Source organism: Bacillus fonticola (assembly GCF_012955605.1).
In the GTDB taxonomy this organism is placed as follows: domain Bacteria; phylum Bacillota; class Bacilli; order Bacillales; family JC228; genus Bacillus_CG; species Bacillus_CG fonticola.
Map to the genome: position 1 here is coordinate 1586426 of NZ_CP052135.1, position 57671 is coordinate 1644096.

The window sequence follows — 57671 nt, forward strand, 5'->3', positions numbered from 1 at the left end:
TTTTACATACTCCTGATATCTTCTATGTACAGTAGCCTTCGAAAAATCATACACTAGTCTCCTTAAAAGTAGTGACATAAGTGTGATATTTTCACTTATAGACTCCCTGCAAACGTACGTATGTTCTTTTTAGAGCAAAAATAAATAGATATTGCACAATCCGTATGTAATCCCACAAAAGCTGCACGTCCAACAATTTTCTTTTACCCATTTCATCAATGACCCCTCCACAGAATGTATGTTCGCTCCATGTAATATCTTTATTTTATACGAACATACATTCCGTGTCAACTTTTTTTCGAACTTATGTTTGCGTGCTCTTGGTAAAACATGCTATACTACACCTAGATTATAGAACGTATGTACTCTACATAAACAGGAGATTAGGAGAGGTGAATGACATGTCTACATTATCTAAAAGACAACAAGCTATTTTAGACTATATAAAGGATGAAGTACAAAAAAAGGGCTATCCACCTTCAGTTCGGGAAATCGGGGAAGCTGTTGGACTTGCCTCTAGTTCTACAGTGCATGGCCACCTTGCGCGTTTGGAAAGTAAAGGCTATATTCGTCGCGATCCTACAAAACCACGCGCTATTGAAGTAATGGATCTAGACGGAAACGACCATATAGAAAGAACGGACGCAAGACAAGTCCCATTAGTCGGGAAGGTCACAGCCGGAACGCCTATCACTGCGATCGAGAACATCGAGCAATACTTCCCACTTCCAGAACATCTAGCGCCACAAGATGAGCACGTTTTCATGTTGGAAGTGATGGGAGACAGTATGATTGACGCCGGAATACTTGATGGAGACTACGTGATCGTCAGACAGCAGCAATCCGCGACTAATGGGGAAATTGTCGTTGCCATGACAGAAGAGGACGAAGCTACTGTTAAACGCTTTTTTAAAGAAGCTGACCACATTCGGCTCCAGCCGGAAAACGAGACACTCGAACCGATTCTCGTCCGTTCCGTGACGATTCTAGGCAAAGTAATTGGCGTATTCCGTGAAATACAATAAATTATGTTAAGGAGCCATTCGTTGGTTCTCTTTCCAAAGAAAAACCCCTTAAAGCCTAGAGCCTCAAGGGGGGTTTTTTATTAGAATTGTTGCATATACTGCTCTCTTTCCCATGGATGTACTTGCGTACGGAACATATCCCATTCAATCTCCTTCGCTTCGATGAAGTGTTCAAGGATGTGTTCGCCGAGGGCTTTTGTCATGACTTCGTCGGATTGTAGGTTTTCCAGCGCTTGGTATAATGTTGCCGGAAGATCTACGATGCCTTCTGCTAGGCGTTCTTCTTTTGACATGACGTAAATGTTGCGATCCACTGGTTTCGGTGCTTCTAATTGGTTTCTGATTCCGTCAAGACCTGCGCTGAGCAATACGGCCATCGCAAGGTATGGGTTGGCTGCTGGGTCTACGCTCCGTACTTCGACGCGTGTACTCACTCCACGAGATGCTGGGATGCGAATGAGTGGAGAACGGTTGCGTGCAGACCACGCTACGTAACATGGTGCTTCGTATCCTGGTACTAAACGTTTGTATGAGTTCACTGTTGGGTTTGTGACGGCAGTGAAGTTGACAGCGTGCTTCAAAACACCAGCCAAAAATTGATTCGCGGTTTCGCTCAATTGGAGTGTGCCGCTTTCGTCGAAAAATGCGTTAACTCCACCCTTTTTAAAGAGTGATAGGTTACAGTGCATACCGCTTCCGTTCACGCCAAATAATGGTTTAGGCATAAAGGTTGCGTGCAGTCCGTGTTTGCGCGCAATCGTTTTAACGACAAGTTTGAACGTTTGGATGTCGTCGCACGCTTCTAGCGCATTTGCATATTTAAAATCGATTTCGTGTTGACCCGGTGCGACTTCGTGGTGAGAAGCTTCTACTTCAAAGCCCATTTCCTCTAGTTCCAGCACGATGTCACGGCGACAGTTTTCCCCCAGGTCTGTTGGGGCTAGGTCAAAATAGCCACCGTTATCGTTTAACTCCAGGCTTGGACCTCCTTTTTCGTCCAATTTGAACAAGAAGAATTCCGGCTCTGGTCCGAGGTTGAAGTCTGTAAATCCGAGCGCTTCCATTTCCTTTAGGACACGACGCAGATTATTTCTTGGATCTCCCTCAAAAGGAGTGCCATCTGGGTTATAAATATCACAAATGAGACGCGCTACTTTTCCTTTTTCAGCAGTCCACGGGAATACAACCCATGTGTTTAGATCAGGAAATAAATACATATCAGACTCTTCGATGCGAACAAAACCTTCGATAGAAGATCCGTCAAACATCATTTTGTTATCGAGCGCTTTCGGAAGTTGGCTGAGTGGGATTTCCACGTTTTTGATCGTCCCTAAAATGTCTGTAAATTGAAGACGAATAAATTTCACATTTTGTTCTTCAGCCAAACGCATAATATCTTCTTTGGAAAACTTATCCATTCGTTTCTTCCTCCTTAAATTGGCAAAAGGGTGTACCCTTTCGATGTCTCTTAATGGAAAAACCTTGATAAATCCCCTTGACGCAATGTGCCCCGTGGTCGGGACGGGTCCATCATTTCTTGACGTAAGTACTTACGTAAATCTCGATCTGATAAATCTTTTTTCGTTTCAGCATGAGGCATCACATGTGCCTTCATTTGGTCTGTACGTTGCTTAAAAACAGCTTTGACTCCCGCGAGGTTAACGCCTTGATCCAAAAGATCTTTCACTTCTAGCAAAATATCTAAATCCTGGTAGGAGAATAACCGTTTCCCCCCTTGGGACCGTGCTGGCGCGACAAGTCCGTGCTCTTCATAATACCGAATCTGTCTAGCGGATAAATCCGTTAGTTTCATCACAATGCTAATAGGAAACAGTGGCATCGATTTACGAATTTCCTTCGATGACATTGTACATTCCCCTTTCCTCTTCAAACACATTATATGTCGTGTTAGAAATAATGTCAAACGAATGTTAGGTTTTCTAACAAAATATTTCCCCAACAGAAAACATTATGAGCGCAGCACGCAACCATGCATGGAAACGGATCACAAAGCAGTTGCGTTGTGATCAAGGCGGTGCGAGTGGAGCCCCATGTAGTAGTTTATAAAGCAACATTCGAAGTTGTTTTCTAACGGGATAGATAATGATGTTAGGAATCTGCGTAACTCCGCCCCTTTTCCACAGAAAAAAGAGACTACGAGAGTCCCTTTGCTGGTTCTTTTTGTTGTAAAGTTCCCTTCTCCAAACACGTCTCCAAAGCAGAACAAATCGCGTATTTCACATGTTCGTACGTTAAGCCACCTTGAATGAACGCAGTATACGGCGCGCGGATCGGTCCGTCGGCAGTCAGCTCTAAACTAGCCCCTTGTATGAATGTACCTGCTGCCATAATGACATCATCTTCATAGCCAGGCATGTATCCTGGGTAGGGTGTGACGTGTGCATTGATAGGTGAAGCGTGTTGAATCGCTTGGCAAAAGGCAATCATGCGTTTGGCATCATGAAAGGTCACGGATTGTACGAGATCGGTCCGCACCTCGCCACTGTGTGGAGATGCATCTAGGCCAAAGTGTTCGACTGCTTTTGCCGTGAAGTGGGCGCCCTTTACTGCTTGTGCTACCGTATGTGGTGCCATAAATAGTCCTTGGAAAAAGTCTGTGTAGCCGCTTGGGTTGGGTCCTACTTGTGCACCGATACCAGGTGCCGTGAGTCTGGCGGCACAGGCTTCTATCAGCCCCACTTCCCCGACTAAATAGCCTCCCGTTTTTGCAAGTCCTCCCCCAGGATTTTTAATGAGAGAGCCTGCCATTATGTCTGCACCGACATGAGTCGGCTCTTCGCTTTCCACAAACTCGCCGTAGCAGTTGTCTACAAAGCAAATGGTTTCTGGGCTGATCGTTTTCACGAGCGTAATCAGTTCTTCAATTTGTTTTACAGTAAAGGAAGGTCTGTTCGCATATCCTCTTGATCGTTGGATCGCGATGAGTCTTGGTTGTGTTTGCAACACTGCTATAATCGCTTCCTTATCGGGTGTCCAGCCGTCTAAAAGCGGAACAGCCTCGTACGTTACACCGAATTCTTTGAGCGAACCAGTCGCCTGTATTTTCTGACCGATAATCGGGGTCAGCGTATCGTATGGCTCGCCGGTAATGGATACAAAATGGTCACCTGGTCGGAGCAAACCGAACAGTGCGGTCGCAATCGCGTGTGTCCCAGAAATCAGCTGCGGTCGCACGAGGGCAGCTTCCGCACCAAAAACGTCGGCATAGACGCCCTCCAACCCATCTCTTCCTAAACAATCATAGCCGTAACCTGTAGATGGAGCTAGATGTGCCTCAGACACTTTAGCCCGCTGGAATGCTCGCAACACTCGCGCTTGATTGTCGTACGCAATCTCGTCTATCCGTTTAAAGATTTGTACAAAAGTGGATTCGATTGACTCAATAAATTTAATACGATTCCATGTCATGCGATGCTTCCTTCTTTCGTTCAAATCCTGCTACTCGGTACATGTTTGTCTGCTCTTCAAAGTCCATGGACGAGACGACGGTTTCTCTGCGAAGTTTGGCTAAAATACCACCTTCATCTGATGGGACTTCTCTTTCATACGGAACGAGCATGGCAGACAACGCCTGTTCCAGTAATTGTTTAACATGAGCAATATCATCGGGATCTAGTGCACTCATTCGGAACGCACTACTCCCACCAGCCCAGTCTTCTGTCATCTTGTCTTTTTTGTTTAACACGAGTACCTCTGGAATCTGGCTAGCACCGAGCTGTTGCAAAATCTTGTGCACGGTTTGAATTTGTTGGTTGAACTGTTCATGACTTCCATCCACCACATGCAATAACACGTCTGCCTCCAACACTTCCTCAAGGGTAGAGCGGAAAGAAGCGATGAGCGTTGTGGGGAGCTTTTGGATGAACCCAACCGTGTCTGACAAAATGACCGTAGTCCCTGATGGCAATTTACATTTGCGGGTTGTGGCGTCGAGAGTGGCAAAAAGGGCATCTTCTTCAAAAACATCTGCTTGTGTTAACTGATTAAACGTCGTAGACTTTCCGGCGTTCGTGTAGCCGACAATCGCTACATGGAACACATCACTTTTTCGCCGTTTCTCGCGGTGTAGTTCCCGATTTGTTTGGACACTGTGTAGAGAACGTTTCATTTCGGTAATCCGTTCACGAATGTGGCGGCGATCGGTTTCTAGCTTGGTTTCCCCAGGGCCTCTTGCACCGATTCCACCCCCTTGTCTGCTGAGGGCAATCCCTTGGCCACCTAGGCGTGGTAGTAAATACTCTAGTTGGGCGAGCTCTACTTGTAGCTTTCCTTCTTTTGTCTGCGCACGCTGAGCGAAGATGTCCAAAATGAGCTGTGTGCGGTCAATAACACGCGCCTCGACCTCGCGCGACAAATTCCGAATTTGACTCGGTGTGAGCTCGTCGTTAAAAATAACAAGTTCCGCTTCCGTTTCTTCAACTAAAAAAGCGAGCTCTTCAATCTTTCCTGACCCTATGTATGTGGCCGATTCAATCCGTTCTCGTTTTTGCGTAAGAGTACCTGTCACGACGCCCCCTGCTGTTTTAACAAGCGCCTCTAACTCTGCCATTGTTGACTGAAAAAATTCATCTTCCGTTTGCTGCGTTTGACAGCCTACTAATAGGACACGTTCTTCCATGAACTCACCTCTTGTTTAATCTACCAAAGTGTTCCTTAGCGTGTTACAATAAATTCTGGTTTGCTGAATTTCATAGTACCCTTTATCTTACCATAAGAAAGGGTGGGCGCCTATGGCTTGGGAAATGTTGAATCTTATCGGAACTGTTGCGTTTGCTATTAGTGGAGCGTTCATTGCCATTGAAGAAGAATATGATCTTTTTGGCATTTATATTTTAGGCATTGTGACCGCGTTTGGCGGAGGGGCCATTCGGAATTTACTGTTAGGCATCCCAGTATCGCAAATATGGGAACAAGGCGTATTATTTACTACTGCTTTCCTAGTTATTACCGTCGTCATTCTTTTTCCTTATGCAGTGGATCGAGGCTGGAGACGCTGGGGGCAAACATTTGATGCTGTCGGACTAAGCGCTTTTGCCATTCAGGGAGCTTTGTACGCTAGTCAAATGGAACTCGGGGTTGTGGCACTATTGTTCGCCGCAGTCCTTACAGGGTGCGGAGGGGGTCTATTGCGAGATGTGTTGGCAGGTAGAAAGCCACTCGTATTTCGCGACGAAATTTATGCGTTATGGGCTGCTCTTGCTGGAATCGTGATTGGATTTGGATTCGATGTATTTACGTCAGACATCATTTTACTTGCCCTTTTCGTACTCATTACTGTTTTACGTATTTACTCGTTTTTATACAAATGGCGGCTTCCAAGTCGAAATGTGATACGAAATATGACGAATTCTCCGTAATGAAAACCCCCGAACACAAACTGGAGTCGGGGGTTTTCATCTACATTTTTAAATCAAGGCTCCTCAGCGTCATCAGCTCTGCGCGGTCAAATTCTTGCTCAGTTAACAATCTCATAGAATGCGCACGGATGGATTTTTCCAACACGTTGCGTACATATCGACCATTACTAAAGTGATTGTTCGACTCGCGCGATTGGACATTTTCTAGGTGCGCTTGGAATTGCCGCGTGGCTTCTTGGCTAAACACATACTCTTTGTCGTCGAGCATCGTTTGCGCAATCTCCATTAATTCTTTCGTCGTATAATCAGGAAAGTCGATGACGATCGGAAATCTGGAGTAAAGACCTGGATTGAGTGTAAGAAAATGGTCCATCTCTTCTTTGTATCCAGCCAAAATAAGTACAAACTCTTGGTGCTTATCCTCCATATGCTTCACAAGCGTGTCGATCGCTTCTTTTCCGAAATCCTTTTCGCCACCGCGACCTAATGAATAGGCTTCGTCAATAAACAAAATACCGCCTAATGACTTTTTGACTAGGTCACGTGTCTTTTGTGCAGTATGACCAATGTACTCTCCAACTAGATCTGCACGCTCAGCTTCAATTAAATGTCCTTTACTCAATACCTCCATTCGCTGTAACAGCGTCCCAATTAATCGAGCCACTGTCGTTTTTCCAGTTCCCGGATTCCCTTTAAACAACATGTGTAATGCCTGTTTTCCAGGTTTTAAACCGGCTTCTTGACGCTTCTTATTAATGACAATCCAAGCGTATATTTCTTTCATGATCTTTTTCATTTCGCTTAGGCCAACGAGTTGATCGAGTTCCCTCTCCAACGCTTGCAACGCATCTAGCTCTTCGGTGGTCGCTTGTTTTCGTTGTTTTTGAGTGAGCGTCCCTCGCTCGCCTTCTTTCGGGTACGCGTGTCGCTTTTGCGAGTTGAGTACAATGTTGATTTGTCCATTATTTTTTAACCGAATGGGTTGATCCATGAAGTCACCTCACCGTTTCCCCTAGCTTCACTCTTTTTGGCAGGAAATATAGGCCAAAAAAGTCACTCTCTACGCCTACTTTACTTATCTATATTCACACAATGTGCTTGGCATTAACGAGAGAACGAAAAAGAAGCAGACAAATTGAGTCTGCTCCTCGAAAAAAGCTCAAATCATGGACAGAAAACCGTGCGGAAATTAACTATCTTGCTCAATTTTCACGTTTCGTTGTGGGCTAAAAGTGGAGATAGCATGCTTAAAAACTAGTTGCTGCTTTCCATCTGTTTCAAAGAGTACGGTAAAGTTGTCAAACCCTTTTACAAGCCCTCTTAATTGGAAACCATTTGTCAAAAAGACTGTGACAGAAATGTTGTCTTTCCGCAATTGATTTAAGTATTGATCTTGAATATTCACAGGTTGCTTCATCTACTTTTCGTCCTCCTCTTTTCTATAACGGACTTTGTCATGGCAAAAGTCCAGATCTATTGGACTCACTTTAAACTATTCGCCCTTTTTTCTAATTCCCCTTCCACAAAATTCATCATTTCCTGAAGTTTTTCTGGGCGGTGTTCCGTCATATCAAACCACTGCACCGGCATTTTGTTGCGAAACCACGTGAGCTGACGCTTGGCAAACCTTCGTGAGCGGACTTTAATTTGTTCGATCGCTTCTTCCCATGACCAAATACCGTCTAAATAAAGAAAGACCTCTTTATAACCGATCGCTTGGGCTGCCTGTGTATGTTGGACACCTTGTTCGTATAGTCGACGAGCTTCCTCTAACAACCCGTTCTTCACCATGAGATCTACCCGTCTGTTAATTCGATCGTATAAACGCTCCCGCTCCATCGACAAACCAATCCAAATGCAATCATAAAGAGGGTCTGCGAAATCGGTTCGCTCGCGGTCGGTCATCGTTTGTCCTTTGATCGCACTTTCTAATGCACGGATGACGCGGCGTTCATTGTTCGGGTGTGTTTTTTGCGCTCGTTCATCATCGAGACGTTGTAATTCCAGCCATAGCGTCTGGATCCCTTCGATTGTGGCGCGCTCTTCTAATTCCGTTCGCAAAGTGAGATCCACTTCGTCTCCAAAGCGATAATCATACACGACTGACTGCACGTAAAGTCCCGTGCCACCAACGAGAAAAGGCATATGACCCCGTTGAAAAATGTTGTCAATGTGCTGGCGAACCTCCGTTTGAAATTCCGCTACTGAGTACGACTCTGTCGGATCCTTTGTATCGATTTGATAATGCGGAATTCCTTCTTGCTCGCCTTTGCTCACTTTTGCGGTGCCAATGTCCATTCCACGATACACTTGCATCGAGTCACCACTTATAATTTCACCATGGAACTGTTTCGCGAGCTGAATACTACTCTCTGTTTTCCCAACAGCCGTCGGTCCAACGATAATGACAAGTGGTTGTTGACTCACTTTTGTTTCCGCCTTTCTTGCTACAGGTTCCAATCTTCTAATCTTGTATACGCTTGAACCATTTTTCCAGTTCATACGTCGTTAAATGAACCGTAACTGGTCTTCCGTGCGGACACGTGAACGGATCTTCCGCCCGTTGTAAGTCGTATAAAAGGCGTTCCATCTCATCACGCCTGAGCTTATGGTTTGCTTTAATCGATTGCTTACAGCTCATAAGTATAGCCGCCTCTTCCCGGTAATGGGCAATATCAATGGATCTTCTAGCGAACGCCATCTGAATAAGCTCCTCGGTTGTCTCCCGCTCAAACCCTGGTGGAAACCATGTTGGGTGTTCCTTTACAATGTACGTTGACGCACCAAAAGGCTCGAGGAAAACCCCCACCTTTTCCAACACAGGTGTAATGTCAGGTAAGCGCTGCGCTTCATCATTTGTCAAGTCGAGCTGTAAAGGAAAGAGCAACGTTTGTAGCGTGTTATCCACCTCAGCTATTTTGTCACGATAAAATTCGTATTTCAAACGCTCTTGAGCAGCGTGTTGATCGATGAGAAATAGGCCAGATGCATTCTCAGCTAAAATATAAGTACCGTGAAGCTGACCGATGATGTCGGCGTCGTGGAGTGCATGAGTAGGTACGGTCTCCTCTTGTGTGACAGCTACTTGATCCGTGACACTCATTCCTTTGTCTTCAGATACCGCATATACTATTGGATCAGTTTGCCCTTCTACTAAGTGACCCTCTCCTCCTTCGCGAATGATTTCAGCAGAAGGAAATTCCTCTGTCTTCGTCTCTTCAGGCGTATAAGTCGGAGGCGCATAATCAGTTGAAAACCGGAAAGCGCTTTGCTCAGAAGACTTACGCTTGATCGGCTCAGATACTTGTGGGATGTACGCTTGTTGTGACAATACGGACAGAATGCCTTTAGAGACGAATGACTTCACCTCTTCTTCCTCGCTAAATCGCACTTCGAGTTTAGAGGGATGAACGTTCACATCTAAAAGAACGGGGTCCATTTGAATTTGCAAAACGACTAGGGGGAAGCGGCCAATCATCATTTTTGTCTTGTAACCATCGAGAATGGCTTGTTGAATGCCGTAATGACGTACGTACCGACTATTCACAAATACCGACAAACCTTGTTTAGACGCCCGTGACACATCGGGGTGACTTATCCACCCTTCAAGTGAAAAGTCGAGGCTATTCGCTTCAACCTTATGAAACTTTTTCGCCGTCTCTACTCCGTAAATAGCTGCCAATACGTGCTGAACATGGCCGTTTCCATTCGTATGAAGCAACGTTTTCCCGTTATGTACTAATCGAAAGGAAACGTGAGGAAAGCTAAGTGCGAGGCGATTGATGATATCCGTAATATGTCCTAATTCAGTATGGACAGTTTTCACGTACTTCAGACGTGCAGGTGTGTTGTAAAATAGTTGGCGCACGATCATTTCCGTTCCATTTCGTGCTTTTGCTTTTTTGTGTGTGAGTAAACGCCCACCTTCGAAAGTGAGCTCTGTTCCCGCTTCTTCCTCTATGTAGGCAGTGCGACACGTGAATTTACTCACCGAAGCAATACTCGGTAACGCCTCTCCGCGGAAACCAAGCGTCCGAATCCGAAACAAGTCAGACTCGTGTTCTAATTTACTCGTCGCATGACGTTGAAACGCTGTGAGCACTTCGTCTTGTGGAATCCCAACCCCATCATCAATTATCCGAATTTCTTGTAAACCAGCTTCCTGACAAGAAACCGTAATCGTTTTCGCTTTGGCATCAAGAGCGTTTTCTACAAGCTCCTTCACGACAGCGGCTGGGCGCTCTACAACTTCTCCAGCAGCAATTTTATTAGCGAGTGCTTCCCCTAATTCTCGTATAGGTCTTCGCGTTGTCACGTAAGATAACCTCCCTACCTGCAAGTTTTACGACTTCATCTGCTTTTGCAATTCGTACAGTGCTTGCATCGCATCCATTGGTGTCATTTCTAAAATAGCGTACGAGGAGAGCTTCTGTAATACGCGCTCTTGACTTGACGTTGTTTTACGTTTTCGCGATGGCTGTTCATTTTTTTCCCCGAATAAAGACAGCTGTTCATCGGAAGAGGTGGATGCCACTTCATGAACTGCTTGGTTCACTTCGGCTTGTTTTAGAATATTGTACGTATCCATCTGTTTCGTAGTTTGATCTTTTTCCAGGTGCGACAACACAATTTTGGCACGTGAAATAACTCCTACTGGCAAAGCAGCAAGCTCGGCGACGTGGATTCCGTAACTGCGATCAGCAGCCCCCTCTTCCAGCTTGTGCAGAAATACTACGCTTCCATCTTCTTCGACCACTTTCACGTGAATGTTTGCACAGCGGGACAACTCCGCGCTCAACTTAGTGAGCTCATGATAGTGTGTAGAGAAAAGCGTTTTTGCGCCAATTTGTTCGTGAATGTACTCAAGCATTGCCTGAGCAAGTGCCATTCCATCGTACGTCGACGTGCCTCGTCCAATCTCGTCAAACAAAATTAAACTGTTGTTAGTAGCTCTCTGTAAAGCCGTGTTTGCTTCCATCATCTCGACCATGAACGTACTCTGACCCGAAGCGAGATCATCGGCAGCTCCGATACGAGTGAAGATTTGATCAAAAACAGGTAGCTCACAGCGAGATGCAGGGACGAAGGAACCCATTTGTGCCAAAATGACAGTGAGCGCTATTTGTCGCATGAACGTACTTTTTCCTGCCATGTTCGGACCCGTGATGAGCAACATTTCCCTTTCTTCATCCATGCGACAATCGTTCGGAACAAAGGTTTCTACTCCGAGCACTTTTTCCACAACCGGGTGGCGTCCATCGGTAATTTGCATGGAGCGGGAGGCGGAGAACTCCGGCTGCGTGAACTGATACTTGTCGGCAATCGTTGCGAAGCTTTGCAACACATCAATCTCACTTAGTGCGTTTGCCAATTGCTGCAAACGGACCGTGTGTACTTTTACTTGTTCACGAAGATTAAGGAAAAGGGAGTATTCGAGCTCCTCACTTTTTTCCTGTGCCTCCAAAATGAGTGCTTCTTTTTCCTTTAATTCTGGTGTGACGAATCGCTCGGCATTCGTTAACGTTTGCCTGCGCTCATAACGTCCATCTGGGAGTAAATGGAGGTTCGCCTTTGTCACTTCAAGGTAGTAACCGAACACCTTGTTGTAGCCAACTTTGAGTGAACGAATGCCTGTTAGCTTTCTTTCGCTCTGTTCTAGTTCAGCAATCCATGTCTTTCCGTTGCGACTTGCAAAACGATACTTGTCTAAACCTTCATGAAAGCCATCGCGTATGACATCTCCTTCTTTTACACTAACCGGTGGATCGTCAACGAGTGTTTTGGAGATGAGTTCGACAATGTCTTCACACGCATCCAATTGTGTTACATACGCCTTAGCCACCCCCCCGATATCCTCAAGCAGACTAGCGATGAGGGGCACTTTCTCAAGTGATGACCGAAGCTGGACAAACTCTCTCGCATTGACGTTCCCATAGGCGACACGTCCTACGAGCCTTTCGATATCGTAAACGGAAGTAAACGCCTCCCGAAGGTCTTCTCTCGTAAATAACGCTTCTTTTAAACTCGCAACCATTTCTTGCCGAGCTCTGATCGCTTCTTTGGAGATGAGCGGTCGTAGTAACCATGATTTCAGCTTCCGACTTCCCATCGCTGTTTTCGTTTCATCAAGTAGCCAAAACAAAGAACCTTGCTTCTTTTTGTTACGAAGAGTTTCTACGAGTTCGAGATTTCGCACCGCTTCCCGATCAAGTCTGAGCGTGTGTTGCACCTCGTAATATTGTAGCTGTTGCATGTGGGCGAACGATTGTCTTTGCGTTCGTTTAATATAGTGTAAAAGACGGCCAACTGCGGATTGGACAGGCAGTTTAGAATGAGACACCGTTTCGGTTTCTACATTGTCTTCTACCGATAACGTTAATCCAAATTGCTTCTTCGCCTGTTGGATCGTTGGGTGCGACAAATCAGCGGAAGCGACCAAAAGCTCTTTTGCCTTCGCCTGCGACAGCTCGTTCAATACATCCTCTGCTGTCTGAAGCTCGGTCGCCTTCAACTCTCCAGTCGTTACATCGCTATAACTAAAGCCGATCCCTTCATTCAAAAAGGCAACAGAAGCTATGTAATGATTTTCCTCATTTTGTATCGAAGACCTGTCCATATTCGTTCCAGGAGTAATGTAGCGGACCACTTCACGCTTTACGACCCCTTTCGCTTGCTTCGGATCCTCGACTTGCTCGCAAATCGCTACCTTTTCTCCTTTTTCTATAAGTCGATCAATATACGTCAGAGCGGAATGATGAGGAACTCCGCACATTGGAATACGCTCCCCATCTCCACCATCTCGTCCAGTTAACGTAATTTCCAACAGCTGTGCCGCACGCTTCGCATCATCAAAAAACAACTCATAAAAGTCGCCGAGGCGGAAAAATAAAAACGCATCCCGGACTTCCGACTTGATGCGCAAATACTGTTGAATCATGGGGGTGTATGTCTTTGTCACAACTAAAAACGTCCTTTCTACCGATCCTACTATTCTGCTATTATAGCATAGGAATAGGCTTCTTTCTTGATCCTTTTCCTAGCATTTCCCGCCCCGGTCTGGAAAGGTAATTCAGCTGATTTTGTTTTACTTCTTCTTCCGAACAATCCAAGAATACACTAACAAAGCACAACTTTAGGCAAACACGGCATCCCACTCACGAATCTCATACCGTCTCGCTTCTTCTTTAATAAATGGGTCCTGTTGTACGAGGGTCTCGCACTCCTCGTAAGAGTTAGCTTTGTAGATAACGAGTCCTCCAGTACCATCAGTGAATCTACCGTTTGCTACTACATGTCCTTCATTTCTCATAGATTCAAGAAATGATAAGTGTTGTGGTCTGAACTGATCACTTTTCGCTTTATCGAGCAATGGTAAAAGAACTGCGAAGTATTTCATGAAAATCATCCTTCTTTTCGAATTATTTTTGCGCTATTGTGGAATAAAGTAGTGATACTTAATACTACCCCGAACCGTTACGATAACTCAAACATTTCCTTACACATTAAAAAAAGACTATGACGTCCCTAACAAATCACGAAAATCGCATTGGAAACATACTTTATACGGTGTTGCAGTGAAATTGGTGGGAGGGGATCGGGTGTTAACTTGGCCAGTAAGTGAGGCAGACAGACTATCATACGTGGCATTGGGAGATTCGTTAACTGTTGGGATAGGAACTCCATTTATGGATCCTGGCTTCGTTGAGCGTTACTTACGTTATTCAGAAATTGCACTACAAAAGTCCATTTATCTGAATGTATTTGCAAGGCGTGGGGCTACTACTGGTGAAGTGTTAAGTTTGGTGAAAAATCCTGGGGTGACACACACCATTAAAGAGGCGGAGTTCATCACAATAACTGCCGGCGGGAACGATTTAATACAAGCAGCGCTTACGTTTTTGAAGGAGAAAGATCAGTCGGTATTTTATGCAGCATTAGACCAGTGTACCGAAAACTTATCTGCCATTCTAAAGCATATTCATTCAGCCAAAGCGGGCGGTACACCGTTCATGATTCGATTAGTCAACTTGTACAACCCATTAGATGAGGTGGAAGGATCTGACATATGGGTAGAAAAGTTTAATCGCCACATCGAGTCTTTTGCTAAAGATCGCCATGTAAAAGTGGCAGACATATTTCCACTGTTTAATGGAAATGAAGACGAGCTTCTGTCTGCTGACAGTATTCATCCGAACGCAAAGGGATATGAGGTCATCGCGAGGGCGGTTGCCAATCTTGGGTGGTAGGGGACCACGTGGCAAGAACTGAGCTCCTACCACGCCAACCCTTTTTATTATTTGATTACATTCATGACACGGTATTCAAGTTCTCACCGATGAAATAAATGCATAACCGCTTTAAACAAAATGACAACAGAGAAGACCAGCACACCTAATACGCCGATCAGCGCAAATATAGAATCTAAACTTGCAAGTGGCGTCCCTGCTAATGAAACCCGAATCAACGCAAAACCTGATAGAATAGCTGCTAAATACAACACAATATCTCTATGCACACAATTCACCCCTTCCTGTGCTACATGTATATGTACAGGAGTCGGATAGGTTGCAAAGAGGGTAGTAGGTAAATACTCATAAAATAGTTATGATTTACCCTTTTAAGACAGATAGCAACAATTTTTCCGCTTATATCACTACAACGAACAAATCAACTTACACAACAAAGCAGCTCTTAACGGAACTTGGTCTGCCAGTATGTGTTCATTTTTAGCGTGAATCCCACTGCCTGCTGATCCAAGTCCATCTAAGGTGGGGACGCCCAAGTCAGCAGTGAAGTTACCGTCACTCCCCCCGCCAACCGAGGCTTCTTCCAATTTCAATCCTAATTGATCCGCAAGTTTTTTCGCGCATTTGAACAGTTGTTCTGTGTCTTCATTTTTATGCATAGGCGGTCTCATAATCCCACCTTCTACTTCTAATGTAGCCCCTTCTGTTTGCGCAGATAATTCTTCCATAATCATTTCAATTCTCTCTTGTTCCGCTTCCGTCTCCATACGAACATCAATCCCAATGGACGCTGAATCCGCGACCACATTCAACGGACCTCCGCCTTCTACAGCACCTACGTTAACAGTTGTTCCTTTTTCGTAGTCCGTTAATGATTCCAAATAAATAATCTGTTGAGCTGCTTCTTTGATGGCACTGACCCCATCCTCGTGATGGTTTCCAGAGTGCGCCGCTTTGCCATTAATATGAACATAATAGCGGGCTGATCCTTTTCTTTCTGTCTTCAATGCACCAGTACCTGCCACTGGAGGCTCCGTGACTAATGCATACGAACTTGTTTTCGCTTCCCTTTTAATTAGTTTTTCTGCTGAGGGACTCCCTAGCTCTTCATCACTCGTACAAAGGAATGTCACTTTCTTATTGAGCGGGATGTCTAATTCCTTACAAGCCTTTAACGCCCAGATCGCTTGCACGAGTCCGCCCTTCATATCGAGAATTCCCGGGCCGTATATCCGGTTTCCGTCCTCTTTATATGGTAAAGTTCCCACATCCCAAACCGTATCAAAGTGGGATAGAATCAATAGTTTCTCATCACCATCCCCATACTCAAAACGGAGGTGATTCCCGTACTCTTTTTCTATACATTCTTCTGCCTTATAACCAAAATACTTTTTGAACAGCGTCTGGATTCGCTGGCCACAGGCGTCTACTAATTGTTTATTACCTGATGGTGAATCCCCCTCCACGATATACTTCATATCACTGAGTACGAGCTTCTGATTTTCTTTCATATACGCTAAAATTGGATCCACAAAAATCACCTTTCTGTTTAAATCGGTCCGTAATTTATGAAAACTGCTATTGCGACAAAAATGGCTCCTATAACTGACCATATAAGAACTAATGGCCACACAAATTTGAACCACTTAATCCAAGAGATTCCACCAACGGCCAACACCGCCATGAGGACACCCGAAGTTGGCGTAATGATATTTGTAATACCGTCCCCCAGCTTAAATGCCAGCACACCCGTTTGTCTTGTGATGTCTAGCATATCGACTAACGGAACAATGAATGGCATGACGATGACCGCTTGCCCGCTTCCCGAAGTAACCAATAAATTAAATAGCAAATTGAATACGTACAATGCCTGAGCACCAAGCATCGTAGGTAATGCTTCTAAAGGGCCGAACGCGTAATTGACAATCGTATCCAAAATATAGCCATTCTCGAGCAAAATTACGATGGCTCGTGCCATACCAATCACCAATGCCCCGTAAACGAGACCGCGGGCTCCTTCCATAAATACAGAGACTAACTTGTTCGGTGATATTTTAGCGAGAAGGGCAACAGCCACTGCCATCATGAGAAAAATGGCTGAAAGTTCATTGATCGACCAACCCCAGCTGTAAACGCCGAACAGAAAAACACCAAGAAAACCGAAGAAAGCAAGAATAATAATCTTATGGCGCGTCGTAAAAGGGCCAAATCCATCAGTATTACTTTTTCGTGGCAGTTCGGCAAAAGGGGTAACCCCCATGTAACTTTTTGAAGGATCATTACTAATCCTTTTCACATACAGACAGATGTATATGACAGTCACGATGAGAAATACGACGAGGGCTGATCCTCTGAGTGCCGCACCAGAAAACAACGGAAGTTCTGCGATTTCTTGAGCTATGCCTGTAATAACTGGATCAAATGTACCAGTGGTGACCCCCACATATTGTCCTAAATAAACCATGGCCACCCCGGTGATCGCGTCGAGCTTAAGCGCTTTGGCAAGAATGATCCCAATTGGAATGAAGGCAATCACCGCATTACCGCTTATCCCTGCTGTATCAAGTATAGCAAACAGGGTAATGACGGATATGATGAGTACGTATTTTTTTCCTTTCATTCGCTGAATTAACGCATTTACCCCAGAGTTCACTGCACCGGTATATTCAAACACAGCAACAGTCCCCCCAATAATGAGTACCATAAACACTAGGTTCGCTGTATCGATCAATCCGGTTTGAACAGCTAAAAATAGGTCCATTAATGAAGCTGGATTCGCCTCTATGGTTGAATAACTACCCGGAACCACCTGTGTAATATCATTATTCGTTGTCTCTCTCTCAAAAGAACCGGCCGGCACAAAATACGTAGAAATAGCAGCTAGTAATAATAAGCCGAATAAAATAACAAATGCGTCCGGCATGAGACTTTTTCGCTTCTTCTGATTCTCCTTCTGACCACTTTTGTCTTTTACCACCTGTTTCATCTCCTTTCTATCTCTAAATATATATATGGACGGATTTTTTCAGTATTCGAAATGTTTTATTTTCTTACCTTGTAAGCTGCTTGCACAACTAATATGTGAGACATTTACGTCTAAAACGTTTAAAGGAAGATGCGGAAATTTTTATATTTTTGAGAGGTGTTCCGGTGAAGGAAAAAGAGGAATGGAAGATTCTCTAGGATGAAAAAACCCCCGCCAATTCCATAGAACTGACAGAGGTTTCTATTAACTACTATTCTTCGCCAAACAAATCTTCGTTCACGAGCTCTGTGACCACTAGGAATTCTCCTAGGATTTTAGCCATTTGGTCTCGTTTTGTTGCTGCACTTGGAGCGAAGGAACCGTTTGAATTCCCATTAAAGATGCCTGCTTGGTAAACCATTTCAACGGCATCGGACGCACTTTTCCCAATGCTGTTTTCATCTGAAAAGTCTGTGATGACCTTCGTCTTGTCTAACTTTCCTTCTTTGAAGTCAATGAACGGAAGGTCGAGCGCACGTTGAAGCATGATTGCGGCTTGAGCACGAGTTAACGAGTCGGAAGCAGAAAATGTGCCATCCGTTTTCCCTTGCGTCAATCCATACGCAACTGCCGCTTGTAGTTCTCCTGACTCAACGAACCACTCATCCCCATCTACATCTGTAAACGTATCATCGTAAGCAAGGTCGCGTGGCAAACCGAGCGCACGAACGAGAAGTGCTGTGAACTGCATTCGCGTCATATTTGCGCTTGGATCAAAGTTGCCATTTGATCTTCCGTTAATAATCAGTTTCGAAGCAAGTGCTTCAACATAATTTTCCGCCCAGTTCTCCCCTTTATCTACGTCTGGGAAGGTCACATCGTTTTGCACAACCGTGTAACGAGAATTTGTAAGAGAGTTTCCTTCAACAACTACTTCTCCCTCTTCGTCAAGAGACGCTCGAGTCGGGATAGGTGTAGCAGATGTTCCTTCAACACGAACCATTGTCAACAATCCAAGATCCGTCGTGTCTAGTTCTGGTAGAGTCACATTACGCGGCACAAACTGATCAAAGCGGTCTACAGAACGAGTAATGCTTTCGCCATTGCCTCTCGTCCCAATTACTTCTACCGAGAAATCGTAAAAGCCGCCAACTCGACCTGAAACGGCGCGCTCCCCGTCCTCTACCTCGTCTTCGTTCACGTCATCAACCGTGACAACAACTTCAAAAGACTCAAGGTCAGCGTATTCAGCAGAAAGGTTATTCATTACCTCATTCAATTTTTTCGCTGGAACGACTAGTGATACGTCGCCAGTTCCAATTGTAAAGGATGATCCCTCGCTTGCTTCAGTCGCCTTCTCTACTAAATCGCCAGGCAACTTCGCTTTCGAGCGCTCACCAGATTCCGCTTTCTCGATTTCAACTACTATTTGATCCTTCTCTTCCGTAATATTAGCCACGATGTCATCAATACTTCCGGCATCGATTGTTGTTACTAATTCAGAAACACCATCTTCACCTGTTTCTTCTTCAGTGGTCGTCGCCCCTTCAGGAAGTGTCACGACGTCTCTCTCTGTATCATTGTCAGTGTCGCCACCACCACTTGATGGAGGAACTGAACCACCGCCGGACGGAGGAGGAGTTGATCCACCACCACCAGTTTCAGGGTTTTGTCCCTGAACTGTTTGGATCGCAGCAATTAAAGCATCCCGTGCAGCAGAGTATTTAACATCATCTAACTTTCCTATAATACTCTGAAACTCCCTTCTTGCACCCTCATAAGAAAAATCAGTAGTGAAGGCGAGCGCTACATTTTCGTGTTCAGTTGTAATGACTGTAGTTGTTAAAGCATTCTCAAGCAATTCAGACTGAGAAGTTCCATTAATATCTTCTTCGTTTGCTAGTAGATCAAGGTACTCTCTGTAGACATCCATGAAGAAGGCAAGTAAGTTATTTACTGTAAACTCGCCATCATACGTATCATCAATTTTGGTAGCAAAATTTTCACGGTAATCATCAATTTTGCTTTCTAAATTTGCTTGATCTGTACTAAATAGAATTGGAAAGAGTCCAGCAAGAATTTCTGTTTTCTTTGTAGTCTTTACGATGCCGTCATTAAGCATTCCAGATACGTGTTTTTTCCAATCATCAGATGAGATTTCATTATCCAAATCTGCCTGTGCGTCACGCAAATCCCTTTGTTGATCAGCCGTTAACACACCATAAATCTCATCCAAATAATTAATTAGCTCCTCAATTGAAGCAAAATCTCCTGCATTGTACTCAGTCGCCGCCTCAACCGTCGTAGCATTTACCAAGCCGTATGTAGCAACGGGTGTGAGGGTGAGCGTGGTGGCAAGAATTGCTTTCACCGCTTTCTGACTGAAAGGGTATCTCTTCATGTGTGATCACCTCTGTTTGTTTTTTTGGTAGATTTACCACTTACTACTTGAATATGGTAATACTATCATACTATTATAGTAAGAGAGACGACAGATAGCAATCACTTTATGGGAAATTTATCATAATTTGATGAAATAGAGGGTCTTTTGTTCCTTTTTGCAAGAATATTACGGCAACCTAGAGTCTAGTGCTTCATTAAAACAAAGGAGTGTATATCACGTTGAAAAAGTGGAAAATCATTCTTACCACGATAGGGAGTTTGCTACTCATCGTGGCAGGAGGCCTCTACTATTACATAGAAATTCGAGAGTATGACGTTGCCGATCGTGAGGTTGATGAGATTGTCTCCAGTGAGTACGTCATCCCTCTGCCAGAAGATGACACGGTTACCAAACCCGAATCTAGCGTTGAATCAACGGGCGAAGCAAACGACGAAAAGGAAGAAACTTCGACAGCTGGAATTGTAAGAGAAGAAAACGAGTCAAGTGAGGAAGCAACCACATCTACTTCGAAACCAATCAACAAAGAATCAACAGAGTCAACAACAAGAGACAATAAGAGAGAGAAGAGAGAAGAAGAAAAACAAGACGATGATCAAGAGGTGACGGTCATTTCAATTAAGGAAAAGTATCGTCCTTCATTCGAAAACCTCCAAAACCAGGCTAATAGGCGTGTCGACGCTCTTATTGCGAAGGCATTTTCGGAATTTGAAGAAAAACGAAAAAATGACGAATCAGTCTCTTACGGATACTTCTATAAAAAATATAAAGATGCGGCGGATACGTTAGAATTCAATACGGATGCAGTTTTTTATACAATTTTGGAAGCGCTCGAAACCGAATTAAAAGAGAACGGTTATTCTAAAAAGAACGCGAAGTCTTTTGAGGATGTGTACAATAGCGAAAAAAAAGCGCGTGAATCGGCGTTACTAGCCAAAGCACGGGATGCCCTCTAAGTTTTACGTTAGTTTCTATGATTTGTCTTTAAAATCCCTGTGGAGAAACTTCTGCAGGGATTTTTTTGGTGAAATTAGGAATAATAAATGGCAATCAAAGCAAACAGATAATGAGGATGCTTGCCTTGTTCAATAAGAAAGGAGGTTAGTCAATGGAGGGTTCCGGTGCGTTGATGACCGTGCTTCTATTGCTAGGTGTAGTCTACTTTATCCCTTTCCTTATCGCAATGCTAAAAAGAAAAACCAATACGTTAGCAATATTTTTCTTGAACTTGTTAGCAGGTTGGACTTTTATCGGATGGGTAGTCGCATTTATCTGGTCGATAACAAAAGACAATAAGGTTGTGTAAAAGGTTACATGTTCAGACTTTTTGAAAACCACCCTCTTCCTCTAAAGAGCGGGTGGTTTCTTTGTTCTCTTATGAAACGCATACTCATAAAAACGGGCCTCATAAAAAGGCCCGCGCACACTTCTACTTAACAATAATTTTATCTTCTTCAACCGCCACTACTAACTGATTCGAAGCTGTTTCTTCTAGTAATACATCCGCAATTTGGTCCTCCAGCTGTTCTTGAATGATCCGACGTAGTGGTCGCGCTCCGAATGCTGGGTGGTAGCCCCATTCAATCAATTTCTCTTTTGCCTCATCCTGAATGGTAATGTCGATGCCTTGCTCCTGTAGTTTGCCAACCAATTCCTCCAGCATTAAGTCTAAAATTTTCAGGAGATGGTCTTTCTCTAAAGAGTTAAATTCAATAATAGAGTCAAAGCGATTGAGGAACTCTGGTTTGAAATAGGAACCTAAGGACTCTAAGATGTTTGTTTCTTTCTTTAAGTCCTCTTCTACAGAGTTGAAACCAACTGTCGCTTTCTTCTTCTCTGTCACACCCGCATTGCTCGTCATGATTAGAACGGTATCCTTAAAGCTTACGGTTCTGCCTTGGCTATCTGTCAAACGTCCATCTTCTAAAATTTGTAGGAACATATGTTGCACATCTGGGTGTGCCTTTTCGATTTCGTCCAACAAAATAAGACTGTACGGATTGCGTCTTACCTGTTCTGTTAGTTGCCCCGCTTCGTCGTGTCCTACGTATCCAGGAGGGGAACCGATTAATTTTGAAGTCGAGTGTTTCTCCATGTATTCACTCATATCGAGACGAATCATGGCCTCTTTTGACCCGAACAGTTCTTCGGCTAGTGACTTCGATAGTTCTGTTTTCCCGATACCAGTTGGTCCAACGAATAAGAAGGATCCGATCGGACGGTGCTTGGACTTCAGACCAGCACGACTTCTACGAATTGCTTTTGTCACTTTTCGCACGGCCTCTTCTTGTCCAATGACTTTTCCTGCAAGGTTTTGTTCAAGATGTTTCATTTTCGCTTTTTCGTTTTCCTGCAGTTTTCCTACAGGGATGCCTGTTTTACTTTCGATCAAACTCATAATGAACTCTTGATCGACGACACCTTTTCTTTTATTTTCTTCATCAGCTTGGAGCTCTTTCATAAGCGATAGTTCTTGATCGCGTAATTTGGCTGCTTCTTCGTATCTTTCATTACGTGTAGCTTCTTCCTTTTTGTTACGAAGATCAGTTAGTTTCTTTTGTAGAGTTGCTGTTTCCTTACCTTCTGACAACAAGTTCACTTTAGAGCCTGCTTCATCCAGTAAGTCAATCGCTTTGTCTGGTAGGAAGCGGTCTTGAATGTAGCGATCAGACAAAGCAACACAAGCTTTCAATGCTTCCTCTGTATAGTGAACTTGATGATAAGCTTCATATTTAGACTGCAAACCTTTTAGAATTTCGAATGCTTCCGCTGAAGTCGGCTCCTTCACAGTGATCGGTTGGAAACGTCTTTCAAGGGCGGCATCTTTTTCAATTTGACGGTATTCCTTTAACGTCGTGGCACCAATCACTTGTAGCTCACCACGGGCTAAAGCAGGTTTTAAGATATTCCCTGCATCCATCGAACCTTCTGCGGCACCCGCACCAACTAGTTGATGAATCTCATCTATAAATAAAATAACATTTCCTCTCGTTTGTAGCTCATGAATAATCGCTTTCAGGCGCTCCTCAAAGGAACCTCTTATACCCGTACCCGCTGTTAAAGAAGCAACGTCCATCACGTATAGCTCTTTATTCAACAGTTTAGACGGCACATCTGTGGCAACCATTTTAAGTGCTAGTCCTTCTGCAATAGCGGTCTTCCCTACCCCTGGTTCCCCAATGAGAACAGGGTTATTTTTATTGCGTCTATTTAAAATTTCAATAACTCTTTCCACTTCTTTATCGCGACCAATAACAGGATCAATTTGTCCATTTCTAGCTTGATCCGTTACGTTTCGACCAAATTGATCCAATAGTCCACTTCCACCTTTTCCACCTTGAGTAGACGGGGAAGTTGGGGGTTGTTTCATAGCAAATGAGGAACCATTTGCTGCGTCAATGCTTTTAAATAGTTCATCAAACGGGAAGCCACCACTAAAACCAGAAGGCGTAGTATGTTTAGCCTGTTGCTTTTCAAAACAAGAACGGCACATTTTCACTTCCGACTTTTCTTGATTGACTTGGGTAACCACATTAATACTTGCTTGATTTTGCTGGCATACTTGACACAACATACAGAAAACCTCCCTGAATTTTAATTTGACCTTTATTGACCTTTCGTGACCTCATTATACTTTGACCTTTTTTGACTTTCAAGTTTTCGGATTGTGGGAATCTTTGGGAGGTTTAAGTGAGCAGATTGCTGAAGAATTGTAAATATAGTCTGATAGCGTAATGTCGGAAGAAAGACGCTCGTGGATCCCCTTCAATAACTCGGGAGTAACGCTCATAAACCGGATCTAACGCTCTTATCTCGGGATTAGCGCTCATAAACCGGATGTAACGCTCTTATCTCTGGAGTAACGCTCTTAAACCCAGATTAACGCTCTTATCTCGGGAGTAGCGCTCATAAACCGGATGTAACGCTCTAAGATTGGCTTCTTTTTCAGCTTGTTCGGCGAGCTGAATAGTCGGATTGCCAAGACAATAGAGTTGTTTTTCCACATGCTCCACCACTGTCCAACTTCTCTAGAGGCAACTGAGAAAACACGTTAATTTCTCAGTTGCCTCCATTTACCAAGTGTGCTGGACAATTCTTTTTATGTTGCTCTCAATAATTTCGAACGATGACGTGCCTTTAATCTAGAAGCTCTTCTCAAGCTCATCAACTAAACTACCTACATATGCCACTGCTTTTCGAATCGGTTCAGGAGTAGACATGTCGACACCGGCCGTCTGCATTAGCTCGAGTGGCTTTAGTGTGCCCCCTGCCTTCAAAGCAGATAACCAGCGATCGACAGCAGGCTGCCCTTCTTCTTGAATCATTTGGGCTGCAGCGGTAGAAGCCGTCAGACCTGCTGAGTACGTATACGGGTAGAGACCCATGTAATAATGAGGTTGGCGCATCCACGTTAAGCTAGCACCTTCATCGATTTCCACGCCGTCTCCCCAGAAATTCGATAGGAGCTCTTGCTTTTGTTTGCAAAGAACATTGGCCGTAATTGGAGTTCCCTTTTCAGCTAAATCATAAATTCGACGCTGGAGCTCTCCTTCAAGGATGTGGGTGACGAAGTTGTGGTAGTACGTTCCTATAGATTGAAGAATGACCCAACGACGCATACGATCATCAGTAGACTTCGCTAAAATATGCTCACTCAACAACATTTCATTCATTGTAGAAGGCGCTTCAACAAAGTACCTAGACGGACGAGTATTGGAAATGCTTTGATAACGACCCGCCAAACTAAAGTGACCCGCATGACCTAATTCATGAGCAAGTGTAAAGGCATTTCTCATCGAGTCGTTCCAAGTCATTAAAATATATGGATGAACCCCGTAAGGACTTGAACAAAACGCACCCGATCTTTTTCCTACATTGTCAGCTAGATCCACCCAACGATCGCGCACACCCCGCTCCATAATCTCCATATATTCCGGTCCCATCACTTGTAACGACTCCAGAACGAGTTCGGACGCTTCCTCATATGTAATCTGAGGGTTAAACTCAGGGTCAAGAGGCGCTTTTAAATCACTAAAATACATCTTTTCTAAACCTAAAACACGCTGCTTTAGCTTAGCAAGGCGACGCATGTGTGGGGCTAGCTCCGTTTGAATCGTGTCTAATTGATTGTGATACATCTGTTCTGTAACTTGTTGGTCGTGCAAAAGCATATGTGTCACAGATTCATAATTACGCAAACGAGCTTCCGTCACTTGTTTTTTCACTTCTGTAGCAAAGGTTGCTGCATACGTATTTTTGTATTGCTTAAGTGTGTCAACAAAAGAAGCATAGGCCTTCCGACGCAGCTCTGTATTGGCTGAATCCTCATACTTCGGAAACGAATTAAACGTTAAAGGATGCTCATCCCCGTCATCAGTAATAAAGGAAGAGAACTGCATGTCGGATGTCTTACTTCGTTCATAAATCATATAAGGTGCACCCAACACTTCACCAAAAGCAGCTAACATTTCCTCCGCATCTGGGGAAAGCCTATATGGTTTTGTTTCTAGCAAGTCTGTTAGCGTTTTGCGAAACTCCTCCAAACCTTTTTCTTCCTGTATGTAGGCTTGGACCGTCTTATCAGCTAGCTCAAGAATTTCTGAGTGTATAAAGGACGTACTTGCGCTGACAGTCGACATAAGAGAACCAACAAGTCCAGAATTCGCCTGATTCACTGGATTAGTCCCATCTTCTGACTGACGTAAACTAGCAAACGTCATCACCCGCGTCACCCGCTCACGCAACGCATCATTCGCAAGCAAACAATCTAGCAAAGTTTTCGCACTTTCACCAAGACGCCCTTTGTACTGAGTTACCGTTTGGATATCGTTTTGAATGGCTTCAAGCTCAGACTTCCAGGCGCCCTCAGATGCAAACAAATCGGTTAGATCCCACGTTTGCTCAACAGGAATCTCTGGACGTGTTAAGGTTTTTTTCATTACTTTGGTCATGGGAATGCTCCTTTCAATATTGGAGTTGGTAGAAGAAAAATGAATCTCCCTATTCTTCTTCCCTTCGATGCTATGTAAATCCTTCCTCAAATAGGGAAATCGCCTGAGCCGATGCACAAATATAGTAAAAAGAGAGAGAAGTGCTCGAACATCGAACACTTCTCTCGTCTCTACGACATGGTGAAACAAGATGATGCGCGGGGCGGGCGGTGAGCCCGCTGGAGTCGCCGCCTTCTGCTCCAATCAACGAACAGATGGCGAGTCAAAACTAGCGGAGGAAATACACGTAGACTCCTGCGGAATAGCGGAGACGCTGAGACCCCGCAGAGAGCGTACTTTGTGAACGAGGAGGCTCAGCGCGGAGCCCGCGGAAAGCGTAGTGTATTTCCGGAGCGGTATTCAGGCACTATGAATTTTCATTACTTCGCATCATGGGATTACTGTATAGTAAAAACAACAAAGGATACGAAAAGAGCCTTAAACAACTAAATAGATAATAAATAAGCTAACAACGGCAACAATGACCGATGCAATCAATCCTAGATAGACTGGCTTTAACCCAATTTCTCGAATCTTTTTGAAGTCAGCTCCTAAACCTACACTCACCATCGCCATGAGGATGATAAACTTAGAAACCGCTGTGATCTGTTCGACAAGATTTTCATTAAAGACTCCCATCGTATTTAAAACGGACATACATAAAAAGCCTAACAAAAACCACGGAAAAATCTTGGACACTTTGACCCGACCCTCTTGACCATGCCCACTACTTTTCATGCTCATATAAATTCCAATGAGGATAGCTACTGGTACGAGAAATAACGTACGGGTTAATTTTACAACAGTCGCAATTCCACCGGCTTCGTTCGAATACGCATATCCTGCTGCTACAACGGAAGAAGTGTCATGAATTGCCGTTCCTGCCCACATCCCAAAGACTTGGCTACTTAGTTCTAAAAGAGAACCAAGAATCGGATAGAAAATGACCGCAATGACATTGAAAATAAAGATGGTCGTTACAGCAAAAGCTGTTTCTTCTTCCTTCGCTTTCATGATGGGAGACACAGTCGCTATAGCCGTTGCCCCACAAATAGCTGTTCCAACACCGATTAGCGCGGGGATATTTCCTGTTACGCCCATCCACCGTCCGATATACATAGTGAGAAGTATCCCTAAAATAACCGCTGCGAAGATGGCTACGATCGACTGACTCCCTATCGTAAACACTTGCCAAAGGTTCAGGCTTGTTCCGAGTAGGATGATCGCTAATTTCAAAAGGGATTTTAATGAGTATTGTACGCCAAGGTCAAAAACAGCCGGCAACCCAATAAAATTACGAATCAACATGCCTAGCAGAATCGCTGTGACGGTAGAACCTAGTAAGGGGATATCTTTTCCAACACTTTGCGAAACAAAGGCGATGACGAAAACGAGTACTACCCCAGGCAATTGTTTTCCTAGCTTCGTTTCTCTAAATCTCTGTATTTTATTTAACGAGTGATTGGCTTCTCGTTGCTCTTTTGTATTTGCCAGTTCGGCCATTCGTTCCACCTCTTTGGCCAAATATTATCTAGCCCCAAATTCTTTCTCAATCCGACCTGTCTTTTCGAGTACAGGAACTTCCACCTTTACCGTATCTGGATATTTAATTCCTGCACCCGTATTTAACACGACAACGGTTTCCCCGTCTTGAATCCACCCGTCCGCTCTTAGACGACGTGCTGCTACAAATGCGGCTGCTCCCTCTGGACAAATAAATGCGCCTTCCATGGAAGCTATCGTTTGCTGTTCCTCTAGAATTGCGTTATCGTCAACGGCTACCGCACATCCCTCTGTTTGATAAATAGCATCCAAAACGAGAAAATCTCCGAGCGCCTTCGGAACATTGATACCAAAAGCAATAGTGGACGAGTCCTCCCAAAAATCGGAATCCTTTCTGTTATCCTGCCAGGCTTTCACGATCGGGGCACATCCGTCCGATTGCACGGCTACTAATCGAGGAAGCGGACCCTCAACCCAACCGAGAGACTGTAATTCTACTAACGCTTTATAAATGCCTATCAATCCGACACCGCCACCAGTCGGGTACAAGAGGACGTCTGGCATTTTCCAGCCCATTTGTTCGGCAATTTCAAGTCCCATTGTCTTTTTGCCTTCGATTCGGTAAGGTTCTTTTAAAGTAGAGGCATCAAACAACTCATATTCCTTTACCGCTTGCCCGACAATCTTTCCTGCATCACTAATTAATCCGTTTACTAAGTATAAGTTTGACCCTGACACAGCACATTCGTTTCTCGTGATTTTCGGGGCATCCACTGGCATGACGATACTCGATTTTATTCCGGCACGGGCCGCGTAAAGCGACCAAGCTGCTCCAGCGTTGCCATTGGTCGGCATCGCCAGCTCCTCAACCCCGAGTTCTTTTGCTTTAGAGACACCAACGGCAGCTCCACGTGCTTTGAACGTGCCTGTTGGAATAATCCCTTCATCCTTCATATATAAGTTCTTAACTGACATATCTTCTCCAATGCTAGGCATCGGCAGTAAAGGCGTCATTCCTTCCCCTAATGTGACGATGTTCTCTTCCTTTTCAACGGGGAGAAGTTCATGATATCTCCATAGGTTTGCATCCCGTCCAACCAATTGCTCCTGCTTAAAATTTTGCTTTAACGCATCTAGGTCGTATTTTACTAATAAAGGCGATCCACACTCACAGAGCTGTTGCTTTTGGCTCACGCTATACTTTTTGTCACACTTTGGACATTCCAGATTAGATACATAACTGAATTTCAACATATAACCCCCTCAACATTGTTTTTCAGAGCTTTCACCGAGTTGTATGAATACTAACATTAGGTTATAGTGAAACCTGCTATAAGTAAAATGAATGATCATTGTTATAATCATTAGCAAAACTTATGACAGGAGCTTTTGAAATGGATCAGCACCTTTTAACATTTGTCACAGTATGTGAAAAGAAAAACTTTACACGGGCAGCTGAGTCTCTTCACCTCACACAATCTGCTGTCAGCTTAGAAATCAAAAACTTAGAGGCAAAATACGGAGTGAAGCTGTTGGACCGTACGAACAAGTATGTTCGCCTGACGAAAGCTGGGGAAATTTTGTACTTTCATGCAAAAGAAATCGTCAACCTTCACGAAAAAGCACAAAGGTTGATTGAAGACCTTTCTTTTACGTCAAGTGGACCTTTAGTAATTGGATCTAGCTATACGTTCGGTGAATATGCACTGCCCCGAATTATTGCAAATTTCGTAAATGAATATCCAAAGGTCACGCCAAGTATAAACATTCGGAATACGAAAAGAGTCATCGACCAAGTTCTACAGCGTGAAATTGATGTTGGTATCATTGAGGGAACAGCCGAGCATCCCGATTTAACGATACACCCATTTGCGCAAGATGAAATGGTCGTGATCGTTCCTCACAATCACAGACTTTCTCAATATAAAGAAATAGATGCAGCTAAATTAGCGTCAGAAACTTGGATACTGCGTGAAAAAGGTTCAGGGACAAGAGAAATGACCGACCGTATCCTCTCTACCATTGGGCTATCTCCTGAATCTGTCATGGAGTTTGGAAGCTCGCAAATCATTAAAGAATCTGTAGAAAGCGGTTTAGGAATATCGGCTATTTCGGAATGGGCCATCCGTAAAGAAGTGACTTATGGAACCCTAATCCCCTTAAGAATTACAGATCAATCTTTCAAAAGAAATATGTACTATGTGACCCACGCCTCCCAATTTCAAACGAAGGCAACAGAGCTTTTTATCGATTTTCTATGTAGCAATGCTGTACCGATTATAGGAGGATAATCGTAAAGTGGCATTTAAGTGGTGATAGGTGCGCTACCATTTTTTCTTACACGCATCTTTTTCTATAGTCGCTTGCGTTGCCGATATGGACGTTGCGTAGTTAGAACTTTTATAAAAGGAGTAGACAATGAAGATTGGTATTATTTCAGACACCCATATGCCTAAACGAGCAAAGCAACTCCCTGAACGATTAGTAGCAGGTATTCATGACGTAGATGTAATTATTCACGCAGGAGATTGGACAAACCTAGACGTTTATCATCAATTATGTGAAATTGCCCCTGTTGAAGGAGTCTTTGGCAATGTGGATTCCCCTGAACTGAAAGCGAAGTTTACAGACAAACTAGTATTGGATTTGAAAGGGTTTAAAATTGGGGTGACACATGGGCACCTGGGAAAAAAGAAAACGACTCCTGCGCGGGCATTGGAAGCATTTGAAACGGAAGAGGTAAACTTAATTATTTTTGGTCATTCTCATATCCCCTACATAGAGCAAAAAGATCATGTTGTCCTGTTTAATCCTGGATCCCCAACGGATAAACGATTTCAGCCGACCTATTCGTATGGAGTGCTCACACTAAATGATCGTTTCTCCATAAAACACTATGATTACGATGATAAAAGTTGAGACTTAAACGACCACCTAGGGGTCGTTTAAGCAATACGTCACCTGGTTCATTCGGGTGGTGATAGATATGGGTTGTCACCTGATTAACTCGCGGTTTTCCCATATTAATTGACGTAAATTTGATTTCGAACCTTCAATGATGAAATGGGGGACATTATATTCTTTCGCAACATCCATGCAACCCCACGTCGCTCGGTGTGAATTGGCTTGTAAGCACAGGAACAACGCATCGGAACGTTTTAAATCAGCGTGAATTCGTTCAGGGGCATACCCGTCGTTGTGAAGAAATTCCGCCCCTGTTTCAAGAACCACTGATTCAAACCACTTTTTCTGACCACCGACTACAACAATGCGAGCTCCTTTCAAGTATTGACTTGGCTTCGATTTCGTCTTCTTTTTCTGGCTCTTGCTTCTTAAGATCGTCTCTCCGTGTGGGACATCATTCTTTTGTTGGTTCGGTTCATACATTCTATGAATTTTTGAAATGCGTGCTATATGGTTTCCATCGGAGACGTTAAATGTACAAGGAAGACCATCGTGTAGTTGATGGATCATCGCATCCTTCCCATGAATTTTGTATTTAGTGCCTGGTTCATTCATTTCCACGCAATAAAAAATATGGTGGTCCCCTAACTCAACATATCCGTCATATTGGTTGATGTCAGAGTAATTGTCGTCCCCTTGGAACAGAAGTTCGATTTCGTAATAGGTTGTTTCTTTTTCACTTTTAATCGGTCGACAGCGAACTTCCGCCTCATGCTGCAAGTTGTGTTCCAAGACCATCGATTCAGTAATTCTGAACGAATCGACGTCCTGCTCAAGTGTAATATAGCCCCCGTGGTCAAGTCGGTAAAATGTCCCTGTATACCAATCGTCTTCCTCAGTTCTATCGTCCGTTTCGTCTTTTCGGTCCTGTTCTTCAGTTGGGGCCACTTCTTTCTGAATGACTTCCTTCGTTTCTACGACATCTGCAACGTTGATGTCGGTTCGTGCATCTTCTAACTTCGTATCCGCAAGTTGCGCCTCGGTTCCCACGTGCTTTTCTAAATGGTCGACAAGGGTGAGCATCTCTTTTACTTGTTGGCGTAACATTTCGCTTGACGAGTCACTAGAGAGTGGGGTACCTCTCAGTTGATTCGTGATTTCGACCACTTCATCGTACAGCAAAGGTACTAAACTTTTAACTAAGTCTTTCGATTGCGGTTTCTGCTGCAATTCACCCTTTATTTTCTCAATTTCTTTCAGTAGCGATTGCGTTTCCTTATCTTTTCTCTTTACTGCCTCTTCTTTGTCTTCTACTTCAGCCTTTAGAGCATAAAGTTGCTTTTGTAGCGCTGTCTTCTCTGCTGACCAGGCGCTCTGTTCCTCTCTCATTTTCTCTTTTTGCTGTTCATACTTACTAGTCACATCTTCTACTTTTTCCTGTTCGGAGTTTACGGAAGCTTCAAGTCTGTTGATTTTGCTAGTTGCTTGCTCTAATTTGATGCTCATCTTCCCGCTTTCACTTTTCTCCTTGGCAAGCATTTCTTCTACTTCTTGCCGTAGCTGAACCTCTTTTTTTATTTTTTTCTCTAGCTTGTGTAGTTTATTTTTTAATTTCTCCTCTTCCTCCGAAGGTAGTGGGTCATGTTCTTTCCCATGGCTTGATTCGTATTCGTCCTCGCTCATCCCCCAACTTCGAAATCTACTTGGTAACTCTTGAATCGTCTGCTCCCATTGTGCGGAATTTTTCGTTTTCCCTGGATGAAAATACAATGCCCAGTAGTAATGCCACGGGCCAAACGTCTTAATTAGCGTACGTTGTTTTGCGAGAAATTGATTCAAGGAATAGTCATCTTCAGCCTCAAGCAGTGGAGAAAGCACCTCTCTCAAAGCGATAAATAGACGTAGCTTCGCATTTTCATTGTCTCGCTTACAATCTTGCATGTACTGATTCAGCTCTTTATGAAAGAGAATTTCGGGAAATGACTTTTTCCCCCTACTGCCAGGGAAAAACTGTAACAAACTTGCGAGATGGCTCTTTTCCTTCGTTGACAGTTCCTTCACCATATGTCGAATTTCCGCCGTTTGAAACGGTAAGGACGCGACTTCTTGAATGCTATTTTTATATGGTAACGTACTCTGACTCCACTCGACGGTATTTTCACTGAATCCTAAATATTTCAATGTTTGCTTAAAGGACATTCACAATCACCCTTTTCATCTTTACTTCTTTAAAGAAACTTACTTCTCTATCGGCAGAGAAAAATCCTTTCAGAAAATTTCATGATTGATGACGTTCAGTTAGTACATGACGGAAAAACTTAGTTGATCTTGTACACCTAGTTTCATTTTATCACTTAACAAACTCTTTATGGATGCTGATTTTTAACGAATGTGAAACAAGAAATTCGTGTGGTAGTTGGACGCCATGCAAAAAAAACAAGCCACTAATCAGGTAGCTTGTCAGAGTACTTTATTTTGCTTGGCCGCGGAAAATGGTTTGAAACAATTACAAAAAAAACTCACCTATTTCAGGCACCGTCCACTACTTCTTTCAAAATTTCATACGACCGTTTTTGTTTGTCTGGATCAAAAATGTAAGACACGGCCATCATTTCATCCACGTTGTATTTTTCCTGAAAATCTGTCAACTGTTGTCGAACGGTATTTTTACTTCCCATCAAGGTAACACTTGCCATTGATGTTGCCATTTGTTCTTCCGTTGGACTCCAAAGATGATCCATGCTTTCAACAGGAGGAAGTAACGGCATTTGCGAACCGCGTACAACATTCAGAAAAAATTGGTGCATCGATGTCGATAATAATTTCGCTTCTTCATCCGTCTCAGCTGCAATCACATTCAAACACACCATCATATATGGTTGGTCCAAATATTTAGATGGCTTGAAACGTGCACGATAAATCGAGATCGCTTCTTCCATATACCTCGGTGCAAAGTGGGAAGCAAATACATACGGAAGACCTAAACTTGCGGCTAAATAAGCAGAGTCAGTGGAAGAACCGAGAATATAAATCGGAATATTCGTCCCCACACCAGGGTAGGCTTTCACATTCGTTTGCTCATCTTCTGGCCCAAAATAGTGAAGAAGCGCCTTGACATCATCAGGGAAAGTATAGACCGAATCGTTTTGGGAGCGTCTAAGAGCACTCGCGGTCACCATATCTGTGCCAGGAGCCCGACCAAGACCTAAGTCGACGCGGTCTGGATAAATCGTGGCCATCGTTCCGAATTGTTCGGCGACGACTAAAGGGGCATGATTCGGCAGCATGATTCCTCCAGACCCAACGCGTATGCGCTCGGTATGCTCTAACGTATGTTTTATTAAAATCGACGTGGCAGAGCTGACAAGCGTCGGCGTATTGTGATGCTCAGCAATCCAATAGCGCGTAAACCCCATCTCCTCCGTCGCCTGCGCAAGATCCACCATCGCATCCACAGCGTGTTTAGAATCCTGCCCCTCGCGAATAGGAGCTAAGTTTAAGACTGAAACAGGTATTTGAATGTTCGCCATTTGTAAGTTCCCTTTCTCTTAGTGAATTGTTATTAGTTTAGCAATTTGGACGGAGGAAGGGAATTTTAATGCTTGTAATAGCTTAGTGCCAATACACTCTCTTATTGTTTCTACTTTAAACAACAAAAGAGTGAAGGCTTTTTCTTTTCGTTACTAAAGTAGTTTATTCTCGAACCGCCAAGCATCCCGGCACATCGCAACAATATCCCTTTTAGCAACCCACCCTAGTTCCCGCTTCGCTTTTGAGGCATCGGCATAGCATGAAGCGATATCACCTGGTCTGCGGTCTGCGATTTCATACGGTACTTTAATTTCGGTAGCTTCTGCAAATGCACTAACCAACTCCAGCACACTAGTCCCCCGGCCGGTTCCCAGGTTATAGATATGGACACCTCCCATGAGATGATCCAGTGCAGCCACATGCCCTTCCGCCACGTCCACCACATGGATATAATCGCGAACACCTGTGCCGTCCACTGTTGGATAGTCATTTCCAAATACTTTCAATTTCTTTAGTTTACCCTTAGCAACTTGAGTTACATACGGCATGAGGTTATTTGGAATTCCGTTAGGTGCCTCACCAATCAAGCCACTTTCATGGGCGCCTACTGGATTGAAATATCTTAGGAGAGATACTGAGAAGGCAGGATTCACCTTTACTATATCGGTTAGAATACGTTCACACATGGCTTTCGTTTCACCGTAAGGATTCGTCGTGGGTAAAAGGTTCATCGTCTCTACAAACGGTACGGTGTTGTCTCCATATACTGCTGCCGAAGAACTAAAGACAAACCGGCTCACGTTATACTTCTGACAAGCTTTGGCGAGGACCATAGTACTTACAAGATTGTTGCAATAGTACTCCAGTGGTTTTTCTACTGACTCACCCACCGCTTTCAGACCGGCAAAATGAATAACACCATTTATCTCATGTTGAGAAAAGATGGCGCCCACTGCTGTTTCATCAGTTACATCTATTTGATAGAAAGTGATTTCAGTATTTGTGATCTGCTTTATTTTGTCTATCGTCTCAGCTTTACTGTTATTTAGATTATCAGCTACAATCACTGAATGTCCCGCTTCCAGTAAAGCAACACAGGTATGTGAACCGATATATCCCGCTCCACCGGTTACTAATATGTTCATCGGTTAGCACCTCCCTTCTTATTAGTTTAATCTATTCAATGCTCTTTCTTCACTTTATAAATTCTGTGATACTGTACTTTTACCTTTTCGAGGAACAAGATTATTCGGTGGGGACAGGCACTGATCCAAACCCTTCCTTCACACTAAGCATATCTTTTTGTATAATGAATCAATTTCATAATTGCTCTTTTTAAAAATACACAAACCGGCAGAATGTTAGTTACTTTAAAATTTTCTTGAGTTGGCCGCTTGAACAGGGATGTTGATTTCCGCTACAGGCGGACGCCCCAATCAACGGTTCGAGAATTAAGAGGAAGCATGAACACAGCCTATAGTTTATGTAGCTTGTTGTTGAGATAAAAGTGCATTGATACGGTCTGCAGCTAGTTTTGATGCATTATTGCGCGTTTTCCAACCCGATGACGAACATTGTTGAGCTGAAAGTATTCCTTTAATAAGTATTGACTCATTCGACAGCAGAACGGTGTTTATGGTGAGCAACCTGGAGCGGAGATCAACAGCCCTGTTAAACAAAGCTACCCTATTTCAAGACTTGGGGAGGTGCTCCTTTTCTTATGCTTGAAAACCCTTGTGCTGCATGGGTCAGATTTGTGAAATTGATTCATAATGAGATATAAATAAGAGAGAAGAGTTTGACACTCCTCTCTGCAACCTCTACCGTTAGGGTGGTGGTTGTCAAACAATATGTACTTTCGTCGAGAACCACCCTTTTGCTTGTGACGGCGTAGGGTGGTTTTCTCGTTCCCTAGGACGTTTTTGAATGTACCGACTGACCTCTAACATGCTTTAACAAAATCGGGACCTATACTCTTTTCTTCCTCCCATAGGTTACCTGACACCGCCGATGCTTTGATTATTATTTATGTTCGACCTACGTAAGGTCATGGCTTCCCAAAGTGCTTCGTCGGTGATGCTTTCCTTCCCTTGTAGGTCTGAAATGGTTCGAGCCAAACGAATCACTTTTACTTGAACTCGATTACTCCAATCCTTGTTTGCAGACCGTTGATGCAGCATGCTTTGTTGACTTGGTGTGAGTGGATTGAGTTCAATTACGTCTTCGAATGACACGGTAGCATTCGTTTCCTCCCTCCCATAACGCTCAGCTTGTAAGCGCCTGGCCTCGATGACTCTATGTCGAATAGTTTTTGACCATTCGTTCGATTCAATCGATTCCTTGTTCATAGAGATAGGTTGGAGGGTTAAAAGGATATCCATACGATCTTTGATAGGGCCTGATACGCGGTTTTGGTAAGCTTGGATTTGCTTTTGACTGCACGTACAATATTGATTTCTTGCTCCTAAAAATCCACATGGGCAAGGGTTCATCGCACCAAGAAGAAGAAAACGAGTGGGGTATGTCACAGTGGATGCAGCTCGACTAATCGTCACTTTTCCTGATTCGATTGGTTGTCTAAGCATGTCCAAAGTACGTTTTGGAAACTCCGCCATTTCGTCTAGGAACAAAACCCCATGATGAGCGAGTGATACTTCACCAGGCTTTGGGTGGGAACCCCCTCCAATTAAGGAAACAGCTGATGACGAATGATGTGGGGAACGAAATGGGGCTCGGTTAACAATTGGGTTTGAATGTCCCGCAAGCTGATAAATACTGATTACCTCTAGTTGACTTTGTTGGGTTAATGCAGGAAAAATGGATGGGAAAGTTTCTGCCAGCAAGCTCTTCCCACAACCAGGCGGACCTGACATCAAGACGTTGTGACCACCTGCTGCAGCGATTTCTAGTGCTCTTTTAGCATGACTATGACCAAGAATGTGATGAAAGTCTCGCTCCCCCGTATACGGTGATGAAGAATTAGATTTTACTGGAACAGGGCTTGTAGGGAGGGTGAAGGACATTTGTCCAGATAGTACCTGAGTGAGTTCACTTAAGGTTTGTATAAAACGAAGTTCAATTCCTTCTAGGTGTGTAAGAGGAAAATCGTGAGTGTAAGGAAGATAGACAGTTTGAATTTTCTCATTCTTTGCCGCTAAAATCGCTGGCAACATCCCTTCAACCGGTCGAATTGAACCATCAAGAGACAAAACACCAAGAAACGCAACATCTTCCGGAATAGGATCGTGAATATATCCGGCTTCTTTCATTATTCCTACAGCCATGGCGACATCGAAGATAGGACTATTTTTCCTCTGTTCGGCAGGCGATAAGTTAATGACCACCTTCTGATCAGGGACCACACAGTCGTTTGCAAACAAAGCAGCCATCACCCGATCCTTTGACTCCTTAACAGCAGCATCTGGTAAACCAACAACTGTCACCCCCTCAACTCCTGGAATTATTTGAACCTCAACATGGACTCTATAACCTTCAAGACCCTTAAGACCAACACTTGTTATCACCGTTGCCATGATTTTAAAACCTCCCCACTAAGGAACATATGTTCTATTCGTTTATAGTAATGGAAAAATGTTCTATTGTCAACACCTTTTTTATTTAAGTATTCCTAAAAAGCAATCGGAATGACCACGCAACACTCCATCAGCTTCTGTCACCCTATCACTTGAATGAATCTATCATGGGTGCTATTACAAACACTGTAATCTTCTGTGAAAAAGGACGGAGTTACGCAGAACTAATGTTCCATTTTTGTGTGATATAAGCGATAAATCCCTGAATTTGATTGTCACCTTTTATCGTCAACTTCTTCAACCTACAGGTGTTAAATAATAGTAAATAGTCCAATCAAACTTACTCCAGCCGTGCTTTGGACCAATTTGCTTTAGGTCTTCTTTTGCAGAAAAAACTCCCACTAAATCTTGACTCAATCCACCGCACTTTTTCTCTTCCTTACAAGAATCTTTTTCTGTATAATGGACATATAATTAAAGAGAGAAGTGCGCTAACACTTCTCCCTGCAACCTCTACCGTCAGGGTGGTGGTTGTCATAAGTTTATTTCTCTTTATGAGAACCACCCTGTTGCTTGTGACGGCGTAGGGTGGTTTTCTCGTTCTCTAGGACGTGTTTGCGTAAAAAATGTGCGGTTATTTCACGCACCATTCCCTTCACAACCTCACGTACGAGTTCAAGAAATGTTTCCATGATTATCACCTCCCCCCGATCCAAATCGGAAAGAAGACTGACAACCAACCACCCTCACAATATTCAGCTGCACATCTATTATACTCTCTTGTATAGAAGATTACTAGAAAAATCAGAAACATACGTTCCCTTTTTGTAAGGCTTCATCAAGTGGTTCTCTATTTATCAATGTCATTCGGTAAAGTCACCAGTTTTAAAGGCTATCAACTAATGTGAAACAATGTCGTGAAACAAGAAAATTCGGTTGATGACAGTGGATTGTGCCCATCATAGGCACCATGACCAAAAATTTTCCGGTACACTCATCCTCATGTATGAATAAACATAGTGAAGTAATAAAAAAAGACCGCGGTAGCATCAACTACACACGGTCAGGTGCAACTTACACGCCGCAAGGGTAGCGGCTAAAGAAATAGTCATCTAACTTTTGGCGGTCAGGGTGGATATTTCTTTTCTGTAATGGCGACAACGATGGCTACGATTGTTCTATGTACACAGCTTATGCCTTAAATATAAGACTTAAAGAAATGCCAAAGATCCTCGCAGTCTGACGCAGCGACAACCCTTCGATTCCTTTTACCTGTCGCAGCACTTCATTTCTTTTTATCTTAGGTAAACTCTTTACTTGTGGAATTTCAATCGTACCAAGCAGTTTTTTGATTTCCAGCCGTGCTTCTTCATCAGATAATCTTTTTTTATCCACTCTTTCATCTAGGCATTTATCATTATTTTTTCTTTCATTAAATTCTTTAAATCTTTCTATAGCAATTGTAGGATGCGTAGAAAACATCCTTAAAATATAATCAAAATCTAGTAAACTGTTAGGATAGGAACTTTTACCATAGTATCCACAACAGCTACTCCACCTCCATTCATCCGCCTGACTAACCATTCCAGCTTTCACTGGATTTTGGTGGATATACCTCACAACTGTCAGTAAATATTTATTATTTTCAACACTTTCACTTTTGAACCGATCCTGAAATAGGTGTCCTATTGTCCTGTACTTCCAGTTGTAGTATCCGACATAGCTCACCCCCATCCGTTTCATAGTAATTGAAATGTCTTCATTGCCCTCTTTTATCAGCAGATGAACATGATTGGTCATCAAGCACCAAGCATATACGTTCAATCCACATTTATTTTTATGTTTTTTGAGAATATCAAGAAACTTTGTCCAGTCCTCATCATCATGGAATATTTCCTGCCTATTAGCTCCTCTCCAAATGATATGATAAATTCCAGTTTTACTTTTTACTCTAGCTCCACGGGGCATCTCTATCACCACTATCCATTAAATTCGTATTACCATTTCCCCACCTTTTTTGTTCTTTGGGGTGATACGGCGTAATGCGACCGCTATCCAAATGGATTCATCTGTGATTTCTCGGCTGCCTTCAAACTCAGAGATTGTTCTTGCCAAGCGATTGATTTTGATTTGAACACGATTGTCCATTGTTTCTTGAACTATATGAGAAAAAAGATCGATGGATGGGTTGCGAAGGTTTATGTAGGGGAAGTAATCCTTGCCCTGACAAATGTTGTATTACCTCATGGATATGTTGAATGACAATACATTCCAGTCCTTGGAACATTTCTAAGGGGATTAGCGAATCAAACGGTAAATAAACTCTCTTGAATCCTAGAGTTTTGGCTGCAATGAGTGCAGGGAGAATTCCTTCTACCTTCTCTACTGTACCGTCCAAAGACAGCGCTCCAATACATACCGTGTCTTCAGAAAATTCCTCCTCCAACTTTCCCTTCTCTTTCAAAATTCCATTGCCATTGCCATTGCCAAATCAAAAAATGGTCCGTTTTACTTTTGCTCTGATGGAGATAGGTTCACAACAATCTTCTGTTCCGACACATCACAACCTAATGTGTGCACTGCTGAGAGCACCCTCTCCTTAGATTCCTTTACAGAAGATCCGGCAGACATTGACTCCTTTCTCTGTGAAACATGCACCTGAACGCGGTAGCCTTCAAGCCCTTTTAAATCGATGCTGGAAACTTTGGTAGTCTATTTAACAAGCCTCTGTAAACGCTAAAATAGATTATTGAGATGAAAAGGTGAAATGAATGTTTATAAATGTGCTTGGAGAAAAAGAAATGGGTGAGTGAAATGATATCGGATAGAAGAAAAGCAGATTTTGTGATTCTATATTCATATTCAACATCTAGTTCTGACTTCCTTCAATTATTCCTAGTAAATTAAAAAAGCAGAAAAAAATAAAGAACTTTGTCTCGGTTTACTATATTGGTAAAAATTAGGGTGGAACAAGACCCGTCCCCGTGTTTCCCGTGTTTCCCCTTCACACTAAGCATACCTTCATGTATAATAAGATATAAATAAAGAGAGAAGTGTATCGACACTTCCCTCTGCACCTCTACCGTCAGGGTGGTGGTTGTCAATGAATTTTATTTCTTTTGAGAACCACCCTCTTGCTTCCTACGGCGCGGGGTGGTTTTCTCGTTCTCTAGGACGTTTTTACGAAAAGAATGTGCGGTTACTTCACGCACCATTCCTTTCACAACATCTAGTTCTGACTTTCTTCAATTATTCCTAGTAAATTAAAAAAACAGAAAAAATAAAGAACTTTGTCTCTGTTTACTATATTGGTAAAAATTAGGGAAACACAAGAACCGTCCCCGTGTTTCCCCCTCACTCTAGCACATGGATAAATTCTTCAAAGGTTTTCACACTGATTAACTTTTGAACAATCGGAGGATTCTCGATAATATTCCCTAATAAATCATACATTGATTGCAAGTCTTCGGTACTGTTTTTCTTTACACAAAGTAAACAAATAAATTGTACTAGCCTATCATTCCAATTAATAGGTTTATCTAATGTGCAAATAGCAAGAAATGTAGTTTCAGATTTTGGTGCAATGGGATGGGGAACTGCCACCAAATTACCAAAGGATGTAGGGGATATTCCCTCCCGTTCATACACGGCCTCGAGAAAAGTATCTTCGACTAATCCATTTTTATGCAATTGGTTATGCATAAATTCCAAAACCTCTTCTTTAGAATTAAAGCTTTTTCTTAAATACATGAGCTCTTTTTGGAAATAACGATTTACACTCTGCTTGCTTTCAACTACAAAGTCCCTTATTTTCTTAAGGTCATTATCTCCCAAAATAGCATTTACCTCTACTACTGGTACAGGTAAATCCCCTGAAATTGGAATGGAACTGACAATAAAATCAATATCGTTTAAATCAAGTTTATCAAGCTTATAATATTCCGTTGTACCAATTACATCAATTTCTCTACTGAATTTAGACTTTATCTTATAATAGATCAGTTTTGCTGTACCCAAACCGGAAGCACAAACGATCAAGCAGCGTTTAGGACCTGATTTTAATTTTTGCCTTTCCATTGCCGCTCCAATATGAAGCGCAAGATATCCGATCTCATTTTCATTAATTTTGGTTCCTGTATGTTCTTCTATCACAACTCCTGCTATGATTCCCGCTTCAAATGCTAATGGATAGTTCTGTTTAATATCCTTAAGCATTGGGTTTCGTACATTCATTCCATATTTATAGCGATTGATCGAAGGTTTTAAGTGTAATCCCAAACCAATAATTAATTCTTTATCCAAACTTATTCCTAGATTAAATTCCGCTTCTATTTTTTCAAGCACTACCATGACTAATTGATACATATCACCTTCTAAAACTTGTTCAACAACTTCATCAGCATCATTCGTTTGAGATAACATTTTTGTACCTAGTAAGTGAATGGCAATATATGCGATTTCAGCTTGGGGAAATTGAACATGAAAGGTATCTTCAACTTCCTTCACAATCTGTTTCGCTACTAAATATTCCCTCTGATCAGTAATAGATTGCATATCTGCTTGATAAAATGTCACATGATATCCACTTTTTATCCGTTTATAGGCGATTGCAATATGGATGAGGAGATTATTCAATGCAATATCTGATAAGGTTATTTTATTGTTCTCTATTTGTCTCATTATTATAGCCAAAATAGAATCCAAATCTGTTTTAGCCAAAGACGCTAGATGTGCTTCAACAGGATGATCACTTGTCTCCTCATTACGATCGAATAAATATTCGGCCACACAGAAACGGCGTTTTAACTCGCTACCTCTAACAGTTAATCCATAATTAGGACGTGATTCCAGACGAATACCATATCCGCTCAATATATGTTTAACCTGTTTTAAATCATTTTGGATTGTTGATTTACTTACATACATTTCCTCAGCTAAATCATCAAGCTTTTCATACCCTTCACTTAACAATAAGCGTTTTATTAAATAAGTTAACCGTTCTTCTGGCGATTTCGGTATAACTGTGCTATCAGAAACCTCTTCCTTAAAAACAGATTGTAAATATTTACGGAACTTTAAAGCATCATCAATGAACAACTGATACCCTTTACCCATAATAGAATCGATATGTGCACCATTGTCGGAAATCGACGCATTAATACTTTTCACGTCTTCCCTTGTAGTACGTGGTGTTACCTGATTTATATTCGCTAAATATTTTCCTGTGAGAGTAGTTTGTGCCGCCATTAATTCGCGTAGAACTGTTTTCATTCTGGAGTTCAACATAGTGGTTCTTCTCCTTATAAAATGCATCCGTTATTCTACTATACCGCTAATATTGAAATACTAAAAGGCCCTGATTCTATCATGAACCAGAACCCATCAAATCATAGTTTAAAAATTACATTATATAAGATTGTTAAGGAATTGTGGTGAATAGTCTTTATGAGAGTCTCGAGCATTTCAGCAACTCCCATCCGCATTCCAAACAGGACATTTCATAATCCAACCGTTTTTGCCGCCTCGAATCAGTTAAAATCCATTATTCTCAGAAACTGCTTTGATCCAATGTGCACTTTTCTTCCATGTTCGTTTCTTCGTTTCAACATCAACAGAAATAAAGCCATAACGATTTTTGTAGGCATTCATCCATGACCAGTTATCCATAAAGGACCACAAATGGTACCCCTTTGCATTGCATCCTGCTTCGATTGCTTTGTGTAGCCATTTCAAGTGTTCACGAATAAATTCAATTCGGTAATCATCCTGAATTTCACCGTCCTGAATAAATCGACTTTCACCTTCGACTCCCATACCATTTTCTGAGATAAATGACTCGATATTTCCATAATTCTCTTTTAAATTGATCATGATGTCATAAATACCTTTTTCATAGATTTCCCAGCCACGATATTTATTCATCTTTCTACCAGGCATTTCATAGTTATCAAAAAACCAATCAGGCATAAATGGACTATATGGATTTGGTAAATGATCTTTTGCTTTTACCCTTCTTGGCTGGTAATAATTCACACCAAGAATATCCGCAGTATTGGCTTTTAACAATGCACCGTCACCTTTTTGTGTAACCGGTAATTGTCCATGCTCACGTAAGATTTCGATTAATTCTTCGGGGTATTCCCCTAATACTGCTGGATCAAGAAAGCTACGGTTGAAAAATAAATCTGCTATACGCGATGCTTTAAGATCAGCAGGGTTTTGGCTTCGTGGATACGAAGGTGTCAGGTTTAAAATAATACCTATTTTCCCACCATTAACGTCAAAGGTACGGAAAGCTTCAACAGCCTTTGCATGGGCAATCATCGTATGGTATGCCACCTGTGTCGCACGTCTTGCATCGACAACATTTGGATAATGGAAATCGTACAGGTAACCACCTTCCACCGGTACAATCGGTTCGTTGAATGTAAACCATTTTTCGACCCGGTCTCCGAATAGGCTAAAAGCTTCTTTTGCATAGTCTACATAAGCTTCTACTACTTCTCGATTTTCCCAACCACCTTCATGTTGTAATTCCAATGGCATATCAAAATGGAAAAGATTCACAAACGGTTCAATCCCGTTAGCAAGTAGCTCATCAATTACATTATTATAAAATGTCACAGCTTCTGGGTTAACTTCCCCGCGTCCACCGGGAATTAATCGAGCCCAGGAAATAGACATGCGGAATGTATTGTGACCAATTTCCTTCATCGTTTGAATATCTTCTTTATAGACATGATAAAAGTCTGAGGTGGACTCAGGTCCTACATTATCAAAAAAGCGATTGGGCTCTGTTTTATACCAGTGATCCCAAATATTTTCGCCTTTTCCACCTTCATGTGCTGCGCCTTCAATTTGTGTTGCGGAGGTTGCGCTTCCCCACCAGAAACCGCTTGGAAATTTATAATTTATAGACATATAGTTACCTCCCCTTATTTGTTTCGATAGATTTCAATAATTTCAACAGCTAGATCTCTAACAGTCATGGAAGTCATTAAATGATCCTGTGAATGAACTAAAATCACATTAACTCCAGTCCCCTCACCACTCGCTTCCTCCTGAAGTAGTTTGGTTTGGTAGCCATGTGCCTTCCCAAGCTCGGTACTTGCTTCTTCAATCAATCTGTCAGCTTCATCAAAATTACCCGCTTTTGCCTCTTGTATTGCCTCCATTGCGCTAGATTTACCATTTCCAGCATATAAAATAATTTGAAAGGAAATTTCTGTTAATTTATCCATGTGCCATTCACCTCTGAAGTCTGCAATATTGGGACAGGGGGCATCCCCTTGTCCCATAACCTTATTCCGCTTTTTGCGTTTCTTTTTTCTCAATCTCATAATAATTTTTGTCTAGGAGTTTTAAGAATGGCCACCAGATAACCATGACTACTACTAGGTTAAATGCTTGTAAAACGCCACCCTGCCATGCATTTCCTGTTGCCAAAAAGCCATTCAAAATAGGTGGCGTTGTCCATGGCACAATAATTCCGGCTGGCGGTGGAACCATACCTGTCGCCATCGCATAATACGTTATAATCGTAACAACCACCGGCGCTAATAGCCATGGAATAATAATCAATGGGTTCATAATGATTGGCAGTCCGAAAATAATTGGTTCATTTACGTTAAAGATTCCCGATGGTGCTCCCAATTTCCCCATTTCCTTAAGCTGCCTACTTCGTCCAATCATAAAAATTAAAATGATAACAGCTAAAGTCATACCAGATCCACCCATCCCAACTAAAAAGGAATCGATGAACTGTTTTGTAATTATGTTAGGAAGTTCAGTACCTGCCTGGAAAGCACTTAAATTCTCATCATTTAATGCATACCAGATTGGATCAAATACTGAGTTGACAATAATTTGGCCGTGCAACCCGAAGAACCAAAATACTTGAATCAATAATACAGCGATAATCGTTGCCGGCAATCCGCTACCCAATGCTGTTAAAGGTTCTTGAATGACGGTGTAAATGAAATTTTGCACAGTATCGAATGATGTATAACTAAATATAATGCGAATGATTAAAAATACAGTAAGCGTTAATGTAATTGGAATTAATGCACTAAATGATTTGGACACAGCTCCAGGAACACCAGCGGGCATCTTTATTGTCCAATTTTTTTGTACAAAAAACCGGTAAAGCTCGGCTGAAATAAAGGCTGTGAAAATACCAAGGAACATCCCTTGTGCACCAAGACTTGCTGTTGGAATAACACCAGAAACACCGTCAAGTACTTGTGGTGTCAAAATGAGAAAAGAAGCAAATGCTACAACACCACCGTAAATAGCTTCTCCCTTATAGTACTCCGTCAACTTATACCCAATCCCAATTATTACAAATGTTCCCATAATACTTAGCGTTGCAGCTGATGCTGGACCTAAAGCATCTTGATAGGCCGCAAAAGCATCTTCACTTATAAACTTATCAAGGAATGGGAAATTCGCAATAACCACGAATATCGAGCCAAAAATAATCAGTGGTAATGCTGTCATAAAACCATCACGCAATGCAGATAAATAACGATTGTTGTTTAATTTGTCTGCAATCGGTAACAAAATATCCTCCAAGAATTGCATAAATTTACTGTTCATATCGTTTCCCCCCTGTTTTGTTTACTCCCCAATTAATTCAAGGGCCTTATTCAAAACTGCCTTTCCATCTACTCGGCCATATGCCACAGGATCAATAACATCTAGTGGAATACCAACCTCTTCAGCTCTTTTAGAGAACTTTTTCTTCATAAACCTCATTTGTGGCCCAATTAATAAAACATCCGCCTTCTCCATATCAGCTGGCGCCTTATCCTGTGCCACAGCCCAAATCTCAACTTCTAAACCCTTTTCCTTAGCTTCCTCCTCCATTTTTTTTACCAACAAGCTAGTTGACATTCCTGATGAACATGCTAATAAAATACGTTTCATTTATAATTCCCCCAATTTTTTGTAAAGTTCAAGTTGTATTTCTATTGTAAAATACAACCGCTTTCAGCTACACACATTGTTTTTCCGTTAGATAGCGGAAATGATTAAGCGCTTACATTTTGGCTGGAAGGATAACTAAAAGCTCTCTACATAATGTAAAGAGCCCTCTATTATCTATTAATGTTTCAACAACGTGTCAACAACCACCTGTGTCTTCAATCCTTCAAGCCCATCCACAATCGGCTGTTTATCATTCTGAATACATGCAATAAAATGGTGTATCGCGTTTTCAAAGCCCCGCTGTCTGCCCACCGTTTCCCACGATGGAGGAGTTTTAATCACCGTTTTATCATCTTGTTCTATCTCCATCGTATGCATATTTTTAACACGTATAATTGTACCGTCTGAAAAAAGTTCTAATTGCTCTAGATTAGACCCAGCGTTACGATGCATTGCTGTAGTGAATGCTATTTTATCAGAAGATTCATAGGTATGTTGCGCAGAGATGAGCTGATTTTCATGGTTGATTTGTAGATTTTTATACATAGCCTGTAAGTCTCCATCTGCCAGCCAACGAACTGTGTCAACCAAATGAATGTAATCGTCCAGCATTGTAAACTTAGCTGAATTAGGACCAATTCCGTTAACCCTATGCTTTTCGAATCGGACCCAAGCTAACTGATTCGCTTTTTTCTTTGCCTCTATATACATCGGGGCAAAACGCCGGTTAAATCCCACCATTAACTTTCTTCCATGCTTATTACTTAAATCTACTAATTTCTCCGCCTCTGAAACTGTTGCCGCCAATGGCTTATCAACATAGACATCGATTCCTTTGTTTAAAAGCTCTGATACAACTTCATAATGAGAACCTGTTGAACTATGCACGAAGACCGCATCACAATTTTGTGCCAAGGCTGACAAACTGGCAAAATCCTGAATACGGTATTGCTTACATATAGATTTCCTTTTCTCCATACTCGGTGAAAAGGCACCAACAAACTCCCAGTCTATTTCTTTTGTAAGAATTGGCAGGTATGCTTTCTGCGCAATACCACCCAACCCAATCATTCCAACTCGAACCCTTCTCACTATCGCATCCCTCCTTGGGTTATATTGTGAAACTAGGGGATGGTTCTTTTAGCCCGAGTTACGGCTAGAAGGCTTTGGAATCCCCGTATATCAATATTCTTATGTTTTATTTGGTCACTACAACCTTTTTCAGTTTACTTTGAAAAATCACCCTATTCCCCTATACTATGTAAACACCTTCTTTGATTAAATTCAGACTAACAGTAGAAGCAAAAGGGGAAAAAAGTCAACTACATCAGGCATTTTCCTTAGGTCACTACAATTAAAAAGTGAGAATTAAAATCCTATAATATCAAGGTTTATGAGGTGCCATATACCCCATTTTAGCCTTTTTACAAAATTTTTGCCGAAACTTGGGGGAACACAAGAATTGTCCCCGTGTTTTGTCTCGGTTGCCCTATAGCACATCATCATGTAATATGAGAAAATGCAGAGTAGAAATAAAAAGACCGTGGTAGATAATAGCACTACACACGGTCAAAGCAACCACATACCGCGGAATTAGCGGCTAACCTGTGAGTAAGAAATAGTCACCCAACTTGGGTCGGAGGGGTGGCTATTTCTTTTTGTTTACGGCGACAACGATAGCTACGATTGTTCCTGTATACACAGCCTGAAACGTCTGTGCAGCAATGACAATTGTAACAGGGCACCGTCACTACTTTTCCTTCACACTAAGCATATCTTTATGTATAATGAGATATAAATAAAGAGAGAAGTGTTTGACACTTCTCCCTGCAACCTCTACCGCCAGGGTGGTGGTTGTCAAAAATTATTTACTTTTCTGAGAACCACCCTTTTGCTTGTGACGGCGTAGGGTGGTTTTCTTGTCCTCTAGTACGTTTTTTCGAAAGAGAAATGCCGCACTTTCACGCATTACCCCTTTCAAAATTTCACGAACGACTTCAAGAAATGTTTCCATGATTATCACCTCCCTCCCGATCCAAATCGGAAAGAAGACAGACAACCAACCACCCTCACAATATTCAGTTGCACACTTCCATTATACACTCACTTATTGAAGATTACTAGAGAAACAAGAAACATACGTTCCCGTCCATAAGAGACTATTCAATTCACCCTTTTGTAAGGCTTATAAAGCGTTTATCTATTTTAACTATTTACTCGTTAATTAACAACCGTGAAACAAGAGAGTTCGGGTGGTGCCTGTGAATTGCGCCCATGATAGTAGACACGAATAATTCAGGAAATCCATGACCATAATGGTGAAAAAAAGGAGCGATTCGATGTCTACTAAAAGAAGTTATAAATCTTATTCGTTTGAACTCAAACTGGATGCAGTTAAAAGAGTACAAGCTGGAGAAAGTGTAAAGGTTGTAGCCAAACAATTAGATGTGGTTGATCCTGATTATATTTATGTGTGGATTGATAAATATGAAACCTATGGAGAAGTTGGCTTAAAACGCAAGAAGAGAAACAGTTCCATAAGTGACCAAGATATAATTAAAGATTTGGAAATGGAGAATGAAATACTAAAAAAGTATCTTCAAATTCAACGAAAGGAGGGAAAAAGGCAAAGTTCAAGGTAGTTGACGAAATGAAGTCTAAATACCCCGTCTCTAAAATATGTGACAAACTTGAAGTGTCGCGAGGCGGATACTATAAATATGTAAAGAATAAAGGGAAACAGAAAAGAGTATCTAATAAAGATAAGGAATTAAAAGAATATATCACAATTGTTTATAACGAACACCAAAAGAACTTTGGTTATCGAAAGGTTCACGGGGAATTGAGAAACGAACACAACCTTCCAGTAGGCGAAAAAGTCGTTAGAAGGTTAATGCGAGAGTTAGGATTAAAGAGCCAAACACGTAAGAAAAAGAGTAAATCAGTGAACGGGAATAAAGTGACAGCAGCTGGTTATATCTATCAGAACCTATTAAAAAGAGATTTCTCCATCACTAAAATTAGTGAAAAATGGGCTACAGATGTGACTGAATTTCCAATTGGTGATAAAAAGCTTTACCTCTCTGCTTTATTAGATTTACATGATAACTTTGTTTTAGGATATCATATCAACTATCTGAAGTTCACGACGTCAAACTGGTAGAGGATACGCTTATGTCTTCATTAGAATCTAGAAAACCAGAAGAGGGTATCATTCTTCATTCTGACCGCGGAATGCCCTACCGTTCCACTCGATGGAATGAATTAATGGGCACGTGTAACATCCTCCCAAGCATGTCTAGAAAAGCGAATGCCCTTGATAATGCATGCATAGAAAGCTTCTGCTCATTTTTAAAGACGGAGCATAAAGAATTAAAATTAGTCAAGAAAATAGAGTTAGCCAAGCAAATCATCCATGAATATATAGACTATTATAATCATAAGCGCATTCAAGGAGTTTTAAATTACAGGACCCTGCTTACTACGGTAAAGCGAGTTAAAAGCGGGCAGATGCCAAGGATTCTCCTTCTCATCTTGACAAGCCAACCTCTCTGAGACACTTTCAGGATGATGAGAAGGAAAGGAACTAAGTCTTAAAGGAACTGGTTCCTTCAGTGAAAACCGAATTTATATTGTCTACTTTTAGGATCGCAACGCACAGGCACTCTGCCATCAAATGTTTGGCACCGAAATGAAAAAGTTTGCGGCGATACTCAACGTTATGTATAATATGAATAAATGTAGCGTAGAAATAAAAAAGACCGCGGTAGCTACAACTACACACGGTCAGGTAACAACTCATGCCGCAAGGATTAGCGGCTAACCTGTTAAGGGCATAGAAATAGTCACCCTACTTTGGTCGGTGAGGGTGGCTATTTCTTTTTATTTATGGCGACAACGATGGCTACGATTGTTCCTGTGTACACAGCCTGAAATGTCTGTGCAGCAATGACAATTGCAACAATTTCTGTTGTCTCCATGAGCTTCACCCCCTCCAAAGGGAGTGTTAGTGGATTGCGCCCATCATAGCAGACACGTATACTTCAGGAAATGTATTTGAGCATTGCTACGGACTCTTTTTTCGTATGTACTAAGCATTGTTGCTAATTTTCCCATCAATTCTGTACCAATTCCCTCGTCATGTGGAATTTTTATAAACCATTCCTTTAATACTTCTTCCGTATGAACACCTGTCTTTCCTTTACCGCGGTTATATCTCGATGAATTCATGTTTTTATAGCCGATGAATTTACTCGGACCAAATAAATCGAGTTCGGTTATATAATACCAATGTTTGAACATAGTCAATTGTGTTACAATGTCTAATTCATTTTCCAAGTCTTCATTGAACTGTTTTACGTTTTGTTTCACTTCATCAAGACTTGTAACTAATTCTCCTAGAAAAACACCTGGCTCATATACTTTTCTTTCATCCATTCTTCTATTCCCCCTGTTAATCACAACAAATTCTGCTAGATTAAAAGTTTTGGTTGTTCCTTTATATTTACAATTCAAAAATTTTATGGTCTGTTTTGTTCTTATAGTAAAGATACTTTAGTATGTAAATCATCAACTTTCAACGCTTTATCTATTACTCCACTTCAACTACAAGTGCCTAAAACTGTTCATAAATTCGAGCGATGACAGGCATCATCCTGTAAACAGTCACTTTCCTTCCTCTGAAAAACCTTCGATATTTTCATATTCCCCCAGTATAGAAACTGTACTTCTCCGGAGTAATGTGCTACCTTTTTTGCATATTATGAGGGGGAGTTTTTTATTTTGATTATTCCTTATGATTTCGAGATAGAGCTGAGTGAGTATGCTGTATTAGGAAAAGAGAATGATTTTCCAATGTTTGATCAATGTCCAAACTGTCAGTGTCCTTCACCAGGAAACATACATAGACATGGCTATTATTGGCGTTTTGGCGTGACGGAGGAGGAGACCGTTAGGGTTCCCATCTGCCGAATGAAATGCTTACAGTGTAAAGTGAGCTTATCCATCCTTCCGGACTTTTTCATTCCCTACTTTCAACATACAATTCATACGATCTTACAGAGGGTTTATCAGCTATTACATGATAAGAAAGGAAAGAGTAGTCGACAATTACTAAGATTTCACCTAACGAGGTTCTGTAAGAGTCTAAAGTGGGTTCATACATTTCTAGTAACTTTAGGTGTGGTAAGCGGGTTTTCAGCAGATATAAAAAAAGAGGCCATAAAATATTTGAACCTGCTCCGAGATTTTGGCGAATCCACCTTCTTACGAAGGTCTTGGGGGCATAATTCATCATACTTTATGGCACATTAATTCTACCATATTTTTAGCGATATAAAAAAATTGTTCATCCCACACACTTTTTTCATAGTCGGAAAACCCCGAAAAAAGTAGAATAATAACCATGGATGACCGGTCGTCCTTCTCACTAAAAGGAGGAAGATTCCATGAATGAAAAAGAACGGGAACAAGTAGCCTTATTTCGGTATGGACTAATTGCCCCACTATTAAATGAACAGGTGGATGCCAAAGAATACTTTGGAGAGTTAGTAGGAAAGGTTCACTCCATTCCTTATTATGGAGAGCGAACCGTCGCAGAAAAAACGATGAAGGAATGGCTGCTTCATTACCGCAGACATGGGTTTGAAGCATTAAAGCCGAAGAAACGGACAGACCGAGGAAATTCGAGAAGGTTATCGGCTGATGACCAAGATCAACTTCTCGAACTACGAAAAAAAATTCTCCATATGCCCGTGAGTGTCTTCTATGAGCACCTCATTGAGCTAGGAGAAATAAAGAAAAATACAATATCATACTCTACTATAAACCGATTACTTAAAAAACACAATCTAGTAGGGAAAAGAATTGTCGCAACCCCTGAAAGAAAAAGGTTTGCCCATGAACGAGTCAATCATTTATGGCAGGGGGATCTGTCTCACGGGCCTTACATTCCGATTGATGGCAAAAAGAAAAAGACGTTTCTAATCGCTTATATTGATGATTGTTCTCGTCTCGTTCCGTTTGGTCAGTTTTTCTCATCAGAGAAATTCGACGGTGTAAGAGTCGTGACCAAAGAGGCCCTTCTTCGAAGGGGAAAGCCAACGATGATTTATGCCGATAATGGCAAGATTTATCGTTCAGAAACTCTTCAATATGCATGTGCTCAATTAGGGATAACGCTAGCTCACACACAGCCTTACGACCCTCGTGCGAAAGGCAAGATTGAAAGGCTCTTTAAAACGATTCAAACGAGGTTCTATCCTTTACTCCAAGCAAAACCAGTAGACTCTTTAGAAGAGCTAAATGAACGGTTTTGGCGTTGGCTAGAAGAAGACTATCATCGTCGTATTCATGCATCTTTAGATGGAAAGACTCCGCATGAAGTCTACCAATCTCAATTGGAGAACGTGACGCTTCTTGAGAATACAGCGATTCTAGACACGATCTTTTTGAAGAGAGAACACCGAAAGGTGAAAGCCGATAGTACAATCACTTTAAACAAACAACTCTATGAGGTACCCCCACGTTTTATCGGACAATCCATTGATGTCCGCTTTGATGAGACAGGCATTTTTGTATTTGAAGAGGATCAAAGGGTGGCTGAAGCAGTACCTGTATCAATGACAGACAATGCCAAAGCAAAACGAGTGCGTTCTCCCTTTACCTTAACGGACGAAAAGGAGGGGAACGACTATGTATAAGTCTTTCTATTCCTTGGCTCAAACACCATTTTCTAAAAACTTGCGTTCGGCTGATGCCTTCCAATCAACTGACCACCAAGGTGCTCTTGGAGCACTCGATTACTTGAAGAAATCAAGAGGAATGGGTCTTCTTATCGGTGATCCCGGTGTGGGCAAAACCTTTACGTTGCGAACGTTTAAAGAATCATTGAATCCCTCGCTGTACCATGTCGTCTATTTCCCTCTTTCGACAGGAGGCGTTATGGACTTCTATCGAGGCTTAGTTTACGGTTTAGGAGAAGAGCCGAAATTCCGTAAAGTGGATGTATTTCGCCAAATTCAGCAAGGAATTGAACGAATGGCCCATGAACGGAAGATGACCCCTGTTTTCATACTCGATGAAATGCATTTGTCTAAAGATGCGTTTCTACAAGACTTAGCGATTCTATTTAACTTTCAGATGGACTCAACGAATCCATTTATCTTGATTTTAGCTGGGTTGCCACACCTAAAGACACGCTTGTCTATTAATCATCACAGACCCCTATCCCAGCGATTGATAATGAAATATGAGATACAGCCTCTAGTGAAGGAAGAAGTAGCCGAGTATATCGACCACCATATGAAGCTAGCTGGAGCTAAGATGCCTATTTTTACGGAGGCAGCTATTGAGGCGATTGCTTTACGGTCACAAGGACGACCTCGTGTTATTAACACGTTAACCATTAATAGCTTACTATTTGGAACGCAGCAGAAAAAAGAACAGATCGATGAAGAAGTGGTACGCTTAGCGATCGAGGATAGTGGGTTATGATGACAAAAGGAATTATGATCTATAATCAGGAAGAACAAGAATGGAGATTATGGATTGGGCATCAAGACTACTGGATTCAACAAGGTTATTTCTTTGAACTATTCATTCAAGGGCAGTGTTTTCAAGCCTATCTTCAGAAGGATTTAGACTGGTTTATCACGATAGAGGATGATGTCAAACTAGTGCTGCACATACAGGAAGTCTATAAAGTAAGCGTTCAGCTAGAGGATTTTATAAAAGTCGAAGACCCGTTTTAGGGTCTCTCTTTTTCATTTTAAGAACTGGATTAATTTGAACAGAGTTTTGCATATTCCGGAATAACGTGGAAAACTGAGCACATTATTTCATATTTTCTCCCGCAATAATTTGAAAATGAGGTGCTGAAATAATGTGCTCGTTTACAATCATCCCATCCAATTTTTTTGCCTATACGAATCTTGTTATGTATAATGGGCATATAATAAAAGAGAGAAGTGTTCGAGCACACTTTCCCTACAGCCTCTACCGTCAGGGTGGTGGTTGTCAAAATATTTAATGTTTATCTTGAGAACCACCCTCTTGCTTGTGACGGCGTAGGGTGGTTTTCTTGTCTTCTAGTACGTTTTTCCGAAAGAGAAATGCGGCAATTTCACGCACTGCCCCTTTCAAAATTTCGCGAACGAATTCAAGAAATGTTTCCATGATTATCACCTCCCTTCCGATCCAAATCGGAAAGAAGACTAACAATCAACCACCCTCACAATATTCAGCTGTATCCCTCTATTATACACTCTTGTATAGAAGTTTACTAGAGAAAAAGGAAGCATATGTTTCTAATACATAAGAAATCTCTGTCCTGCTTCTGCACTCACCTACCCAGTCTTGCCGCGCGATCAATCTTGTTCAATACAAAAATTTCCTGTTTTTCTTTGTCTGTTAACTCCCTTTCTGACAAGTTGTCAATAAGTTGATCTATTATCTTTTTTTCGTTTCTAGTCATATCTTTGTAGGTCCCACGCAATAATCCAACAATGGAAAACCACATGCCTACATTTGGAAGGAGACCTGCTCCGCCGAGTACGTAGTTTTTCCAATCTATTTTTTTGTGACTATTATCCTGACTAATTTCGTAAAGTAGTTGGTTATATTCATCTACTTTCTCTTTGCGTTCATTAGCTGTCAGTTGTTCAAAGTCAGAAAGCATATTTCTTAATGTTTCTCTAGTATGATGACGGTCTGCAATCTGATCAAATTCTGTTATAGGTAAGGACTCTGCTACATCGAACAATTTTAAGCTATGGGATTCTTGTCGGTGTAGTTGCTTTAACTTCATTAAAGTTTGTTGCTGCTCGCTGTGAGGGTACTTATAGCTGTTTAAAATGTCGCCGACGATGTTAGCCACTCCAATGTTGCTATAAACTTTTCGTCCATCTGTTTCTTGAAATGGATAGTAGGTTGCATTTAAAGCATTAGAAATATAAATAGGAGAACTATTGGCTAGGAATTCGAAGTTGACTTTTTCATTTCCTTTAATGGATGGAATGAATTGATGAACTCCAATGTTAGCCAGTTGAAACGGACTATCAAAAGTAAGTATCTCCATACTTTTATTTTTGGCTTGAATCGGCCAGGTTAGCATTTTAAAAAGGTCTTCGCTTGAGACGTTTATTTGTTCTGAAATTTTATCACAAATAATCCGTAATAAATTCCATCCGTCTGAACCAAGATGATTCATGATAGACTGCTGGGCGATCTCTGTAAATTCTACCGCTAAAAGTGCATGGATCCCTCTTCTAGTAACTAATGAAAACTCATCAATAGCAAAAGCATTCTTAATTAGCTCCTGATTGTACCGTTTTTCGTCATTAACTAGGAAAAGTTTCATTCTACCTCTTCGAATAAGTTCCCAAAGTTCCTCTATCTGCATCCCTTGTTGTTCTAGCCACATTCTTGTATTCTTCTTATCATCCATTTCTAATGGTGGAGCAATATAAACGACATCATACAAAAGAAGATGATTCCGCAAATTCAAATTTGAAAAGACAGAAAAATCTAGGTAGCATTTTGTTACATGTTCTTGGTAAAAATACAGCTTGTCTTTCGTATACTCCCCTGTATATATTTTCTCCGCATTTCTAAACCACAAATCAGCATCTCGAGTTGAAAATGGCATCGTGCGGTATGTCTGAACGTGGAGGGCCCTTTCATTTACTGGAGGCGTAGAAACCCCTTGATTCCTTATATGAACTGTTTCGATCGAAGGATTAAGCTTACAAATAAGTTTTTCAATATTCTCCCGCTCTTCCAAAGTTAAGGTGCTTGAACCGGCGATTGAAACATGCGTAACTTTATCTCGAAATAAAACAGAACCGACTTTTTGACTAGCATATCGTTGGAGAACAGTATCCCAATCCGAAGAACTTGTAAGACTTCCGTTATGCACCTCAAAGGTATACTTCCCCCATTTTAATTTCAAAGCATGGTGAAAATTATATAATTCCTGCGGTGAAGCGTGCACAGTAATGATCTTATAGTGGCTCCCAGTTCTATCAGCTATAACCGACTTAATAAAAACAAAGCTTTTACTTATTTCAACGATTTTCTCCCAGTAGTTTTCTAAGACAAATCTAATGATTATATTTGAAAAGGGGGTTACCGTCTGAGTAAACTCTCGCAATTCATGCAACATGCCCTGCTTTTGCTCAGCATCATCTACGACTTCTATAATTAGTTCGTGATATGTATAGTCCACGTATAAGCCTTCAAACTTCAAAGCGTGAAACTTACTTTCAAGAATTGTTCTCAACTGCATGATCGTTAACGGGAACCCTCTGAATCCTGAAACTGGGTTTGGAATAGAAGGAATCTTTTTATTGTATTTCTCCGGTACGTAAGTCGATAGTGCTATTGCTTCTGCAGCGGGTCGAATTGAATAATCAAACGTTTTAACCATTTCATCAAAATACTCCAGCGAAGAAAGGCAGACGATGACATAAGCCCGATGGTCAACCTCATAAATTTCCGTCTCTAAACCTAAAAACTCGTTCCTTAATCTAAAATCTACTCTTTGCACTTGATAGTCAAAACTTTGCATGGATACCCCTTCTTAACGTCCAGAACTCGAAATTCCTTTGGATCCATTCTCTTCCCACAAGCATGACTCATCCCCCTCATTCATAATTTTTTCCGTTACTAACTCTACAACAAAAATTCCGGAGAGAAAAAAATAAACCCACTAAGTGTCTCAGCGGGCAATTCTCCTACATAATACACAGTAAACTCTACACTAACATCGGGTCATCATTTTTCTTGGGGAAGATAAACATGAGTGTATTTGTTTCTAAGACTTTGTATAGCCCTGGCTTTTTGCCAAATACCTCATTCCCAGCTTTGTTTCATTTTACTATATTGGTAAAGATTAGGTGAACACAAGAACCGCCCCGTGCTTCCTCAGTGATTATTTTTCATCTGCCGGATTAACCTTTTCATTACCTCATCTTGCTCTCTAGTACTTCTTGTAGGGACAGTGTACACGCCGCCCTTTACCGCTCTCTCCAACTGCATGACATTTTTTCGGCTAATTGTTTTTATCTTCACAGTTAATCTCTCCTTCAAAAGTAGGTCGTAACCAACTGCTCGGCCGCTTCTGTCGTTAATACAAGTTTCCGTGCTTTTCGGCTTACAACTTCAGCATTCCTTTATCGTTAACTTCTTCAACGTACAAGTGTTGGAATTATAGTAAACAGCCCAATCAAACTTACTCCAGCCATACTTTGAACTAATTTGATTTAGGT

Annotated in this window: 53 protein-coding genes (1 of these 53 cut by a window edge); 14 read left to right on the forward strand and 39 right to left on the reverse strand. The window is 41.9% G+C overall.

Annotated elements, in window-relative coordinates; genetic code table 11:
• Positions 1-401: 401 nt before the first annotated feature.
• Entirely contained in the window at positions 402-1025 is a 624-nt protein-coding gene (lexA, locus tag HHK01_RS07835; RefSeq protein WP_170007271.1) for a transcriptional repressor LexA, read from the forward strand.
• An 80-nt stretch (positions 1026-1105) separates the two neighbouring features.
• On the opposite strand, the gene glnA is transcribed toward lexA, so the two are convergent.
• The 4 genes from glnA to hflX all read right to left on the reverse strand — a co-directional run bounded on the left by glnA (position 1106) and on the right by hflX (position 5664).
• On the reverse strand, positions 1106-2443 hold the full coding sequence (glnA, locus tag HHK01_RS07840; protein WP_170007272.1) for a type I glutamate--ammonia ligase: 1338 nt from the start codon (positions 2441-2443) through the stop codon (positions 1106-1108).
• A gap of 50 nt (positions 2444-2493) precedes the next feature.
• Complete coding sequence (locus HHK01_RS07845; protein WP_170007273.1) at positions 2494-2892, reverse strand: MerR family transcriptional regulator; 399 nt, start codon at positions 2890-2892, stop codon at positions 2494-2496.
• Between the two features lie 287 nt (positions 2893-3179).
• Positions 3180-4454, reverse strand: coding sequence for a methionine gamma-lyase family protein (locus tag HHK01_RS07850; protein WP_170007274.1), 1275 nt, complete (start codon positions 4452-4454; stop codon positions 3180-3182).
• Positions 4435-5664 (reverse strand): GTPase HflX, encoded by a 1230-nt coding sequence (hflX, locus tag HHK01_RS07855; protein ID WP_170007275.1) that lies wholly within the window; start codon positions 5662-5664, stop codon positions 4435-4437. Before hflX ends, HHK01_RS07850 begins: the two co-directional genes overlap by 20 nt.
• Positions 5665-5776: 112 nt before the next feature.
• Between hflX and HHK01_RS07860 the strand changes: the two genes are divergently transcribed.
• A complete protein-coding gene (locus HHK01_RS07860; RefSeq protein ID WP_170007276.1) occupies positions 5777-6403 on the forward strand; it encodes a trimeric intracellular cation channel family protein in 627 nt (208 codons plus the stop codon).
• Positions 6404-6443: 40 nt separating this feature from the next.
• Here HHK01_RS07860 and spoVK read toward each other — a convergent pair whose 3' ends face one another.
• The 6 genes from spoVK to HHK01_RS07890 form a co-directional block, all read right to left on the reverse strand.
• Positions 6444-7394, reverse strand: a complete 951-nt coding sequence (spoVK, locus tag HHK01_RS07865) for a stage V sporulation protein K (RefSeq protein ID WP_170007277.1) — start codon at positions 7392-7394, stop codon at positions 6444-6446.
• Between the two features lie 198 nt (positions 7395-7592).
• Positions 7593-7820: an RNA chaperone Hfq gene (gene hfq / locus HHK01_RS07870; RefSeq protein ID WP_170007278.1), complete on the reverse strand. Its 228-nt coding sequence runs from the start codon at positions 7818-7820 to the stop codon at positions 7593-7595.
• A 65-nt stretch (positions 7821-7885) separates the two neighbouring features.
• A complete protein-coding gene (miaA, locus tag HHK01_RS07875) occupies positions 7886-8905 on the reverse strand; it encodes a tRNA (adenosine(37)-N6)-dimethylallyltransferase MiaA (RefSeq protein WP_170007279.1) in 1020 nt (339 codons plus the stop codon).
• The gene (gene mutL / locus HHK01_RS07880) at positions 8868-10718 is read right to left on the reverse strand and encodes a DNA mismatch repair endonuclease MutL (protein ID WP_228027509.1); all 1851 of its coding nucleotides are present in this window, start codon (positions 10716-10718) and stop codon (positions 8868-8870) included. The genes miaA and mutL overlap by 38 nt, the downstream gene beginning before the upstream one ends.
• Before the next feature lie 27 nt (positions 10719-10745).
• Positions 10746-13340 (reverse strand): DNA mismatch repair protein MutS, encoded by a 2595-nt coding sequence (gene mutS, locus HHK01_RS07885; protein WP_170008711.1) that lies wholly within the window; start codon positions 13338-13340, stop codon positions 10746-10748.
• A gap of 195 nt (positions 13341-13535) precedes the next feature.
• Positions 13536-13799, reverse strand: a complete 264-nt coding sequence (locus HHK01_RS07890; protein WP_170007280.1) for a YciI family protein — start codon at positions 13797-13799, stop codon at positions 13536-13538.
• Between the two features lie 202 nt (positions 13800-14001).
• Between HHK01_RS07890 and HHK01_RS07895 the strand changes: the two genes are divergently transcribed.
• Positions 14002-14649, forward strand: coding sequence for a GDSL-type esterase/lipase family protein (locus HHK01_RS07895; protein ID WP_170007281.1), 648 nt, complete (start codon positions 14002-14004; stop codon positions 14647-14649).
• An 83-nt stretch (positions 14650-14732) separates the two neighbouring features.
• On the opposite strand, the gene HHK01_RS07900 is transcribed toward HHK01_RS07895, so the two are convergent.
• From HHK01_RS07900 to HHK01_RS07915, 4 genes are all read right to left on the reverse strand, one after another.
• A complete protein-coding gene (locus HHK01_RS07900; protein WP_170007282.1) occupies positions 14733-14918 on the reverse strand; it encodes a hypothetical protein in 186 nt (61 codons plus the stop codon).
• 138 nt (positions 14919-15056) lie between these two features.
• The gene (locus HHK01_RS07905; protein WP_194241260.1) at positions 15057-16181 is read right to left on the reverse strand and encodes a M20 family metallopeptidase; all 1125 of its coding nucleotides are present in this window, start codon (positions 16179-16181) and stop codon (positions 15057-15059) included.
• 17 nt (positions 16182-16198) lie between these two features.
• Complete coding sequence (locus HHK01_RS07910; RefSeq protein ID WP_228027510.1) at positions 16199-17626, reverse strand: YfcC family protein; 1428 nt, start codon at positions 17624-17626, stop codon at positions 16199-16201.
• A 259-nt stretch (positions 17627-17885) separates the two neighbouring features.
• The gene (locus HHK01_RS07915) at positions 17886-20015 is read right to left on the reverse strand and encodes an S-layer homology domain-containing protein (RefSeq protein WP_170007283.1); all 2130 of its coding nucleotides are present in this window, start codon (positions 20013-20015) and stop codon (positions 17886-17888) included.
• A gap of 221 nt (positions 20016-20236) precedes the next feature.
• Here HHK01_RS07915 and HHK01_RS07920 point away from each other — a divergent pair, with 221 nt between their 5' ends.
• On the forward strand, positions 20237-20971 hold the full coding sequence (locus tag HHK01_RS07920; protein ID WP_170007284.1) for a hypothetical protein: 735 nt from the start codon (positions 20237-20239) through the stop codon (positions 20969-20971).
• 152 nt (positions 20972-21123) lie between these two features.
• A complete protein-coding gene (locus HHK01_RS07925; RefSeq protein WP_228027511.1) occupies positions 21124-21321 on the forward strand; it encodes a superinfection immunity protein in 198 nt (65 codons plus the stop codon).
• A 123-nt stretch (positions 21322-21444) separates the two neighbouring features.
• On the opposite strand, the gene HHK01_RS07930 is transcribed toward HHK01_RS07925, so the two are convergent.
• The 4 genes from HHK01_RS07930 to HHK01_RS07945 form a co-directional block, all read right to left on the reverse strand.
• Positions 21445-23589, reverse strand: coding sequence for an ATP-dependent Clp protease ATP-binding subunit (locus HHK01_RS07930; protein WP_170007285.1), 2145 nt, complete (start codon positions 23587-23589; stop codon positions 21445-21447).
• A 568-nt stretch (positions 23590-24157) separates the two neighbouring features.
• A complete protein-coding gene (gene pepF / locus HHK01_RS07935) occupies positions 24158-25954 on the reverse strand; it encodes an oligoendopeptidase F (RefSeq protein ID WP_228027512.1) in 1797 nt (598 codons plus the stop codon).
• Between the two features lie 489 nt (positions 25955-26443).
• Entirely contained in the window at positions 26444-27529 is a 1086-nt protein-coding gene (locus HHK01_RS07940) for a YeiH family protein (RefSeq protein ID WP_228027513.1), read from the reverse strand.
• Positions 27530-27532: 3 nt separating this feature from the next.
• Positions 27533-28759: a threonine synthase gene (locus tag HHK01_RS07945; RefSeq protein ID WP_170008715.1), complete on the reverse strand. Its 1227-nt coding sequence runs from the start codon at positions 28757-28759 to the stop codon at positions 27533-27535.
• 143 nt (positions 28760-28902) lie between these two features.
• Here HHK01_RS07945 and HHK01_RS07950 point away from each other — a divergent pair, with 143 nt between their 5' ends.
• Both HHK01_RS07950 and HHK01_RS07955 read left to right on the forward strand, forming a co-directional pair.
• Positions 28903-29799 carry a LysR family transcriptional regulator gene (locus HHK01_RS07950; RefSeq protein WP_170007288.1) on the forward strand — a complete coding sequence of 299 codons (897 nt, stop codon included), beginning with the start codon at positions 28903-28905 and terminating at the stop codon, positions 29797-29799.
• Positions 29800-29926: 127 nt separating this feature from the next.
• Positions 29927-30427, forward strand: coding sequence for a metallophosphoesterase family protein (locus HHK01_RS07955; protein ID WP_170007289.1), 501 nt, complete (start codon positions 29927-29929; stop codon positions 30425-30427).
• Positions 30428-30502: 75 nt separating this feature from the next.
• On the opposite strand, the gene HHK01_RS07960 is transcribed toward HHK01_RS07955, so the two are convergent.
• The 16 genes from HHK01_RS07960 to HHK01_RS08025 form a co-directional block, all read right to left on the reverse strand.
• Positions 30503-32611 carry a DUF2325 domain-containing protein gene (locus tag HHK01_RS07960; protein WP_170007290.1) on the reverse strand — a complete coding sequence of 703 codons (2109 nt, stop codon included), beginning with the start codon at positions 32609-32611 and terminating at the stop codon, positions 30503-30505.
• 329 nt (positions 32612-32940) lie between these two features.
• The gene (locus HHK01_RS07965; protein WP_170007291.1) at positions 32941-33942 is read right to left on the reverse strand and encodes an LLM class flavin-dependent oxidoreductase; all 1002 of its coding nucleotides are present in this window, start codon (positions 33940-33942) and stop codon (positions 32941-32943) included.
• Between the two features lie 153 nt (positions 33943-34095).
• Positions 34096-35088 carry a UDP-glucose 4-epimerase GalE gene (gene galE, locus HHK01_RS07970; RefSeq protein WP_170007292.1) on the reverse strand — a complete coding sequence of 331 codons (993 nt, stop codon included), beginning with the start codon at positions 35086-35088 and terminating at the stop codon, positions 34096-34098.
• Between the two features lie 849 nt (positions 35089-35937).
• Positions 35938-37476 (reverse strand): YifB family Mg chelatase-like AAA ATPase, encoded by a 1539-nt coding sequence (locus HHK01_RS07975; RefSeq protein ID WP_170007293.1) that lies wholly within the window; start codon positions 37474-37476, stop codon positions 35938-35940.
• A gap of 542 nt (positions 37477-38018) precedes the next feature.
• Positions 38019-38168, reverse strand: coding sequence for a hypothetical protein (locus HHK01_RS07980; protein WP_170007294.1), 150 nt, complete (start codon positions 38166-38168; stop codon positions 38019-38021).
• 499 nt (positions 38169-38667) lie between these two features.
• Complete coding sequence (locus HHK01_RS07985) at positions 38668-39456, reverse strand: transposase (RefSeq protein ID WP_228027514.1); 789 nt, start codon at positions 39454-39456, stop codon at positions 38668-38670.
• Positions 39457-39462: 6 nt separating this feature from the next.
• Positions 39463-39591, reverse strand: a complete 129-nt coding sequence (locus HHK01_RS15765) for a hypothetical protein (protein ID WP_265575567.1) — start codon at positions 39589-39591, stop codon at positions 39463-39465.
• A complete protein-coding gene (locus HHK01_RS15770; RefSeq protein WP_322619359.1) occupies positions 39572-39940 on the reverse strand; it encodes a magnesium chelatase domain-containing protein in 369 nt (122 codons plus the stop codon). The genes HHK01_RS15765 and HHK01_RS15770 overlap by 20 nt, the downstream gene beginning before the upstream one ends.
• 44 nt (positions 39941-39984) lie before the next feature.
• Complete coding sequence (locus HHK01_RS15775) at positions 39985-40107, reverse strand: magnesium chelatase domain-containing protein (protein ID WP_265575532.1); 123 nt, start codon at positions 40105-40107, stop codon at positions 39985-39987.
• A 723-nt stretch (positions 40108-40830) separates the two neighbouring features.
• Positions 40831-42747 (reverse strand): BglG family transcription antiterminator, encoded by a 1917-nt coding sequence (locus HHK01_RS07995; RefSeq protein WP_265575533.1) that lies wholly within the window; start codon positions 42745-42747, stop codon positions 40831-40833.
• A gap of 261 nt (positions 42748-43008) precedes the next feature.
• Positions 43009-44397, reverse strand: a complete 1389-nt coding sequence (locus HHK01_RS08000; RefSeq protein WP_170007297.1) for a glycoside hydrolase family 1 protein — start codon at positions 44395-44397, stop codon at positions 43009-43011.
• 14 nt (positions 44398-44411) lie between these two features.
• Entirely contained in the window at positions 44412-44717 is a 306-nt protein-coding gene (locus HHK01_RS08005; protein WP_170007298.1) for a PTS sugar transporter subunit IIA, read from the reverse strand.
• A 61-nt stretch (positions 44718-44778) separates the two neighbouring features.
• On the reverse strand, positions 44779-46074 hold the full coding sequence (gene celB, locus HHK01_RS08010) for a PTS cellobiose transporter subunit IIC (RefSeq protein ID WP_170007299.1): 1296 nt from the start codon (positions 46072-46074) through the stop codon (positions 44779-44781).
• A gap of 21 nt (positions 46075-46095) precedes the next feature.
• Entirely contained in the window at positions 46096-46404 is a 309-nt protein-coding gene (locus tag HHK01_RS08015) for a PTS sugar transporter subunit IIB (RefSeq protein ID WP_170007300.1), read from the reverse strand.
• 177 nt (positions 46405-46581) lie between these two features.
• Positions 46582-47496, reverse strand: coding sequence for a Gfo/Idh/MocA family protein (locus tag HHK01_RS08020; RefSeq protein WP_170007301.1), 915 nt, complete (start codon positions 47494-47496; stop codon positions 46582-46584).
• 772 nt (positions 47497-48268) lie between these two features.
• Positions 48269-48418, reverse strand: a complete 150-nt coding sequence (locus HHK01_RS08025) for a hypothetical protein (RefSeq protein WP_170007302.1) — start codon at positions 48416-48418, stop codon at positions 48269-48271.
• A gap of 325 nt (positions 48419-48743) precedes the next feature.
• Between HHK01_RS08025 and HHK01_RS08030 the strand changes: the two genes are divergently transcribed.
• Genes HHK01_RS08030 through HHK01_RS15915 form a run of 3 tightly spaced genes read left to right on the forward strand, consistent with a single transcriptional unit; the run spans position 48744 to position 49959 of the window.
• On the forward strand, positions 48744-49046 hold the full coding sequence (locus HHK01_RS08030) for a helix-turn-helix domain-containing protein (RefSeq protein ID WP_228027515.1): 303 nt from the start codon (positions 48744-48746) through the stop codon (positions 49044-49046).
• A gap of 8 nt (positions 49047-49054) precedes the next feature.
• The gene (locus HHK01_RS08035; protein ID WP_170007303.1) at positions 49055-49567 is read left to right on the forward strand and encodes an IS3 family transposase; all 513 of its coding nucleotides are present in this window, start codon (positions 49055-49057) and stop codon (positions 49565-49567) included.
• A gap of 11 nt (positions 49568-49578) precedes the next feature.
• Positions 49579-49959, forward strand: a complete 381-nt coding sequence (locus HHK01_RS15915) for an integrase core domain-containing protein (RefSeq protein WP_407646898.1) — start codon at positions 49579-49581, stop codon at positions 49957-49959.
• A 468-nt stretch (positions 49960-50427) separates the two neighbouring features.
• On the opposite strand, the gene HHK01_RS08045 is transcribed toward HHK01_RS15915, so the two are convergent.
• Positions 50428-50841 (reverse strand): hypothetical protein, encoded by a 414-nt coding sequence (locus tag HHK01_RS08045; RefSeq protein ID WP_170007304.1) that lies wholly within the window; start codon positions 50839-50841, stop codon positions 50428-50430.
• Positions 50842-51258: 417 nt separating this feature from the next.
• Here HHK01_RS08045 and HHK01_RS15920 point away from each other — a divergent pair, with 417 nt between their 5' ends.
• The 4 genes from HHK01_RS15920 to HHK01_RS08060 all read left to right on the forward strand — a co-directional run bounded on the left by HHK01_RS15920 (position 51259) and on the right by HHK01_RS08060 (position 54155).
• A complete protein-coding gene (locus HHK01_RS15920) occupies positions 51259-51717 on the forward strand; it encodes a DUF6431 domain-containing protein (protein ID WP_228027714.1) in 459 nt (152 codons plus the stop codon).
• Between the two features lie 134 nt (positions 51718-51851).
• A complete protein-coding gene (locus HHK01_RS08050; RefSeq protein ID WP_170006483.1) occupies positions 51852-53105 on the forward strand; it encodes a DDE-type integrase/transposase/recombinase in 1254 nt (417 codons plus the stop codon).
• Positions 53098-53898: an ExeA family protein gene (locus HHK01_RS08055; protein ID WP_170006484.1), complete on the forward strand. Its 801-nt coding sequence runs from the start codon at positions 53098-53100 to the stop codon at positions 53896-53898. The genes HHK01_RS08050 and HHK01_RS08055 overlap by 8 nt, the downstream gene beginning before the upstream one ends.
• Entirely contained in the window at positions 53895-54155 is a 261-nt protein-coding gene (locus HHK01_RS08060) for a hypothetical protein (protein ID WP_170007305.1), read from the forward strand. The genes HHK01_RS08055 and HHK01_RS08060 overlap by 4 nt, the downstream gene beginning before the upstream one ends.
• A gap of 274 nt (positions 54156-54429) precedes the next feature.
• Here HHK01_RS08060 and HHK01_RS08065 read toward each other — a convergent pair whose 3' ends face one another.
• The 4 genes from HHK01_RS08065 to HHK01_RS15565 all read right to left on the reverse strand — a co-directional run.
• Positions 54430-54579, reverse strand: coding sequence for a hypothetical protein (locus HHK01_RS08065; RefSeq protein WP_170007306.1), 150 nt, complete (start codon positions 54577-54579; stop codon positions 54430-54432).
• 166 nt (positions 54580-54745) lie between these two features.
• Positions 54746-56971 (reverse strand): hypothetical protein, encoded by a 2226-nt coding sequence (locus tag HHK01_RS08070; protein WP_170007307.1) that lies wholly within the window; start codon positions 56969-56971, stop codon positions 54746-54748.
• A 356-nt stretch (positions 56972-57327) separates the two neighbouring features.
• A complete protein-coding gene (locus HHK01_RS08075) occupies positions 57328-57474 on the reverse strand; it encodes a hypothetical protein (protein WP_170007308.1) in 147 nt (48 codons plus the stop codon).
• Between the two features lie 90 nt (positions 57475-57564).
• Positions 57565-57671, reverse strand: the end of a protein-coding gene (locus HHK01_RS15565) for a hypothetical protein (protein ID WP_228027516.1). It continues 127 nt past the right edge of the window; 107 of the gene's 234 nt are visible here — the last part of the coding sequence; its start codon lies off the right edge, out of view; the stop codon is at positions 57565-57567.

Bases quoted from the DNA above. Each gene is read 5' to 3' on its own strand.
- lexA (WP_170007271.1), top strand. From the start codon at position 402: ATGTCTACATTATCTAAAAGACAACAAGCTATTTTAGACTATATAAAG.
- glnA (WP_170007272.1), bottom strand. From the start codon at position 2,443: ATGGATAAGTTTTCCAAAGAAGATATTATGCGTTTGGCTGAAGAACAA.
- HHK01_RS07845 (WP_170007273.1), bottom strand. From the start codon at position 2,892: ATGTCATCGAAGGAAATTCGTAAATCGATGCCACTGTTTCCTATTAGC.
- HHK01_RS07850 (WP_170007274.1), bottom strand. From the start codon at position 4,454: ATGACATGGAATCGTATTAAATTTATTGAGTCAATCGAATCCACTTTT.
- hflX (WP_170007275.1), bottom strand. From the start codon at position 5,664: ATGGAAGAACGTGTCCTATTAGTAGGCTGTCAAACGCAGCAAACGGAA.
- HHK01_RS07860 (WP_170007276.1), top strand. From the start codon at position 5,777: ATGGCTTGGGAAATGTTGAATCTTATCGGAACTGTTGCGTTTGCTATT.
- spoVK (WP_170007277.1), bottom strand. From the start codon at position 7,394: ATGGATCAACCCATTCGGTTAAAAAATAATGGACAAATCAACATTGTA.
- hfq (WP_170007278.1), bottom strand. From the start codon at position 7,820: ATGAAGCAACCTGTGAATATTCAAGATCAATACTTAAATCAATTGCGG.
- miaA (WP_170007279.1), bottom strand. From the start codon at position 8,905: ATGAACTGGAAAAATGGTTCAAGCGTATACAAGATTAGAAGATTGGAA.
- mutS (WP_170008711.1), bottom strand. From the start codon at position 13,340: ATGATTCAACAGTATTTGCGCATCAAGTCGGAAGTCCGGGATGCGTTT.
- HHK01_RS07890 (WP_170007280.1), bottom strand. From the start codon at position 13,799: ATGAAATACTTCGCAGTTCTTTTACCATTGCTCGATAAAGCGAAAAGT.
- HHK01_RS07915 (WP_170007283.1), bottom strand. From the start codon at position 20,015: ATGAAGAGATACCCTTTCAGTCAGAAAGCGGTGAAAGCAATTCTTGCC.
- HHK01_RS07925 (WP_228027511.1), top strand. From the start codon at position 21,124: ATGGAGGGTTCCGGTGCGTTGATGACCGTGCTTCTATTGCTAGGTGTA.
- HHK01_RS07930 (WP_170007285.1), bottom strand. From the start codon at position 23,589: ATGTTGTGTCAAGTATGCCAGCAAAATCAAGCAAGTATTAATGTGGTT.
- pepF (WP_228027512.1), bottom strand. From the start codon at position 25,954: ATGAAAAAAACCTTAACACGTCCAGAGATTCCTGTTGAGCAAACGTGG.
- HHK01_RS07950 (WP_170007288.1), top strand. From the start codon at position 28,903: ATGGATCAGCACCTTTTAACATTTGTCACAGTATGTGAAAAGAAAAAC.
- HHK01_RS07955 (WP_170007289.1), top strand. From the start codon at position 29,927: ATGAAGATTGGTATTATTTCAGACACCCATATGCCTAAACGAGCAAAG.
- HHK01_RS07960 (WP_170007290.1), bottom strand. From the start codon at position 32,611: ATGTCCTTTAAGCAAACATTGAAATATTTAGGATTCAGTGAAAATACC.
- HHK01_RS07965 (WP_170007291.1), bottom strand. From the start codon at position 33,942: ATGGCGAACATTCAAATACCTGTTTCAGTCTTAAACTTAGCTCCTATT.
- galE (WP_170007292.1), bottom strand. From the start codon at position 35,088: ATGAACATATTAGTAACCGGTGGAGCGGGATATATCGGTTCACATACC.
- HHK01_RS07975 (WP_170007293.1), bottom strand. From the start codon at position 37,476: ATGGCAACGGTGATAACAAGTGTTGGTCTTAAGGGTCTTGAAGGTTAT.
- HHK01_RS07980 (WP_170007294.1), bottom strand. From the start codon at position 38,168: ATGGAAACATTTCTTGAACTCGTACGTGAGGTTGTGAAGGGAATGGTG.
- HHK01_RS15775 (WP_265575532.1), bottom strand. From the start codon at position 40,107: ATGTCTGCCGGATCTTCTGTAAAGGAATCTAAGGAGAGGGTGCTCTCA.
- HHK01_RS07995 (WP_265575533.1), bottom strand. From the start codon at position 42,747: ATGAAAACAGTTCTACGCGAATTAATGGCGGCACAAACTACTCTCACA.
- HHK01_RS08000 (WP_170007297.1), bottom strand. From the start codon at position 44,397: ATGTCTATAAATTATAAATTTCCAAGCGGTTTCTGGTGGGGAAGCGCA.
- HHK01_RS08005 (WP_170007298.1), bottom strand. From the start codon at position 44,717: ATGGATAAATTAACAGAAATTTCCTTTCAAATTATTTTATATGCTGGA.
- celB (WP_170007299.1), bottom strand. From the start codon at position 46,074: ATGAACAGTAAATTTATGCAATTCTTGGAGGATATTTTGTTACCGATT.
- HHK01_RS08015 (WP_170007300.1), bottom strand. From the start codon at position 46,404: ATGAAACGTATTTTATTAGCATGTTCATCAGGAATGTCAACTAGCTTG.
- HHK01_RS08025 (WP_170007302.1), bottom strand. From the start codon at position 48,418: ATGGAAACATTTCTTGAAGTCGTTCGTGAAATTTTGAAAGGGGTAATG.
- HHK01_RS08030 (WP_228027515.1), top strand. From the start codon at position 48,744: ATGTCTACTAAAAGAAGTTATAAATCTTATTCGTTTGAACTCAAACTG.
- HHK01_RS08035 (WP_170007303.1), top strand. From the start codon at position 49,055: ATGAAGTCTAAATACCCCGTCTCTAAAATATGTGACAAACTTGAAGTG.
- HHK01_RS15915 (WP_407646898.1), top strand. From the start codon at position 49,579: ATGTCTTCATTAGAATCTAGAAAACCAGAAGAGGGTATCATTCTTCAT.
- HHK01_RS08045 (WP_170007304.1), bottom strand. From the start codon at position 50,841: ATGGATGAAAGAAAAGTATATGAGCCAGGTGTTTTTCTAGGAGAATTA.
- HHK01_RS15920 (WP_228027714.1), top strand. From the start codon at position 51,259: ATGTTTGATCAATGTCCAAACTGTCAGTGTCCTTCACCAGGAAACATA.
- HHK01_RS08050 (WP_170006483.1), top strand. From the start codon at position 51,852: ATGAATGAAAAAGAACGGGAACAAGTAGCCTTATTTCGGTATGGACTA.
- HHK01_RS08055 (WP_170006484.1), top strand. From the start codon at position 53,098: ATGTATAAGTCTTTCTATTCCTTGGCTCAAACACCATTTTCTAAAAAC.
- HHK01_RS08060 (WP_170007305.1), top strand. From the start codon at position 53,895: ATGATGACAAAAGGAATTATGATCTATAATCAGGAAGAACAAGAATGG.
- HHK01_RS08065 (WP_170007306.1), bottom strand. From the start codon at position 54,579: ATGGAAACATTTCTTGAATTCGTTCGCGAAATTTTGAAAGGGGCAGTG.
- HHK01_RS08070 (WP_170007307.1), bottom strand. From the start codon at position 56,971: ATGCAAAGTTTTGACTATCAAGTGCAAAGAGTAGATTTTAGATTAAGG.